Source organism: uncultured Brachybacterium sp. (assembly GCF_947500705.1).
In the GTDB taxonomy this organism is placed as follows: domain Bacteria; phylum Actinomycetota; class Actinomycetes; order Actinomycetales; family Dermabacteraceae; genus Brachybacterium.
The window spans coordinates 57672-115342 of record NZ_CANMSY010000002.1; the positions used below are offsets into that span (position 1 = coordinate 57672).

A 57671-nucleotide genomic window follows, 5' to 3' on the forward strand; every position below is an offset into this window, starting at 1 on the left:
CGCAGGAAGTTCTCGATCAGGGAGAGCCGGTTGTCGGGATAGAGCAGCGCGTGGCCCTGGGCGATGCGGTGCGCGTAGGCAGCCATCGTGGGCATCTTCGCGAGCAGCCGCACGGCGGAGATCCGCACCTGCTCCTCATCGAAGGGGTCCAGGGTGTCCTGGTAGAAGGTCGACAGCGCCGAGGTGCCGGCCTGGAGCACGGCCATCGGGTGGGCGTCGCGCGGGAAGTTGTCGAACATCCGCTTGAAGCGTTCGTCGAGCAGGGTGCGGTGCTCGACCTGCGCCTCGAAGTTGTCGAGCTGGCCCTTGGTGGGCAGCTCGCCGTTGATCAGCAGGTAGGAGACCTCGAGGTAGCTGGACTTCTCCGCGAGCTGCTCGATCGGGTAGCCGCGGTAGCGCAGGATGCCCTCGTCGCCGTCGATGTAGGTGATCGAGGACTTGGCGTTGGCGGTGTTCATGAAGCCGGGGTCGTAGGTGACCTCGCCGGTCTCCTTGCGCAGGGGGCCGATCGCGATGCCGGAGTTCCCCTCCACTGCGGGGATGATCGGGAGGTCGAGGGTCTTCTCCCCCAGGCTGAGCTGAGCGGACGTCGTCGTGTGATCCATGGGCTCTCCGTTGTGCGTGGTCGGATCGGTACGGCGCGCGAGGGCGCCGGAGGTGTCAGAGGCGCTCGAGGCGCCGGGCGGCGGCAGCGATCCGCTCGTCGGTCGCGGTGAGGGCGACCCGGACGAAAGTCCCGCCAGCAACACCATAGAACATCCCGGGGGCCACCAGGACACCGCTGTCCGCGAGGCGCTCGACACTGCTCATCGAGTCGGCGCCGAAGGTGGTCCAGAGGTACAGGCCTGCCTGGGAACCGTGGATCGTGCCACCTGCGGCCACCAGCGCGGGCTCGAGCATCGCGCGTCGAGCGCGATAGATCTCACGCTGCACCGCCGGTGCCTCATCGTCTCCGAGGGCCGTGGTCATCGCGGCCTGGAGCGGCCCGGGAAGCATCATCCCGGCCTGTTTGCGCACCGCCACCAGCTCACCCACCAGGCCTGCGTCGCCCGCCACGAAGGCTGCCCGGTAGCCGGCGAGGTTGGACTGCTTGGACAGGGAGTACACGCACAGCAGCCCGTCCAGCGAGCCGCCGTTCACGCGCGGGTCCAGCACCGAGGGCACCTCCTCCACGGTCCAGGGCAGCAGCGCGTAGCACTCATCGGAGGCGACCACGATCCCTCGCTCCCGGGCCCAGGTCACGATCGCTGCCAGCTGGGAGACGTCCAGCACCTCACCGGTGGGGTTCGAGGGCGAGTTCAGCCACAGCAGGCGGATCCGTGAGGAGGCATCCGGCTCCGGCAGCGCGGCATCACCGTGGGCCGCGAGGGCGGCCAGGTCCAACGGCATCGACTCTGCACCGACGAACCGTGCTCCCATGTCATAGGTGGGATAGGCGATGTGCGGGAACGCCACCGCCTCCCCCGGCCCGATGCCGAGCTGGAAGGGCAGATGCGCCACGAGCTCCTTGGAGCCGACGGTGGGCAGCACCCCTTCGACCCCGAGCGAGGAGGGAGCACCGCGGTGACGGCGCACGAAGCCCACGATCGCCTCCCGCAGGGCGGGGGTGCCGATCGTGGTCGGATAGCCGGGGCTGTTCGTGGCGGCGGCGAGAGCCTGCTGCACCGAGGCGGGCGTCGGATCGACGGGGGTGCCGACGGAGAGGTCGACGATGCCCTCCGGATGGGAGGCGGCGCGCTGCTTCGCCGGGACGAGAGCATCCCACGGGAACTCGGGCAGATGTGCGGCGAGACCGCGACGTGCGGTCGGAGTCGACGGGACCGCAGAAGAAGCGGGGGGCGAGGCGGCCACGGCTCAGGCCAGCGGGTTCGGCTGCAGCGGCAGGGCGTCGATGATCGGATGGTCCTTGTCGATCACGCCCATCTTCGCCGCACCGCCCGGAGCACCGAGATCGTCGAAGAACTCGACGTTGGCCTTGTAGTACTCGGCCCACTGATCCGGGGTGTCGTCCTCGTAGTAGATCGCTTCGACGGGGCAGACGGGCTCGCACGCTCCGCAGTCCACGCACTCATCGGGCTGGATGTAGAGCATCCGGTTGCCCTCGTAGATGCAGTCCACGGGGCACTCATCGACGCAGGCACGGTCCTTGACGTCGACACAGGGCAGAGCGATGACGTACGTCATGAGCGGCTTCCTTCCGTCGGAGACGCTCCCATTCTGTCATCCCGACCCCGCTGCAGGCCCTGCCCGGAGGTGCCGGGCCGCGGAGGTGACGGGATGCACATCCGGCGCCGGCGCCCGCCCAGCTCCCAGAGGTGGGAGCGGATAGCCTCGAGCGATGACTGAGCACGACGACGACCGGGTCCGCGCCGGATGGGCGCCCTTCCTCCAGGACGGGCGCAGGGTGGTGCTCCGCTATGCGATCGACCGGGAAGCGTCCCCGCATGGAGAGTCGATGAGCGATGCGCTGGGGACGATCCTCTCCACCGATGAGCAGTCGGTGCAGGTGATGACCAAGCGGGGTGTGATGACGGTGCCCCGGGCGCTGATCATCGCGGCGAAGGAGGTTCCGCCGCCTCCGGTGCGACGGCGGGGGCCCGCCGCGCCCTGAGGATGTAGTCGACGCCGGAGACCGTATGCAGCGCGACCCCGATCCAGAACAGCACCTGCGCGGCAGGCACCAGCGAGGGCGCCCAGGCGGCTGCCGCGACCAGCAGGAACACCGAGCCCATCAGCGCGAAGGTGCGGACCTTGCCGAGCCAGGAGACGGAGATCCTGCCGCCCAGTGCCGCCCGGGTGGCGAGCACGACCATCGCCACGTCGACGACCAGGATGATGGCCAGCGCCGCCCAGGGCAGCAGATCGGCGACCGCGAGGCTGAGCACGATCCCCGCCAGCCCCAGCCTGTCGGCGATCGGGTCGATGATCGCGCCGGTGCGGCTGGTCTGGTCCAGTGCACGGGCCAGCAGTCCATCGATCCAGTCGGTCGAGGCCCATACCAGCAGCAGCACCACCGCGAGGGTGTCGGGACCGTCCACCAGCAGCATGCACACCGGAGCCAGCAGCACGAAGCGCACCAGCGTGACGAGATTGGGGATCGTCGCCCAGTCAGGGCGAGGACGCGTCGGAGCGGTCATCTGCTCACCCTGCCCGAGAACGGGACCTGCGCACCAGCGTGATCAGGCCCGCGATCAGGAACGGGATCACGAGGCCGAGGCCCTGGACGACCCAGCCGGAGTACTGGGGCTCGGTGCCCAGCATCGCGGGCATCATGACGCCGCCGCCCATGCCCTCGCCCAGGAACGGCATCGCCAGCACGCCCCACAGGCTGCCGAGCACCAGCAGCGGGAGCCGGGACCCGGTCGCCGCCCACAGGAACACGCTGGCGACCACTTGGAACAGCGCACCGAACAGCAGGCCGGCGGGCAGGTGGAGACCAGCCGCCGGGAGCTCCACCCGGTGGGTCGAGATCATCAGCAGGACCGAGACGATCGCGAGCACCACGGCCATCGCGGCCTGGGTGAGCCGGGCGGCGAGCGAGGTGGTGTCCACCCGCCGCACCGGCTGCTGCTCGATCGTCACCAGGTCACTTTCCCGACTTGGCCTTCGAGGTCGCACGACGACGCTCGTTCGGATCGAGGATGACCTTGCGGATGCGGACGACCTCGGGGGTGACTTCGACGCACTCGTCATCCGCGGAGAACTCGAGGGACTCCTCGAGGGTGAGGCGACGCGGCGGGACCAGGTTCTCGAAGGAGTCCGAGGAGGCTGCGCGCATGTTCGTCAGCTTCTTCTCCTTCGTGATGTTCACGTCCATGTCCTCGTTGCGAGAGTTCTCGCCGACGATCTGGCCGGTGTACACCTCGGAGGTGGGCTCGACGAAGAACGAGCCGCGCTCCTGGAGGTTGATCATCGCGAACGGCGTGACCGAGCCCGGACGATCAGCGACCAGGGAGCCGGTGGAGCGGAACTCGATGTTCCCCATCCACGGCTCGTAGCCGTCGTTGTAGGAAGCGGCGATGCCGTTGCCGCGGGTCTCGGTCATGAACCGGGTGCGGAAGCCGATGAGTCCGCGCGAGGGCACCACGAACTCCATGCGCACCCAGCCGGAGCCGTGGTTGCTCATGGTCTCCATGCGACCCTTGCGGGACGCCATCAGCTGGGTGACGGTGCCGAGGTACTCGTCGGGCACGTCGATGGTCATCCGCTCGACCGGCTCGTGGACCTTGCCGTCGATCTCACGGGTGAGCACCTTCGGCTTGCCGACGGTCAGCTCGAAGCCCTCGCGGCGCATCTGCTCGACCAGGATCGACAGCGCGAGCTCTCCGCGGCCCTGCACCTCCCAGGCGTCGGGGCGCTCGGTGGGCAGCACCTTCAAGGACACGTTGCCGACCAGCTCGGCGTCCAGACGGTCCTTGACCTGGCGGGCGGTGAGCTTGTGGCCCTTGCCGTTCTTGCCGGCCAGCGGGGAGGTGTTGATGCCGATGGTCATCGAGATCGCCGGGTCATCGATGGTGATCAGCGGCAGCGGGCGCGGATCGTTCAGATCGGCGAGGGTCTCACCGATCATGATCTCGGGGATGCCGGCGACGGCGACGATGTCACCGGGGCGGGCGGTGCGGGTCATCGGCACCCGGGTGAGGCCCTTGGTCTCCAGCAGCTCGGTGATCTTGACCTGCTTGGTGGTGCCGTTCTGGACGCACCAGGTGACCTGCTGGCCCTTGGCGAGCTCGCCGTTCTTGATGCGCAGCAGCGCGAGACGGCCCAGGAACGGGGAGGCGTCGAGGTTGGTGACGTGCGCCTGCAGCGGCACCTCGTCGTCGAAGGCCGGTGCCGGGATCTGCTCGAGGATGGTCTTGAACAGCGCCTCGACGTCCTCCTCCTCGGGGAGGGTGCCGTCGGCGGGCTTGGTGAGCGAGGCGCGGCCTGCCTTGCCGGAGGCGTAGACGACGGGCACGTCGAGGACGGCATCGAGATCGATGTCGTCCATCTCCTCGGAGAGGTCCGAGGCGAGGCCCAGCAGCAGGTCGGTGGCTTCGCCGACGACCTCGTCGATGCGGGCGTCGGGGCGGTCCACCTTGTTGACCACGAGGATCACGGGGAGCTTCGCGGCGAGAGCCTTGCGCAGCACGAAGCGGGTCTGCGGGAGGGGGCCCTCGGAGGAGTCCACCAGGAGCACGACGCCGTCGACCATGGACAGGCCGCGCTCGACCTCGCCGCCGAAGTCGGCGTGGCCGGGGGTGTCGATGACGTTGATGGTGATGCCATCATGCTCGCCGATCTCCGCGGCGGACGGTCCGGTGTACCGGATCGCCGTGTTCTTGGCGAGGATGGTGATGCCCTTCTCGCGCTCGAGCTCGCCCGAGTCCATCGCCCGTTCGCCGTGCTTGTCGTGGTCGCTGAACGCGCCGCCCTGGGTGAGCATGGCGTCGACCAGGGTGGTCTTGCCGTGGTCGACGTGGGCGACGATGGCGACGTTTCGCAGGTCGGTACGGTGCTGGAGAGTCATACGCGGAAGCTCGTTTCGGGTTGCGCGGTGGGTCGAAGACCGAGCAGCGCCCGGCCGCACCCCAGGTGCGACCCGCTCCAGGGCCCAGGCGAGTCTATCCGCCAGCGGGCCGCCCGCCAGGGGCTGGGAATGAGACCTTCGACGCCCTCGCACCGAGCGCCAGGGCCAGCAGTACGGTCAGCACCATTGTCGGCACCACTGCGAGCACCACTGCGAGCACCAGCGACCCGACCATGGGCCGGAGGAAACCGACGGAGGAGTCTCGCCCGCCACAGACGATCTGACCGCGATCCCCGGGTCGTCGAGGAACTGCCCGGTGAGATGGCGACAACGCGGCCAGGACTGTGCTCCGACGGCTCCGCTCAGACGTGTCCGGCGCTCGCGAAGGGATCGATCGGGCCGTCGTCGATCTGGGGGCCGTCGGCCTGCTCGTCGTCGGCCACGACCTCGGGGGCCTGCACGTCGATCGTTTCCGAGCCCGCGAGCGGGATGGAGCCGCCGGGGATCGCAGCGAGCAGGCGCTTGGTGTAGTCCTGCTGCGGGGAGTGGAACACCTCGTCGGTGGTCCCCTGCTCGACGACCTTTCCCTTCTCCATCACCAGCGTGCTGTCCGCGATCTGCCGCACCACGGCGAGGTCGTGGGTGATGAACAGGTAGGTGAGACCCAGCTCGGCCTGCAGGTCGTTGAGCAGCTCGAGGACCTGCGCCTGGACCAGCACATCGAGCGCGGAGACCGCCTCGTCGCAGATCACGACTTCCGGATCCAGCGCCAGGGCACGCGCGATCGCGATGCGCTGGCGCTGGCCGCCGGAGAGCTCGTTGGGGTAGCGGCGCATCATCGCCGACGGCAGCGCGACCTTGTCCAGCAGGTCCCGGACCTTCGCCTCCCGGCTGCGCGCATCGCCGATGCCGTGGATCCGCATCGGCTCCTCGATCGTGCGGAAGATCGAGTACATCGGATCCAGGGTCCCGTAGGGGTTCTGGAAGATCGGCTGCACCCTGCGGCGCAGCTGCGTCAGCTCCCGTCCGCGGAAGGTGGTGACGTCCCTGCCCTCGAAGAGGACCCGGCCCGAGGTGGGTTCGAGGAGCTTGAGGACCATCTGGGCGACGGTGGACTTGCCGGAGCCCGACTCCCCCACGATCGCCGTGGTGGTCCCCCGTTCGATCTCGAAGGAGACCTTGTCCACCGCGGTGAAGGGCGTGGACTTCCACGGCACGCTGCCACGGATCGGGAACTCCTTGGTGAGCTCCTGCACCTGGATCACCGCCCGGGGGTTCACCGCCCCCGAGTTGTCGCTCGAGGTGTCGACGTCGGCGCTGAGGGGCGCGGCGTGTCCCTGCGCCTGCTCACGCACCTCGGCGCGGTCCCTTGCGGAGACCAGCCGACGCGAGGCCAGGGACGGGGCGGCACCGATCAGCCGCTCGGTGTACGGGTGCTGAGGGTTCTGCAGCAGCTCGAGCGCGGGGCCCGACTCCACCACACGGCCCTTGTACATGACCACCAGATGCTGGGCTCGCTCGGCGGCGAGGCCCAGGTCGTGGGTGATCAGCAGCACCGCGACGCCCAGCTCTGCGGTGAGGGTGTCGAGGTGGTCGAGGATCTGCTGCTGGACGGTGACGTCCAGCGCGCTGGTGGGCTCGTCGGCCACCAGCAGCTTCGGCCGCGCCGCAAGACCCATCGCGATCAGCGCGCGCTGCTTCATGCCGCCGGAGAACTCGTGCGGGTACTGCCCGGCACGCCGGGCGGCATCGGCGAGGCCCGCCTCCTCGAGCAGCTCGACCGTGCGGGCCTTCGCCGCGGCGCCCGAGGCCACCCCGTTCGCGGCGAGGGTCTCGCGGATCTGCGAGCCCACCTTCCACATGGGGTTGAGGTTGCTCATCGGGTCCTGGGGGACCAGGCCGATCTGGTCTCCGCGCAGCACCCGGATCTCCTTCTCGGAGACCTGGGTGATGTCGCGACCCTCGAAGAGGATGCTGCCGCCGGTGATGGAGCCGTTCTCGGCCAGCAGGTGGGCGATCGCCATCGCGGTCGTGGACTTGCCGGAGCCGGACTCCCCGACGATCGCGACCGTCTCCCCCGGGTACACCTCGAGGTTCGCGCTGCGCACGCCCTTGACCGGTCCGCTCGAGGTGGTGAAGGTGATCTCGAGATCGCGGATCTCGAGGAGCGGCTGGGCGCCGCCTGCGGGGCCGGCAGCCGGGGTGGGGGTCACAGAGGTCGTGGTCATCGCTTCCTCGCCTTCGGGTCCAGGGCATCGCGCACCGCATCGCCGAGCATGATGAAGCTCAGCACGGTGACCGCGAGGGCCAGGGAGGGGTAGAACAGCATGGAGGGCTGCGTCCGCAGCGCGTCACGGGCAGCGGAGATGTCGCCGCCCCAGGACACGGAACTCGTCGGCAGGCCCACGCCGAGGAACGACAGCGTCGCCTCGGCGACGATGAAGACGCCGAGGTTCACCGTGGCCGTGACGATCACGGGGGCGATCGCGTTGGGGACGACGTGCTTGAGGAGCACGGAGATCCGGGAGGCGCCCAGCGCGGTCGAGGAGACGACGAAGTCCTGGCTCTTGGTCGAGATGACCGAGCCGCGCATGATGCGTGCGACGTTCGTCCAGCCGAAGACGCTCAGCACGGCGATCACGGTCCACAGGTTCATCTCCCCCAGTCGGGTCGACACGACGATCGCGCCCAGGATCAGCGGGACCGCGAAGAAGATGTCGGTGACGCGGGAGATGACCTCGTCGAACCAGCCCCCGATGTACCCGGCCAGCGCACCCATCACGCCACCGATGAGCGTGGAGCCGAGCATCGCGAAGAAGCCGATGACCACCGAGGTGCGGGCACCCCAGAACGTGCGGGCCATGATGTCGTAGCCCTGGCGCGAGGTGCCGAAGGGGTGATCCGGGCCGGGAGGCTGGTTCGCGATCGACAGGTCGCCGTAACGGGGGTCCTGCGAGGTGAAGACCGAGGGGAAGGCCGCGACGAAGAGCACGAACAGGATCAGCAGCGCCGAGATCAGGAACACCGGATTGCGCACCAGGTTGTGCAGCGCGTCGCCCCAGAGCGAGCGCGGCGTGGAGGTGGTGTCCGCCGCGTCAACCGCCTGCAGCGGCGTCTCCTCCAGCGGTGCGACCCAGTGCTCCGACCGGGGGCGGCGGGTGGCGGGGGCATCACTTGGCATAGCGGATCCTCGGGTCGAGCAGGCCGTAGAGCAGGTCCACGACGAGGTTGGACAGCAGGAAGATGATCACCAGCAGGGTCACCAGCGACACGATCATCGGGGCCTCGCCAGCGGTGATCGAGCTGAACAGCAGGGTGCCGATGCCAGGGATGTTGAACACCCGCTCGGTGACGATCGCGCCGCCCATCAGGGCACCGAGATCCGCCCCGATGAAGGTGACCACAGGGATCAGGGAGTTGCGCAGGATGTGCTTGCCGACCACTCCGCCGCGCGAGAGGCCCTTGGCGGTCGCGGTGCGCACGTGATCGGCGCTCGCGGTCTCGGCGATAGACGTACGGGTCAGGCGCAGCACATAGGCGAATGAGACCCCGCCCAGCACGAAGCCGGGCAGCATCAGGTTCACCCAGGAGGGATCGCGGCCCACGTTGATGGGGGAGATCCCGAGCTGCAGCCCGAAGACGAACTGGGCGAGGAAGCCCAGCACGAAGGTCGGGGTGGCGATCAGCAGCAGGGAGAGCATCAGCAGCGTGGTGTCGATCAGCTTGCCCTTGCGCAGTCCCGAGATGACGCCGGCGACGACGCCGAAGATGGTCTCGACCACGACGGCGATGATCGCGAGCCTCATGGTGGTGGGGAACGCCGCCGCGATCTGGTCCCAGATCGGCCGTCCATTGAAGCCGACGCCGAGATCGAAGGTGAGCACGCTCCGGAGGTAGAGCAGCCACTGCACCAGCACGGGCTGGTCGAGGTTGTACTGCTCGCGCAGCTGCTGCTCGACGGCCGGGGAGATCGGCTTGTCGCCGGCCAGGGCGAGGATCGGATCACCCGAGGTGTAGAACGCCATCAGGTAGACGATCAGGGTGGCGCCGAGGAAGACGGGGATCATCTGCAGCAGTCGCCGCCCGATGTACCAGATCACGTCGATCCCTTTCGCTGTGGGGGTGGGGCCCGGCGGCCCCTGGGACGGCCCGGCGGAGCCGGGCGTGCGACAGCGGGAACCGGATCGAACCGGTTCCCGCTGTCGCAGGGTGGATCAGCAGATCACTTGGTGATCTCGTGGTAAAGCGGCACGGTGTCCCAGCCGTACTCCACGTTCGAGACCAGGGTGGAGAAGCCACCGATGGTGTTCTGGTACCAGAGGGGAAGAACGGGCAGGTCACGGATCAGCAGCGCCTCCGCCTCCTTCCACAGGGCGATCGCCTCGTCCTCGCTCGCGGCGGCGAGCCCGTCGGCGAGCAGCTGGTCGAACTCGGGGTTCTTGTAGTCGCCGTCGTTGCTGCCCTTGCCGTCGGCCGCAGCGGAACCGTAGAGCGGGCCCAGGAAGTTGTAGGCCGAGGGATAGTCGGCCTGCCAGCCCGAGCGCCAGGTGCCCAGGAGATCGCGATTGCGGATCTGCTCGCGCATCTCGCCGAAGGCGGGGAACGGGGTGGGCTTCGCCTCGATGCCCAGCACGTTCGCCAGCGAGTTGCAGACCGCCTCGACCCAGTCGGCGTGCGGACCGTCCGCGTTGTAGGCGAGGGTCAGCGGGCCTGCGAAGGGCGTGATCGCCTCGGCCTCGGCCCAGAGGCGCTTCGCTTCGGCCTCGTCGAACTGGAGGACCTCCGCACCGGGGAGATCGGTCGCGCCGCCGCCGGGGATCACCGGGGAGACGAAGTCGGTGGCGGGGGTGCGGGTGCCGAAGAACAGGTTGTCGCAGATCGACTGGCGGTCGATCGCCCGCGAGAGTGCCTGACGGCGGAGCGAGCCGGCCTCGCCCTCGAAGTTCGGGTCGTAGCCGGGCAGGGTGATCGACTGGAAGACAGCGCCGGGGGCGTTGACGGCCCGGTCCCCGAGGTCCGACTCGAAGGTGGCCAGCGCCGAGCCCGGCAGCTGGTCGACCACGTCGACGTTGTCCGACTGCAGGTCGAGGTACATCGTCTCGGGATCCTGGTAGACGGTGAAGTTGATCCCGGAGTTCTTCGCGGCGCGGGGGCCGTCGTAGGACTCGTTGGGCACCAGCACCAGCTCCTGATCGTGGGTCCAGGTCTCGAGCTTGTACGGGCCGTTGGCCAGGGGTGCCTCGCCGTAAGCGGCGATATCGTCGAAGGCCGTGGGGGGCAGCGGCATGTAGGCGGAGTAGCCGAGGCGGGTCGGGAAGTCGGACTGCGCCGAGACCAGTCGGGCGGTGAAGGTCGTCTCGTCCACGACCTCGAGGCCGGAGAGAGTGGCATCAGCGGCGACGCCCTCCGCGGAGAGCTCCGCGTAGCCCTCGAAGGGCTCGAAGAAGTACTGGCCGAGCTGCGCGTTGGCGGCGTTCGCGCCGAAGTTCCAGGCGTTGACGAAGTCCTGCGCGGTGATCGGGGTGGAGCCGTCGGAGTACGTCAGTCCCTCACGGATCTTGATCGTCCAGTTCTGGTTGTCCTCGGACTCGATGGACTCCGCGATGTCGTTCTCCGCGGTGCCGTCGGCCGTGTAGTACACGAGGCCCGCGAAGATCATCGTGATGATTCGACCGCCGCCGACCTCGCCGGTGTTGGTCGGGATCAGCGGGTTCTCGGGCTCAGTGGTGTTGGCGTAGATCGGCTCGCCGGTGCCACCGGCGTCACCGCCTCCCCCATCGCTTCCGCCGCTGCCACCTTCGTCGCCCCCGCAGGCGGCGAGGGTCAGGGCGGCGGCACCACTGGCAGCGGTGCCCAGCATCATTGATCGGCGCGAGATGGCCATGAGAACTCCTGTGAAGGCTCGAGAGCGTGACCCGCACATCCGTGTGCGGACCGATCCAGTCTGCACCAACGGATGTCAACAGCATTCCATCTGCTGGTAACACTTCGGTCTCGGACCTCTTTCAACCATCTGCCCGGCGCGGAGGGAACACCCGGCAGGACCTCCACACGAACTGCGTTCGCAGTGTTCAATGGCCCCATGACTGCTCCTACCTCGCCCGCCGCTCCCATCGATCCCACCTCCACCGACGCCTGGGCCGAGCTCGAGGCGCACAACCTCGAGCTCGAGGGCTCGCTGCGCGAGTGGTTCGAGACCGACCGCCAGCGCGCCGAGCGCTTCACGCACGACGCGGCCGAGCTCCACGTCGACCTCTCCAAGAACCTCCTCACCCCCACGACCATGGAGCTGCTGCTGCAGCTCGCCCGCGAGGTCGGCGTTGAGGAGCACCGCGATGCGATGTTCGCCGGCGCCCACATCAACACCACCGAGGACCGCGCCGTGCTGCACGCCGCACTGCGTCGCCCCGCGGGCTCCTCCCCGTCCCTCGAGGTGGATGGACAGAACATCGACGAGGACGTGCGCGGCACCCTGCACCGGGTCTACGACTTCGCGGACAGGGTCCGCTCCGGGGAATGGACCGGCGTGACCGGCAAGCGCATCGAGACCGTCGTCAACATCGGGATCGGCGGCAGCGACCTCGGCCCGGTGATGGTCTACGAGGCGCTCAAGCCGCTCGCCCAGGACGGGCTCGAGGCGCGGTTCATCTCGAACATCGACCCCACCGATGCCTACGCCAGCACCCAGGACCTCGATCCGGAGACCACCCTGGTCATCGTCGCCTCGAAGACCTTCACCACGCAGGAGACGCTCACCAACGCACGCCTGGTGCGCCAGTGGCTGCTCAGCGGCCTGCGGGAGAGTGCAGGGCTCACCGCCGAGCAGGAGCAGGAAGCCGTCGCCAAGCACTTCGTCGCGGTCTCCACGGCGCTGGACAAGGTCGAGGCCTTCGGCATCGATCCCGAGAACGCCTTCGGGTTCTGGGACTGGGTGGGCGGGCGCTACTCGGTGGACTCGGCGATCGGCACCGTGCTCGCGACGGTGCTGGGCCCGGATGCCTTCGAAGAGCTGCTGGCCGGCTTCCACGCGATGGACGAGCACTTCGCCACCGCGCCGGCGGAGCAGAACGTGCCGCTGCTGATGGGCCTGGTGAACGTGTGGAATGTGAACTTCCTGGAGGCGGAGACCCATGCGGTGCTCCCCTATTCCCAGTACCTGCACCGCTTCCCTGCCTATCTCCAGCAGCTGACCATGGAGTCCAACGGCAAGTCCGTGCGCTGGGACGGTTCGCTCGCCACGACCGAGACAGGTGAAGTCTTCTGGGGCGAGCCCGGCACCAACGGTCAGCACGCCTTCTACCAGCTGATCCATCAGGGCACGCGGCTGATCCCGGCGGACTTCATCGCCTTCGCGACCCCGAACCACGCTCTGGTCGATGGTGAGCAGGACGTGCACGAGCTGTTCCTGGCGAACTTCTTCGCACAGACCAAGGCGCTGGCCTTCGGCAAGACTGCCGAGGAGGTGCGCGCCGAAGGCACCGAGGGCGTGCTGGTCGCGGCCCGCGAGTTCTCCGGTGACCGCCCGACCACCTCGATCATGGCCCCGAAGCTGACGCCGTCGGTGCTGGGCCAGCTGATCGCACTCTACGAGCACATCACCTTCGTGCAGGGCGTGGTCTGGGGCATCAACTCCTTCGACCAGTGGGGCGTGGAGCTGGGCAAGCAGCTCGCCAAGGGCCTCGCCCCGGCGGTCGCCGGGGATGAGCAGGCGATCTCCGCCGAGGACGCCTCGACCGCCGGGCTGATCCGCTACTACCGCGAGCAGCGCCAGCAGGGCTGACCCGCAGGCCGCACGCGCGGCGGTCCCCACGACGAGGAGGGCGCCCCCGGAGAATTCCGCGGGCGCCCTCCGTCGCAGCACGTCGATCGGGCCAGAGCCCCATCGCCTGATCTCCTACCGCTCCTCCGTCGCAGCACGTCGATCGGGCCAGGTAGTCGATCAGGCCAGGTAATCGACCTCGCGGGTCTCCTTGCCGATCAGCAGCGCGATGGCCGTGATGATCGCGGCGAGGGTCAGGTAGCCGCCCACCAGCCACAGCGGCCCGTCCAGCAGCTGCCACAGCGCGATCATCGCGTAGGGCGCGGGGGCCGCTCCGATGACCGAGGCCATGTTGTAGCTGACTGCGCTGCCGGTGTAGCGAACGTCCGCTGCGAACATCTCCGGCAGGAACGCCGCCATCGGACCGAAGGTCAGACCCATCAGGGTGAAGCCGAGGATCAGCGTCGCCATCACCCCGGCGGTCCCGGCCTGCACCAGCGGCTCGATCAGGAACCCGAAGATGCCGATCCCCGCGGTGACGGCCAGCAGCAGCTTCCGCCGGCCGAGGCGGTCCGCGAGCGGGCCGGAGACGAGGGTGAAGATGCCGAAGAAGACGACCCCGATGATCAGCATGGTGAGGAACTGCGGCCGCTCGTATCCCAGGCCGGGTGCGAAGCCCGCCGCGTCGAAGGACTTGCCGGCGGCCTCCGCGGCGGCGCGGGCGGTCACCTCGTCGGCGGCGGTGGTGCCGACGACCATGAGGAACGCGGTCATCAGGTAGAAGAGCACGTAGGTGGCGACCATGGCGATGGTGGCGAGGACCAGTGGCTTCCAGGCGGTGCGGAACACCCGGGCGATCGGCACGGCGGCGACCCGCTGCTCGTCGATCACCTTCTGGAAGGCCGGGCTCTCCATGAGCTTCAGCCGCACCCAGAGGCCCACGATGACCAGCGCGGCGGAGAGCAGGAACGGCAGGCGCCAGCCCCAGCTCATGAACTGGGCGTCGGTCAGCTGCAGGCTGAGGACCACGAACAGCAGGTTCGAGAGGATGAATCCGATCGGGGCGCCGAGCTGCGGGAAGGTGCCGTAGAGGGCGCGCTTGCCGGGCGGGGCGTTCTCCGTCGCGAGCAGCGCCGCCCCGGACCATTCTCCGCCCAGTCCGATGCCCTGGCAGAAGCGCAGCAGCACCAGGAGCGCGGGGGCGAGCACGGTGAAGCCCGGAGTCGAGGCGGTGGGCAGGATCCCGATGAGGAAGGTCGCGATGCCCATCACCAGCAGGCTGGCCACGAGGGTGGTCTTCCGGCCGACACGATCGCCGAAGTGACCGAAGATCAGGGAACCCAGCGGGCGGGCCACGAAGGCGACGCCGAAGACCGCGAAGGAGCTCAGCAGCTGGTTCGCGGGGCTCTGCGTGGGGAAGAACAGCGCCGGGAACACCAGGGACGCCGCCGTCGCATAGGCGTAGAAGTCGAAGAACTCGATCGTCGTGCCGACCATGGAGGCTGTGATGACGCGCCCGCGGGTGTTCGCCGGAGCGCCGGCGGGTGCCGAGGTGGGTGCCGGCGCGGCGGGAGGAGACGAGGGCTGAGCGGTATTCACGACGAGCGACCCTAGACCCGGCGTCCCGGCATTCGGACGTTGCAGTCATATCTTGAGACAGGCGGCACGAGACGGCGCGCGCCGCGAAGCGGTGTGATCCGATCATGACGACGACCTCTGCCAAGTCCACCACCTGGACCTCGACCTCCCGCACCCGGGTGCGTCCCCGGGACGTGGTGCGCACCGTCAACCTCACCGCGCTCGCGCTGCTGGTGCTGATCCCGCTGCTGTGGACCGTGCTCGGCTCCTTCAAGAGCCCCTCCGAGCTGGCCCAGCGCCCGCCCACGCTGCTGCCCCAGCAGTGGCATCCGGAGAACTACGTCGAAGCGCTCACCGGGTTCGACATGCTGCGCTATCTCACCAACAGCGTGATCGTGGTGGTGGTCGCGACAGTCCTGACGCTCGCGGTCAACTCGATGGCCGCCTATGCGCTCTCGCGCTACAACTTCCGGGGCCGGGACCTGCTGTTCCTGGTGACGCTCGCGACGATCATGGTGCCGCTGCAGGTCATCCTCATCCCCGTCTACCAGGTGACCGCGTCGCTGGGGCTGACCAACTCACTGTGGGGCGTGATCCTGCCGGCCATCGCCACCCCCACCGGGGTGTTCCTGCTGCGCCAGTACATGCTCACGATCCCCGACGAGCTCATCGACTCCGCCCGGGTCGACGGAGCGCGCGAGTTCGGGATCTTCTGGCGCGTGGTGCTGCCGCTGTGCAAACCGGCTTTGGCCGTGCTGGCGATCTTCTCGGTGCTGTGGCGGTGGAACGACTTCCTCTGGCCGCTGGTGGTGACCAATGAGTCCACCCGGACGCTGCCGGTGGCGCTGCAGCGTTTCGCGAGCCAGGAGGTGGTGCCCTTCAACCTGGTCCTCGCGATCTCGGTCGTCTCGATGATCCCGGTGCTGATCTGCTTCCTGGTGTTCCAGAAGCAGATCGTCCAGGGCATCGCCACCTCCGGCATGAAGTGACCTCTCGGCAGCGGAGATCACGAGAGCATCTCCGCTCTCGGGACGTGCCTGCGGGAACACGGTTTCAATGGGACAATGCCCTAGGCAAGCCTGTACTTACCTGAGGGGGACTCATGGAATTGTTCGTACCCGTCGTCGGCGTCATCGTCGTCGTGGCGGTCGTTCTGCTGATCGCGCTGATCGTCCTGATCCGGAGCTACCGGATCGCGGCGCCGAACGAAGCGCTGATCATCACCGGCCGCAACGCGAAGACCAGCCCGACCGGCGACATCGATCTCGAATCCGGCAGCGCCCGGGTCATCATCGGTGGCCGCGCGATCGTGCGCCCCATCTTCGACCGCGCCTTCGTGCTGAGCCTGAGCTCGCGCCAGATCCCGGTCGAGGTCGATGGTTACTCGATGAACGGCATCTTCCTGCGCCTGCGCGGGGTGGCGCAGGTCAAGGTCGGGGGCAATATCGACGACGTGCGCAAGGCCTCGCAGCGCTTCCTCGACCAGCAGCAGCAGATCGATCACTACACCCAGGAGATCCTCTCCGGCACCCTGCGCGCCGTGGTCGGCACCCTGAGCGTCGAGCAGATCATCCGCGACCGCGCGTCCTTCGCCTCCCAGGTGCAGGCCGAGTCCGAGCACTCGATGAACAACCAGGGCCTGGTCATCGACACCTTCCAGATCTCCGCCATCGAGGATGACGGCTCCTACCTGCGGGACTGGGGCCGCCCCGAGGCGGCACTGGTCGCCAAGCGCGCGGCGATCGCCGAGTCGGACGCGAACCGTGAGTCGACCCAGGCCAGCAACCTCAACCTCCAGCAGGAGGCCGAGTCGAAGCAGGCCTTCGACCTCCGCAACGCGGAGATCAAGGAGGAGACCGACGCTCGGCAGGCTGTCGCCGATGCGTCCGGTCCTCTCGCGCGTGCCGCTCAGCAGCAGCGGATCATCGAGCAGGAAGAGATGATCGCGGTCCGCAACAATGATCTGCGCGAGAAGCAGCTGATCGCCGAGGTCCACAAGCCCGCCGAGGCCAAGCGCTACGCCGAGCAGCAGGATGCGGACTCCAAGAAGTACACGCGCATCGCCGAATCCGAGGCCCAGCTGCAGGACGAGCGCAACCGCGCCGAGTCCCGCAAGGTCACCTCGGACGCCGAGGCCCACGCCATCGAGGCCCGTGGCCGCGCCGAGGCCGAGGTCGAGCTGCAGCGTCGTTCCAAGGACGCCGAGGCCGTTCGGCTCGAGGGTCAGGCCGAGGCCGACGCCCTGCGTGCCAAGGGTGAGGCCGAGGGTGCGGCGATCCGTGCCAAGGGCGACGCCGAGGCGGAGACCACTCGTGCTCGTGCCGAGGCCTACAAGCAGTTCAACGACGCCGCCGTGCTCAACCAGGTGCTCGAGGTGCTGCCGGCCGTCGCGAACGAGCTGGCCGCGCCGTACTCGAACATCTCCAACCTGTCGGTGTTCTCCACCGATGGCGAGGCGAAGATCGGGCAGAACATCTCGGTGGGACTCGCCCAGGTGCTGGACATGGTCAAGTCCACCACCGGGGTCGACTTCCAGGACACCCTCAAGCGCGCCGCCGATGGCGGCCGCGTGGTGCGTGAGCAGGCCGAGCACACGGAGGGCGCGTCGTCCACCGTCCCGTCTGCGACTTCTGACACCGAGGCCGACGAGGCCTGACCGATCAGAGCCTGATCGGGCACGCCCGATCCGTCGGAGCAGTTGTTCCTCAGCGCCCCGGTCCCTCCTCATGGAGGGGCCGGGGCGCTCTGCTGTCCGGGCAGTTCCCGGTCTCGCAACCTGCCGTTCACCAGCAGGTGCTCCCGGGTCTCACCAGGCCGGTGGTCCTTCCTCCGCCGCATCGAAGGGCTCTAGGCTGAAGACGGCGAGCGGGCGATCCACTCGCTGTCCTCCCAGGCCGAGTCGAGAAGAGGCACTACCCCGTGAAGATCGGAATCCTGACCTCCGGTGGCGACTGCCCCGGCCTGAACGCCGTGATCCGCGGCGCGGTGATCAAGGGCGACAAGCTCTTCGAGGACGAGTTCATCGGGTTCAAGGACGGCTGGCGGGGAGTGATCGAGAACGACTGGATCACTCTGCCACGACGACGGGTGCGAGGCATCGGCCGCATCGGCGGCACCATCCTGGGCACCTCCCGCTCCAACCCCTTCGCCGACGGCGAGGACGGCGCGGAGATCGTGCGCCGCCACCTGGACGAGAACGACATGGACGCGATCATCGCGATCGGCGGCGACGGCACCCTGTTCACCGCGAACCGGCTCTACGAAGCGGGCATCCCGGTGATCGGAGTGCCCAAGACCGTCGACAACGACCTCGACGCCACCGACTACACCTTCGGCTTCAACACCGCGGTGGAGATCGCCACCGAGTCCCTGGACCGACTGCGGATCACCGGAGACTCCCACCACCGCTGCATGGTGGCGGAGGTGATGGGGCGCAGCGTCGGCTGGATCGCGCTGCACTCGGGGATGGCCGCGGGAGCGCACGTGATCTGCCTGCCGGAGTTCCCGCTGTCGCTCGAGGAGATCTGTGAGCACGTGAAGTCCGCCTTCGACCGCGGCCGGGCCCCGCTGGTGGTGGTCGCCGAGGGCTTCGTCCCCCGGGACGCCCCGGAGGGCTTCATGAAGTACGACCTCGACGAGTTCGGACGCCCGCGCTTCGGCGGGGTGGCAGAGGTGCTGGCCCCGCTGATCGAGGAGCGACTGGGCATCGAGTCCCGGGCCACGGTGCTGGGCCACATCCAGCGCGGCGGCGAGCCGACCGGCTATGACCGGGTGCTCGCCACGAGGCTCGGCACCGCCGCCGTGGACCTCGTCCACGAGGGCCGCTTCGGCCGGATGGTCGCGCTGCGCGGCACCGACATCGTGGATGTGCCGCTCACCGAGGCGATCGACAGCATCAAGCGCGTGCCCGAGTCCCGCTGGCGCGAAGCCGAGGTGCTCTTCGGCTGAGGGGCTCTCCAAAGGAGGAGCACGGCTAGAGCAGTTCTGCCACCGCATCCTCGAGGCGGGGATACCGGAAATGGAAGTCTGCCTCGTCCAGCACGCGAGAGGTCGCGTGGCGCCCGGTGAGCCCCAGTGCCGGGTCAGTGCGCAGCAGCGCCGCACCCAGCCGCAGCAGCGGTGCCGGGGTGGGGACGCCGAACGGCCGACCGACGACCCGGCGCAGGATCCGCATCAGCTCGGCGTTCCGCACCGGATGTGGAGCGGCGGCGACGACGATCCCCGAGGGCAGCGCCGGCGGCTCGAGCCCGAGCGCCGCGAGCACGATCCGCACCCAGTCCTCGACGTGGATCCAGCTCACCCATTGCTGACCGGTCCCCACCGGCCCGCCGAGACCCCAGCGGGCCAGCAGCAGCAGCCGCTCGAGCGCCGGCGTCCCCGCCTCCAGCACGATGCCGGTGCGCAGCACTGCTTGATGGTCGGTTCGTGCTGGCTCGGCAGCACGCTCCCAGGGCTCGGCGACCCCTGTCATCTGTGGCAGCCCTACGGGCAGGGGGCTCGTCTCGTCCAGCAGCTGCTCTCCGGCGTCGGACCAGATCGCGCTGGTGGAGGCCTGGACCCACCGCGCCAGAGGCTGCTCGAGGCGCCGGGACGCTTCGGCGAGCGCTGAGGTCGCCTCGACCCGGGAGCGGGTGAGGTCGGCGATGTTCTCTGGCGTCGGCCGGGCGTCGACGAGCCGCCCCGCCAGGTTGACCACGGCGGTTCCCCGCGGTTCGAGCTCCTGCGCCCAGGGGCCGAGGGTGCGGCCGTCCCAGTGCTCATCGCGCACGCCGTGGCGCTGGGCGGCAGGGCGCGGCGTCCGGGTCAGGACCACGACGTCGTGCCCGCGCTGGACCAGGACGGCGCTCAGGGCACGGCCCAGGCTGCCGGAGCCACCGGCGATGACGATGCGCATCGTGTCGCTCACCGGGGCAGTGCCGTGCGGGGTGCTCCGATGTCGCCGAGCAGGGCCTTGGCGTAGGAGGCATGCACGGATTCCTCGTCGGAGGGGTGGTACATGCCGGCGCGCACGTCTCGGGAGAGGCGTTCCAGCTCGCTGCGGCGGAAGTACTGGGCGCCTCCGCTGGCACGCAGCACCTGGTCCACGGCGGCGATCGCCGTCTCGGTGGCGCGGGACTTGACCCCGGAGAAGTGCAGGAACCAGCGCGGCCCGTGGTCGGTCAGGCCCGTGCCCTGCTCCCCCGTCCCCAGGGCGTCGAGATCGGCCATCACCTTCTCGATCTGCAGGATGACGCCGTCCACTGCGATCGCTGCGTCCGCCAGGCGCCAGCGGATGTCCGGATCGTCGGCGTGGACGATCCCCTTGGTGGCGTTACGCCGGGTGGTGGCGATCCGGGTGCCGACGGCGATCGCGCGTTCGGCGATGCCGGTGTACACAGAGGCGATCAGCAGCTCGAAGGCACCGAAGATGCCCATCACGAAGGGGTCCTGGTTGGGGCCGACGGGAGTGCTGGTCAGCACACGGTCCGCAGCGACCGGCGCCGAGCGCAGCCTGGTGGTGCGGGACTGGGAGGGGCGCATGCCATGGGTGTCCCAGTCGTCGAGCACCTCGATGGATGCGGTGCGCTCGAGCACGCCGAACAGCAGCTTCGGATCCGCTTCGCTCGCCTCGGCGACACGGCCGTGCACCACCAATCGGTCCCAGACCGGCGCGAGGGAGGTGAAGATCTTGGTGCCGGTGAGCTGGAATCCACCGCCCGGCTGCTCGTCGGCGCGCGTCGAGGAGTCGAAGAGCATCGCGTCGTTGCCGGCCTCGGAGATGCCGAAGGCGAACAGCTGATCTGCAGCCGCATCCTCGAGGACGGTACGCACACTGTCCACGCCGAGACGATGGGTGTGCAGTGCCGCACCGGTGACCACCAGGTGCATGTTCATCGACAGCGCCGTGGCCGGTGCGGCCTGGGCGAGTCGACGCTGGATCCGCGTCGCCTCCAGCAGCGAGGCTCCCAGGCCGCCGAGCTCGGTGGGGACCAGCAGCCGCAGATAGCCGCGCTCGCGCAGGTCAGCGAGATCGTCGTCGGGGAAGGTGTTCTCCCGGTCATGGACCACCGCGCGTTCGCGGAAGGAGTCCAGCAGCGCGTCCGGCAGGAAGGCGTCAGGAGTGAGGGCGGGGTCTGCGGCGTCGGAGGCGTTCATGGCTCCACGCTAGAGCACCTGTGCTGAGAGCGGCGGCCCTCTCGGCCGGAGAGGTCGAGGAGCACGCTGCACCGACCGTTCGCCTCGACTTCTCAGCACCTCCTCAGCACTGCGGGCTGTGCACCGTCGCCACCACGGGGCGATGGTCCGAGGAGCGCCGGGCTCCCACCTCGACTCGGCAGACTTCGATCTCGCCGCGCACCCAGAGCGAGTCGATGCGCCGCACGGGGAGGCGGGCCGGATGGGTCGCGAGCCTCAGGCTGCGCAGCGTCGTCACGACGGCGCCGAACTGCTCGCGAACCGGCGAGCGCCAGCTCCTCTTCTGGACGGCCACGTCTCTCCATCCGGTGGCGGCGAGCGCCGCCAGCTCCGGTGAGGAGGGATCGGCATTCATGTCCCCCATCAGCACCGCCGGCCCCTCGAGGCCCCGGGCGAGGCGGACGATGCCCTGCACCTGGGCGGTGCGATGCGCGCGGCTGGCGTTGTCGAGGTGGGTCACCAGCACCTCGAGCTCCTGCTCCCCCGGCCCGCGGACCTTCGCCTGGAGCACGCCGCGGGTCTCCGCCGGCCGCTCATGGCCCGGGTGAGCGGGCAGCAGGTGCACGGCGTGGGAGAGGATCTCGCGCCGGGTCAGCAGCGCGAGCCCGTAGCGACGGCTCGACTCGCCCTCACCGACGGGCGGAAGTTCGAGGGCGGCGCCGAAGCAGACCTGCATCCCCAGCAGCTCGCCGAGGCGCGCGGCCTGGTCCTCATATCCGGAGCGGGGACCGAATCCCTGGTCCACCTCCTGCAGACCGATCACGTCGGCGTCGAGCGCCGCGATCTCCCGGGCGGTGCGCACGAGATCCACCCGGCCGTCGTCGCCGAGCCCGTGGCGGATGTTGAAGGTCGCCACCCGCCACGTGCTCATCGCTTCACCTGCCCATCGCCTCACCTGCTCGTCACTTCACCTGCTCATCGCCTCACTGCAGGCAGCTGGGGCCCAGCAGCGTCTTCAGCGAGGCGTACAGCGCGGCCGAGGGGTTCACCGAGAGCCGCTTGTCCAGCTGCATCAGGGTGGTCCGGCCCGGCTCCTGCAGGCGCAGCCGCACCTCGCTGGCGCCGGGATTGTCCTCCAGCACCCCCCGCAGCTCGCTGACCACACGCTCCGTGGCGCGAGTGGCCGGCAGGGCGATGACCACGGGCCCGTCGGCCCCTCCCCCGGTCTCAGGGATGGTCATCTCCATCACCCGCAGCTCGGGCATGCCTTTGGAGGTGTCCACCCGCCCCTTCATCGAGACGATGAGGTCCTCGGCGAGCTCCCCCGCGACGGTCATGTAGGTGGAGGGGAACATCAGGCAGTCGATCGAGCCCTCGAGGTCCTCGACCGTGGCGATCGCCCACATGTCGCCCTTCTTGGTGGTCTTGCGCTGAAGGGTCGTGATCAGACCGGCGATGGTCACCATGGCGCCGTCCTCGACGGCTCCGTCATCGGCCAGGGCGCTGATCGACGTCGAGGAGTTCTGGGCGATGACGTGCTCGAGCCCGTACAGCGGGTGATCGGAGACGTACAGGCCCAGCATGTTCCGCTCGAAGGCGAGCTTCTCCTTGCGGTCCCACTCGGGCAGATCCGGGATCGTGATGGTCGCGGCGGAGCCGGTGGCCATGTCGCCGTCGTCTCCTCCGCCGCCGAAGACATCGGCGAAGAGGTCGTACTGGCCCTGGGCCTCCTTGCGCTTCACGTCGACCACGGAGTCCACCGCGTCCTCGTGGATCAGCACCAGCGAGCGGCGGTTCGCGCCGAGCTCGTCGAAGGCACCACCCTTGATCAGCGACTCGATGGTGCGCTTGTTGCACACCGACAGCGGCACCTTGTCCAGGAAGTCGGTGAAGGAGGTGAAGGCACCCTTCTCCTGGCGGGTCCGGATGATCTCCTCGACCACATGCGCGCCGACGTTGCGGATCGCCGAGAGCCCGAAACGGATGTCCTCACCGACGGCGGAGAAGTACAGATCGGATTCGTTCACATCCGGCGGCAGCACGGTGATGCCGCGGTGGCGGCAGTCGCCGAGGTACAGGCCCAGCCGGTCGCGGTTCTCCTGGGTGGAGGTCAGCAGCGCCGCCATGTACTCGGTGGGGTGGTTCGCCTTGAGGTAGCCGGTCCAGTAGGAGATCACCCCGTAGGCGGCGGAGTGCGACTTGTTGAAGGCGTAGTCGGCGAACGGCATGAGCGTCTCCCACAGCGCCGTCACCGCCTCCTTCGAGTACCCGTTCTCCTGCATGCCGGCCTCGAAGGAGGCGAACTGCTTGTCCAGCTCCGACTTCTTCTTCTTGCCCATGGCGCGGCGCAGGATGTCGGCCTGACCGAGCGAGTAGCCGGCGACCTTCTGCGCCGTCTGCATGACCTGCTCCTGGTAGACCAGCACGCCGTAGGTCTCCCCGAGGATCTCCGCGAGCGGCTCCTCGAGCTCCGGATGGATCGGGGTGATCGGCTGCAGTCCGTTCTTGCGCAGCGCGTAGTTGGTGTGGGAGTTCATGCCCATCGGGCCCGGTCGATACAGCGCCGAGACGGCGGTGATGTCACCGAACTGGTCGGGCTTCATCTGCCGCAGCAGGGTGCGCATGCCGGAGCCGTCCAGCTGGAACACGCCGAGCGTGTCCCCCTTCTGCAGCAGCTCATAGGTCTTCTGATCGTCGAACGGAAGCGTCTCCAGGTCCGGCGGGACCTTCCCGTTGCGCTCCATGTTCGCGACCGCGTCGGAGAGCACGGTGAGGTTCCGCAGCCCCAGGAAGTCCATCTTCAGCAGACCGAGGGTCTCGAGCGTGGGGTACTCGAACTGGGTGATGATCTGGCCGTCCGAGGGGCGACGCATCATCGGGACGATGTCCTTCAGCGGGTGGCTGGACATGATCACGGCGCAGGCATGCACGCCCCAGCCGCGGGTCAGTCCCTCGACGCCTCGGGCGATCTCGACCACCTTCTGGACGTCGGGGTCCTCGTCGTGCATCCGACGGAACTCCCCGGCCTCGGCGTAGCGCTTGTCCTCGGGGTCGAAGATCCCGTTGACCGAGATGTCCTTGCCCATCACCGTGGGCGGGAGGGTCTTGGTGAGCTTGTCGCCCATCGCGAAGGGGTAGTCGAGCACGCGGGCGGCGTCCTTGAGCGAGTTCTTCGTCTTCATCACGCCATAGGTGATGACCTGGGCGATGCGGTCGTCGCCGTACTTGCGCTCGACGTACTCGATGACTTCGCCGCGGCGGCGATCATCGAAGTCGACGTCGAAGTCGGGCATGGACACGCGGTCGGGGTTCAGGAACCGCTCGAAGAGCAGACCGTGCTCGAGCGGGTCGAGGTCGGTGATGCGCATCGCGTAGGCGACCATCGAGCCGGCGCCGGAGCCACGGCCCGGGCCCACCCGGATGCCCTGCTCCTTGGCCCACTTGATGTAGTCGGAGACCACCAGGAAGTAGCCGGGGAAGCCCATCTGCAGGATGACCGAGACCTCGTAGTCGGCACGCTGCTGGACCTCGTCTGGGATGCCGGAGGGGTAGCGGTACTCCAGGCCCCGCTGGATCTCCTTGACGAACCAGGACTCCTCGTCCTCCCCGGGAGGGGTGGGGAAGTTCGGCATGTAGTTCGCGCCCTCGTCGGTGGTGCGGAACTCGACCTCGCACATCTCGGCGATGGTCAGGGTGTTGTCGCACGCCTCGGGGAACTCACGGAACAGCTCGCGCATCTGCCGCGCCGATTTCAGGAAGTAGCCGGAGCCGCCGAACTTGAAACGGTTGGGGTCGTTCAGCCGTGACCCGGAGTTGATGCACAGGAGCACGTCCTGGATCTGCGCATCGTCCTCGGTGACGTAGTGCAGGTCGTTGGTGGCCACCAGCGGGGCACCGATCGCCCTGCCCACCTCCAGCAGGTCCTTGGTGACCCGCTTCTCGATGTCCAGGCCGTGGTCCATCAGCTCGATGAAGTAGCTGTCCTTGCCGAACATGTCCTGGAACTCGCCGGCGGCCCTGACCGCCTCGTCGAACTGTCCCAGGCGCAGGCGGGTCTGGACCTCGCCGGAGGGGCAGCCGGTGGTCGCGATCAGGCCCTCGGAGTACTTCGAGAGGATCTCGCGGTCCATGCGCGGCCACTTGCCCATCTGGCCGTCGAGCGACGCCTCCGAGGCGAGCCGGAAGAGGTTGTGCATGCCCGGGGTCGACTTCGACAGCAGGGTCATGTGGGTGTAGGCGCCGCGGGCCGAGACATCGTCGCCGGCGGCCTGCTGCTCCTTGGTGCCCCACTGCTGGCGGGTGCGGTCGTGGCGGCTGGTCCCCGGGGTCACATACGCCTCGACCCCGATGATCGGCTTCACGCCCGCATCGGTCGCCGCCTTGTAGAACTCGTAGGCGCCGAAGAGGTAGCCGTGGTCGGTGATCGCCACCGCGCTCTGCCCCTGACGCTTCGTCTCGGCGACGAGCTTGTCGATCTTCGCAGCACCGTCCAGCAGGGAATAATCGGTGTGCACATGCAGATGCACGAAGTCATCGGAGTCCGCGGAAGCCATGCCCTCCAGAGTAGCCGCGGCGGCGCCCGCCGCGGGGGTCCGGGAGGGGTCGGAGAGGTCACCCAGGCCCTCCGGCGTGTCGCCCGGTCGGCGCCGGGCGTGCCGGGCGCATGCCAGGTCTCACCGTGGCGCGGCGACCTCCGCGTGGGTGCGCAGGATCCCCTCGGTGGTGCCCTCCGGGGCCCGGCCGATCCCGCACTCGGTGGCCACCCCGAAGGGCTGATTCACCGCCGTCGACGCCGCGGCGATGCGCCGCCGCGCCCCCTCGGCGCCGTCCTCGCGGTGCACCAGCCCGAGGTACAGCTCATCCAGCCGTGGCAGCTGTGCGAGCGGGGCGAAATATGCTTCGTCGTCGCGGTCGATGGGGACCGGCAGATGCAGCCAGGTCAGCTGCCGGGCGGCGCTGTCCACCAGGGCGTCCGCGAGCTGGACCAGGGTCGCGGCATCGCGCGGTTCGACGAAGTGCCGCTCCCCCGCGTCGCCGTAGCAGAGGTGCACACCGACCTCGACGTCCAGCGGCACTGCGTCCACCAGCGCCTCGAGTCGGGTCACGATGCCGGCCAGCAGGTCACCGCTCCACCAGCCCTCCATGGGGCTGCCGTAGCCGGAGGCTCCCTCGAGGATGCCCAGCTCGCTGGCCACGTCCCACTGGATCGCGAGGTCCTCGTGCGGGATCGCCTCGAGGATCTCCTCGAGCTCGTGCAGCAGCGCATCGGCATAGACCGGCTCGATGGCGGCCCGGTCCGCTCCGGTGAAGAAGGAGGAGATCACGGCGACGGGGGTCGGCAGGGAGACCTGGAAGCGGATCCCCTGCCCGATCACTCCCTGCTCGCGCAGCCGGGCGAAGATCGGATAGGAGTCCTTCGCCGCGGCGGCGTAGCCGAGCGGCGGCAGCGTGATCCCGGCGGGGTCGACGCCGTCGGCCAGGCGCAGCGGCCGCGCATCGAGGCCGGCGCCGAAGGGGATCGGCTGCTCACCGACGCGCTCGACACCATCGGCCTCGCCGAGGACGTCCGGCTGGAACATGATCCAGTGGAATCTCTTCCCGACCTCGCCATCGGGGATGCGCCGGACGTGGCGGCCGAGGATCTCGGCCACCGTGCGCATCGTCTTCTCGGCATCATCGAAGTTCACGCTGCCCGTGAGGAGGGCGCCCTGGGGTTCGGTCATGAGGACAGCCTACGGAGGTGGACGCTTCTGCGGCGCATGCTCCCGCGTCTCGCGCTCAAATCCCCGCGCCGTCCCCCTCCGCCTGCTGCTCCCGGCGGGTCTCCTGGAGCAGGGAGTCCAGATAGTCGTGGACGTCCTCGAAGCTCAGCGAGCGTTCATCGCGGCGCGGTGGGATGCCGCCGACGAAGGCACCGCCGTGCCAGGCCATCGAATCATCCGGCAGCGTGGGGTCGTCATCGCGCCACAGCTCGATCGGGATCGCATGGGCGGCGAGGTCGCGGGCGACCTCCTCGGCCTGGGCCGGGCTGCCCGAGCGCTGCAGCACCGAGACCAGCAGCGACTGGGCCGCCCAGGCCGCGGCGTCGTCGCGGGAGTCCTTCCCCGGGTCCACCGATTCCTGCACCAGGGCGATGTAGCTCGCGGCAAGCTCGTCGGCCCCGTCCTCGAAGTGGTCCTTGGCCACCCGGAGGGCGACCTGTGGGACCAGGTCACGGGCTTCCCAGAGGACCGCCGCACCGACCAGCGCCATCCCCACCCCGGTCGGGAAGTCCGGGTCCAGCGCCATCGGCGTGGACGGTGCCTTGCCGGCGCGGCGGTCGTCATCGGCGGCAAGGAAGGTGCGCACCGCCTCGGAGACGGCCGCTCGGGCCTGCTCACCGTCTCGCAGGGTGACCTCGGCGCGGGCAGGATCGATGCCCAGGCGGCGGGCGACCCGGAGGAACGGGAAATCGGCGCGGTCCAACGCCGCGTCTCGGGAGGGCGTCAGCGCACGGGAGGTCTGCTCATCGTTCATCCTTCGACGCTACCGCCTGCCAGACTGTGCGCGTGCCCACCGCCGCTGTCATCCGTCTGGAGGTGATCCATCTGGGGCGCTGCGGGTCAGGTGCATGCCCTGCTCAGTGACCGCGCAGGGCTTCCAGCGCCGACTGCAGATCTGCCGGGTACTGCGAGACGAACCTGACCTCCTCGCCGGTGGCGGGGTGGACGAAGCTCAGCTCCATCGCGTGCAGCCACTGGCGGATCAGGCCCACCTGCTCGGCGAGACGAGGATCCGCGCCGTACAGCGGGTCGCCCACCAGCGGGTGATGCAGCGCGGCCATATGGACCCGGATCTGATGGGTGCGCCCGGTCTCGAGGCCCACCTTCAGCAGGGTCGCGCCCTGCAGCGCCTCGAGGGTCTCGTAGTGGGTCACCGAGTGCTTGCCGTCGCTGCGCACCGCGAACTTAAAGTCGTGCTGCGGGGAGCGCCCGATGGCGGCCTCGATGGTGCCCGCCGGTTGCTCCGGCGTGCCCTGGCAGACCGCGTGATAGACCTTCCCGACCTCACGGGCACGGAAGGCATCCTTGAGGGTGGTGTAGGCACGCTCGGTGCGGGCGACCACCATCAGTCCACTGGTGCCCACGTCCAGGCGACTGACGATGCCCTGTCGCTCCGCGTCGCCGGTGGTGCGGATGCTCACGCCCGCAGCGGCCAGATGGCCCAGCACGGTGGGGCCGGACCAGCCGGCGCTCGGGTGCGCCGCCACGCCCACGGGCTTGTCGATCACCACGATGTCGTCATCCTGGTGGATCAGGCTCATGCCCTCGGCGATCTGCGGCCGGACCTCGACCGCGGGCTTCTCGTCCGGCAGCTCGACGTACACCATCGCACCGGGCTCGAGCCGGGTGGAGCGGGCCGGAACCTGCCCGTCCACCAGGACGCCGCCATTGCTCACCAGCTCTGCGGCGCGCGTGCGCGAGAGACCGAGCATCCGGGAGATGCCCACGTCGATGCGTTCTCCGGCGAGCCCTTCGGGCACCATCAGCGTGCGGGAGGAGCTCACTGCTTCTCCTTGGCTGCGGGGTCGGCGGCCTCCGCGTGGGCCGGATCCGAGTCGACCCCGAAGAGGCCCAGGGCGACGATCAGGATCGCGCCGCCCACCACGGCCATGTCAGCCACGTTGAAGACCGGCCAGTTGGGCAGTTCGAGGAAGTCGACGACGGCGCCGCGGAACGGGCCCGGTTCGCGAAGCAGGCGGTCGTGGATGTTACCCAGCGCCCCGCCCATGATGAGGCCGAGGGCGATGGTATACCAGGGCGAACGGACCGCCTTGACGGCGAACACGATCACGCCGATCACGATCGCGATCTGCAGGCAGGTGACCACCGGGGTGATCTCCGAGCCCATCCCCCAGGCCGCCCCGGTGTTGTACAGCAGGGTCAGCTGGAGGATCTCACCGAGGAAGGGCTGAGGATCCAGCAGCGGCAGAGTCTCCACTGCCCAGTTCTTCGTGATCTGGTCGATCACGGCCAGGACCGCACCGAGCACGGCGACGGTGCCGAGGACCGTTCCGCGGCTGAGACGGCGGCGAGCGCCGGACCTCGTGGGCCCGGCGCTCGTCGGCGTGGAAGCAGGGGCGTTCACAGACCGAAGTTCGCCTGCTTGTCCTGCGTCTCGCTGCTGTCGAGATCGCTGAGCTGGTTCTCGAGGTAGTTGCGCAGACGGTTGCGGTAGTCGCGCTCGAAGTTGCGCAGGCCCTCGATCGTCTTGTCGAGCTCGGCCTTCTTGGTCTCGAGCTCGGCGAGCGTGGTGCGGGACTTCTCCTCGGCGTCACCGACGATGCGTGCATGCTCGTCGTTGGCCTCGGCGATCAGACGATCGCGCTCTTCCTCGCCGTTCTTCACGTACTCGTCGTGCAGCCGGTTCGCCAGGGCGATGATGCCGGCGGCGGACTGATCGGGGGTCTCCGAGGCAGGCGCTGCCACCGGGGCAGGCTGCTCGACGATGACCTCGTCCTCGACGACGGACTGCGGCGCGGTGGCGTCGACCTCATCGTCAGCACCGATGGGCGTGGTGTCGATGATCGCGTCCGTCTCGCCCGTCGCGGAGACATCGGCGGCGGGTGCCGCGGCACCGGCGCCGGACTCGAGCTCGGCGATGCGATTGTGCGCCTCTTCGAGTTCCTTCTTCAGGCGCTCGTTCTCGGAGAGGAGCTCCTTCAGACGGGGTTCCACGTCGTTGTCGAGGAAGTTGTCGACCTCGTCCATGTCGTAGCCCTCCGAGAACCGGACCGGCGTGAACCGCTGATTCTGCAGGTCTTCGGGCATCAGAGCCATGGGTCACCTTTTCTTAGTGCGGGAGTTCAGATGCGCGGTGGGCGCGGCGCGCTCAAGCCTAACGGATGCCGCGGAGGTTCCTGGACCGGAGCCTCCTCACATCGCCAATCCGCCGAGCACCCGCAGCAGTATCCATCCGAGGACCAGCAAGATCATCAGGCTGAGATCGAGCGACACCGCACCGATCCGCAGGGGCGGGATCAGGCGACGCAGTGCCAGCACCGGAGGATCGGTCAGCGTGTACACGAGCTCGAACAGGACCAGCACCAGTCCTGAAGGCCGGTATTCCCTCGCGTAGGACTGGATCCACTCGAGCACCAGACGGGTGATCAGCAGGAGCAGGTACACCAGCACCGCGAGGTACAGCACTCCTGCGATGATCTGCATGGGAACGCTCAGCTCTGGTTGTAGAAGCTGCCCTCGTCGGCCGAGGTATCCCCGTCGACCTGGACGAACTCCGGGGAGAGCAGGAACACCTTGGAGGTGACGCGTTCGATGGTGCCGCGCAGGCCGAAGACCAGACCGGCCGAGAAGTCGACCATGCGCTTGGCGTCACCGTCGGGCATGTCGGAGAGGTTCATGATGACGGGGACACCGTCACGGAACGACTCGCCGATCGCCTTGGCGTCGTTGTAGGACCGCGGATGGATCGTGGTGATGCGGTGCATCGACTCCTCCACTGCCGGGGCCATGGCCACCACGTTCGAATGCTGACGGATCGGGGTCACCTGGGCCTCCCGTTCTGGTGCGGCCTCGGGGCCACGCTCGGTGCGGCGGGACGGTGCGGCGACCTCGTCATGGCGGAGCCGTTCGTCCTCGTAGTACTCGTCATCGACCTCGTTGGCAAGGCCGAGTGCGACCATGGCGTTGCGCCAGGTTCCCATCGCAGATCTCCCAGTCTGTTGTTCACGCTGACCTGGGCTCCAGGGAAGCACGGGGAGTGCGCGGGAGCCCTTACCCGTTGAAACTACCGCAGGGATTTCCTCGACCCCGGGAGGCGCCCGGCGTGTCGTGGGCGTGTCTGGGCTGGCCGAGGCGTCGCTCACTCGCGGCGCAGGACACCTGCGAAGCGTCCGGTGTGAGCCTGGCGACGATAGGAGTAGAAGCGATCGTCCTCGAGGGTGCAGGGGTGGTCCGCCTCGATCGCGGAGAGCGGGATGCCCGCCGCGGAGAGGACCTCGATCGCGCCGGCCCGCAGATCGATCGACGGTGTGCCCCAGGAGGTGGCTGCCCAGGTGGCAGGCAGCTGCCGAGCGGCGTCCTCCCGCATCGCCGCGGGCACCTCGTAGCAGTCTCCGCAGATCGCGGGCCCGATGCTCGCCGTGAGATCCACGGGCCGAGTCCCGAACTCCGCCATCACCTCGAGGGTGCGCTCCAGCACCCCGCCCAGCAGGCCGGCGCGCCCGGCATGGGCGGCGGCGATCGTGCCGGAGACGGGATCGCTCAACAGCACCGGCAGGCAGTCCGCGACCATGATCGCGAGCCCCACGTCCCGGCGATCGGTGACCATCGCGTCGGCGGTGACCACCGGAGCCACCCCCGTCGGGGGCAGCGCATGGACGTCTGCGGAGTGGACCTGGTCCACGAAGACCAGCGGCACCCCGAGCTCGGCCTCGAGCAGCTCCCGGTTGCGGGTGACGGAGTGCTCCTCGTCGCCGACGTGGCGGGCGAGGTTCAACCCGGCGTGCTCACCCGTGCTGACCCCTCCTTCCCGTCCCGTGAACAGGGCACGGGCCCCGCGAAGTCGCGAGGCCCGTGCAGGAAGTGCTGAGGTCACTTGAGGAAGGACGGCAGATCGAGGTCGTCGTCGTCCGACGGCGGCTCCTCGATGTGCGGGGGGCGTGCCGGCTCAGGGGCGCGAGGAGCCGGCTGCGGGGCGTTCCGCGCCTGCTGTGCGTACTGACCGTCCTCGGTGTCGGCGGCGTCGAGCACCTCGGTCTCGGGCTCGGTCGCGCTCTGCCGCGACGGGGAGAAGGCCTGCTGCGGCAGACCCCAGGCGCCGGGAGCACCGGAACCGGCTGCTCCGGCACCGGCCCCCTGGCCGGCGCGGTGCTCCTGGACAGGAGGACGCGGCGCTGCCGCGCGGGGCTGCTCAGCGCGGGGGGCGGGACGATGCTGCGGGGTGACGTCCTGGCGCTGTGCCGGACCGCCGCCCTCGAAGCCGGCCGCGATCACGGTCACGCGGACCTCGTCGCCCAGCGCGTCGTCGATGACGGAGCCGAAGATGATGTTGGCATCGGGGTGGGCGGCCTCCTGGACCAGTCGGGCCGCTTCCGAGACCTCGTACAGGCCGAGGTCGCTGCCGCCCTGGATGGAGAGCAGCACGCCGTAGGCGCCGTCGATCGAGGCCTCGAGCAGCGGGCTGGAGACTGCGAGCTCGGCGGCCTGCAGGGCACGGTCCTCGCCGCGCGCCGAGCCGATGCCCATCAGGGCGCTGCCGGCGCCCTGCATGACGGACTTGACGTCCGCGAAGTCCAGGTTGATCAGACCCGGGGTGGTGATCAGGTCGGTGATGCCCTGGACACCGGAGAGGAGGACCTGGTCCGCGCTCTTGAAGGCGTCGAGCATGGAGACCTGCTTGTCCGCGATCGAGAGCAGGCGGTCGTTCGGGATCACGATGAGAGTGTCGACCTCGGCCTGCAGGGCGGCGATGCCGGACTCGGCCTGGGTCGAGCGGCGACGGCCCTCGAAGGTGAACGGGCGGGTGACCACGCCGATGGTGAGGGCGCCGAGGCTGCGGGCGATCTTGGCCACGACGGGTGCGCCGCCGGTGCCGGTGCCGCCGCCCTCGCCGGCGGTCACGAAGACCATGTCCGCCCCGCGGATGACCTCTTCGATCTCCTCCGCGTGGTCCTCGGCGGCGCGCTTGCCGACTTCGGGGTCGGCGCCGGCGCCGAGTCCGCGGGTGATCTCCTTGCCGACGTCGAGCTTGACGTCCGCATCGGACATCAGCAGCGCCTGGGCGTCGGTGTTGATCGCGATGAATTCGACGCCCTTGAGACCGGACTCGATCATGCGGTTGACGGCGTTGACACCTCCGCCGCCGACGCCGACGACCTTGATGACTGCGAGTGAGATCTGGGTTCCGGCCACGTTTGGTCCTTGCTCTTGTCGTTCATCCGAGGAGGGGGCCTGCGTCGCACCTGGTCGTGGACTTCCGAAACCCTAGACCTCGAGTTGAGGTTAGGACTTCGGGGCACTTCTCCTTTCCCTTGACGCTAGGGACGCAATCACCTGCGCGCAAACACCACGTGCGCGTGTCGGCCGCGAGGGCGGGCGAGATCACCGCCACGACCTCGATTTCCGTCAACGGGTGACCGGAGCCACCGGGGAGGAGACGTCGATGATGGTGCCCGGTTGACCGAGCAGCGCCTGGACCACCTCGGCCTTGAGCTCCGCGTCGCGGGCATCTCCCCAGACGACCGTCTTGGAGCCGCCGTCCTCGAGGGCGAGCGCCACCATCACGTCGCTCCGGCTGGAGGCGGTGACCTTCTGCACCGCTCCGCGCAGCGGCTCGGGCATCCCGGCCATGACATCGGTCATCGCCGCTGCCGCACCCTCGGGATCCGCAGAGCCTCCGGCGACGAGGAGCGGGACCAGCGAGGCCCCTTCACCCGCGGCGGGCGGCAGCTCCTGCCCTCCGGCATCGACCACGGCCGTGGTGCCGTCGGCCTTCGTGAGCAGTCCTACCGGGGCGGCCTCGGTGATGCTGACCCGCACACCGTCAGGCCAGATCCTCTCGGCCTCGACCGACTCGACACCCGGTATCGCGGCGACGTCCTCGGCGATCGCCCCGGTGGCCAGCAGCAGCACGCTGCCCTCGGCGCGTGCAGAGGCCGCGGCTCGGATGTCCTGCTCCTGCACGTACCCGGCGCCCTCGACCGTGATGCTCTGCACCTGCAGCGCCGGCAGGAAGATCGCGGTGACTCCGGCGGCGACCAGCACCAGCACGGTGATCAGCACACCGGCGATGATCGCGCGACGGCGCCGTCTCCAGGGCCTGCCCGCCACCAGCTCACGGAAGCGCTCGGAGGCCTGGACCACCCGGCCGCCGCCCTCCGGCCCTGCTGCCGGTGCGGCGGGCTCCGAAGAGCGCAGCGCAGAGGGATCGGGGCGGCCGACGGTGCGGCCGCGGGGAGCCTGCGTCGGTGAGGGAGCGGAGTGCGCCTGGGGAGCGGGCGGTGCCGACCGCGCGGGCGGCGCAGGGGCGGACGTGCCGAGCGGGGGAACGGACCTGCTCTGTCGCGGTGTCGGTGCGGGAGCGGGGCGCCGGGCGCCCTGCCGCGGCGTGGGGGCGTGAGGGCGGCGAGCCATCAGCTGCCGACCTCGAGCTCGCGCAGTGCGGTCATCAGCGTGGGCGTGAGCTCCACGATGTCACCGGCGCCGAGCATCAGCAGCAGGTCGCCGGCCTGCGCCTCGCCGACCACCTGGTCGGTGAGCTCCGCCCCTGCCGAGGTCGGCATCACCGCTGCGGCGGCGAGGTCGGTGATGGTCCGCGCGTCGATCGTGGGGTCCGGGTCCTCGCGGGCCGCGTAGACCGGCAGCACCCAGGCGTGATCGGCGGCCGACAGCGCGGCGGCGAAGTCGACCGCGAAGTCGCGGGTGCGGGAGAACAGGTGGGGCTGGAACACGACGAGCACCCTGCCCGGCCCTGTCTGCGAGGCGACGATGCCGCGGGCGGCGGCGATGGTCGCGGCGACCTCTCGGGGATGGTGGGCGTAGTCGTCCACGACGATCACTCCCCCTGCGGTCCCGGCCACGTCGAAGCGGCGTGAGGCACCGGTGAAGGTCGCCAGTCCCGCGGCGAGGGCGTCCACGGCGGCGTCGGGCGCGGCCGCCGCGGAGGCGGCGAGGGCGCCCAGGGCATTGAGGACGTTGTGGTGCCCGGTCACCGCCAGCTGGACGGTGAGCGGGCCGTGGGGAGTGTCGATCTCGATCTCGGCCCCGCGGGGACCGCTGCGCTCCTCCCGCAGCGACCACTGGGCGTCCGCAGCGGTGCCGTAGTGCACGACCACGGTGCCACGAGCCTGGGCGCGCTCCCCGAGCGCGCGGGCGCCCGGGTCGTCGGCGCACACCACGAGGGTGCCGCCGGGGGCGAGCTGCCCGGTGAGGGTGTCGAAGGCCGCGGTGAGGGTGGCGGAGTCGCCGTGGAAGTCGAGATGGTCGGGCTCGAGGTTGGTGACCACGAGGGAGCGCGGGGCGAAGGCGAGGAAGGAGCCGTCGGACTCGTCCGCCTCGACGACCGCGAGGCCGGTGGGCGACGAGGGCGTCGACGGCGACGCGCCGAGGCCTGCATTGCGCCCGAGGTCCGGGACCGCCGCTCCGAGCGCCCACGCCGGGTCGACTCCCGCCCCCCGCAGCGCGGACACCGCCATCCCGGTGGTGGTCGTCTTGCCATGGGTGCCGGCGACGGCGACCAGGTCACGGTCCCGGAGCAGTCCGGCCAGGGCGGCGGCGCGATGGATCACGGGGATTCCGCGATCGCGGGCGGCGATCACCTCGGGGTTGTCGGCCCGCACGGCGGTGGAGACGATCACCAGGTCGAGATCCGCCGCGAGCAGGGAGGCGTCGAAGCCGATGCCGATGCGGGCACCGGCCTCCCGCAGCGGCGCGATGAACTGGCCGTCCTGGGAGTCGGAGCCGCTGACGTCGAGCCCGGACTCGAGCGCGAGGCGGGCGACGGCGCTCATGCCTGCCCCGCCGATGCGCACCACATGCACCGAGCGCACCTCCAGATCGGTGGGCCATCCCGGCTGAGTGATGACCTCCCCGGCACGCAGGATCGTGCGGGGCGTCGCCTGCGGGGAGGAAGCGTTCTCGAGGCCTGAAGTCATGAGGTCACCGTAATCCGCTCGCCGGGCAGCCTGGGTCAGGCTCGGCGTGCGACCCCGGTCACCACGTCGGCCATCACCTCGGCGGCGTCGGTGATGCCGAAGGCGCGGGAGGCCTCCGCCATCGTCGCCAACCGGTCCTGGTCACGCAGCAGCGGCAGCACCTGGTGGCGGAGGTGGGCCGCATCGAGCTCCCCGTCGGGGACCATCAGGGCGCCGCCCGCGGCGACCACCTGCTCGCCGTTGAGCGCCTGCTCGCCGTTGCCGATGGGCAGCGGCACCAGCACGGCGGGCAGGCCGACGGCGGTGAGCTCGCAGACCGTCCCGGCCCCGGAGCGGGTCAGGGCGAGATCCGCGGCGGCGTAGGCATCCTCCATCGCACCGACGTACTCGACCACCTGGTAGCCCTCCAGCTCGGGCAGGCCCTCGGCCTTGCCGCGACCGGTGACATGGAGGATCTGCGCACCCTCCTCCACGAAGGCGGCGGCGGCCTCCGCGACCGCTGTGTTCAGGCGCAGGGCCCCGAGAGAGCCCCCCGTGGCCAGCAGCACGGGACAGGCGGGGTCGAGGCCGAATCCGCGCACGGCCTGTTCGCGGTGCGCCGCACGGTCGAGATGCGCGATGCCCTCCCGCATCGGCATCCCGATGCGGCGGGCGCCCGGCAGGCTCGAGCCCTCGAAGGCGGTGAGCACGGCGGCGGCGCGGCGGGCACCGAGCCGATTGGCCAGGCCCGGTCGACGGTTCGCCTCATGGACCACCAGCGGGCGACGCAGCGAGGCGGAGGCGAGGTAGGCGGGCGGGCAGACGTAGCCGCCGAACCCCGCCACCACGTCGATCTCCCGGTCCCGCAGCAGGGTGCGGACACTGCGCAGGGTCGCGCCGAAACGGCCCGGGAAGCGCAGCGCGTCCCCGTTCGGACGGCGCGGGAAGGGCACCTTGTCGATGGTGACCAGCTCGTAGCCGGCCGCGGGCACCAGATCGGCCTCGAGCCCCTCCTGGGTGCCGAGCACGATCACCTCGGCCTCAGGGCAGCGGCGGGTGATCTGGGCGGCGGTGGCCAGCAGCGGGGACACGTGCCCGGCGCTGCCGCCCCCGGCCAGCAGGATGCGGGGCGTGGTGGTGGGCATCAGGACTTCCGGGAGGACGGGGCGGAGCCGCGGCCCGAGCGCCGCGAGCGGGGGGTGGTCGAGCGCTTCGTCGAGGACGAGCGCGTCGTGGGGGTCGAGCGCATCGTGGGGGTCGAGCGCTTCGTCGTGGGGGCCTCGCGCGGCGGGGTGCTCGAGCGCGGGGCGGGCTTCGCAGCCGTCGCGCCCTTCGCCTGCGCGGCGCGCTTGGCCGCCTTCCTCGCCCCCCGAGCGGTGCTCCGGGCCGAGGCGGGAGCGCCTGCCGCGGCGCCCTCACGCGGCGCGGGCAGCACGCTGATCGAACGGCGCACCGAGCTGAGTCGGGCCCCGATCGCCTCTGCGGCGCCGGGCTCTCGCCGGGCGAAGGAGAGCAGCACGCCCAGTGCGGTCATGGAGGCGAGCAGCGCGGAGCCGCCCGAGGAGATGAACGGCAGCGGGACGCCGATCACGGGCAGCAGCCCGGTGACGACCATCATGTTCACGAACGCCTGGCCGAGCAGCCAGGCGCTGATGCCGGCCACGGTGATCTGCATGAAGTGGTCATCCAGGCGGGTGATCATGCGGAACATCAGCAGGGCGAGGACGGTGAACAGCAGCAGCACGCCGAGCGTGCCGATCAGCCCGAGCTCCTCGCCGATGATCGCGAAGATGTAGTCGTCCTCGGCGGCCGGGAGCCGTCCCCACTTCTGGCGCGACTGCCCGAGGCCCACGCCCCACCATCCGCCCTCGGCAAGTCCCATCAGGCCCTGCTCCGACTGGAGGCAGGAGTCCCCCGGGCAGGTGCCGTGGAGCCAGTTGTTGATGCGTGCCATGCGGTTTCCGCTGGTGATGGTGAGCGCGACGACTCCGATCACTCCCACCACGCCGGCGGCCATGAACCAGCGGCGCGGCACCCCGGCGACCCAGACGGCGCCGGCGACCAGCATCGCCATCACCAGCGTGGTGCCGAGGTCGTGTCCGAGCACGACGAGCCCGAGCGCTGCGGCGGCTCCAGGGACGAGCGGGATCGCGAGGTGTAAGGGTTTGTGCAGGAGAGGCCGCTTCATCGCCAGGACGGCACCGAGCCAGACGGCGAGGGCGAGCTTGAGGAACTCCGAGGGCTGGAGGCGCTGGGAGCCGATCTGGATCCAGTTGCGGTTGCCGTACACCTCGACGCCGAGGCCGGGGACGTGCACCAGGCACTGCAGCAGGAGGCCGATCCCGAACAGGATCCAGGCAGCCTTCCGGTAGAAGCCCGGTGGCATCAGCGCCGCGATGACCAGCGCCACCAGGCCCATCCCGGCGAAGGTGCCCTGACGCAGCAGCCCGGCGAAGCCGGAGTCGCCGCGGGAGATGTTCCCGACCGAGCTGGAGGACAGCACCATCACCAGGCCCACGCTGATCAGCAGCGCGCCGACCACGATGAGTCCGTAGAAGTCCAAGGCCGGTGACTTCAGCCAGGTGCCGACCCCGTCGCGGACGCGGCCGCTGATGTTCCCCAGCGGATGCTCCTCGTCGGGCCGCACCACACCGGCGGAGCGGCGGGCGTCCCCGCGGGGTTCCCGTCGAGTCTCCTCCATGGTCATGCGCGCTCTCCTGGCAGTCGGGTCACAGCCGCCGCGAACAGATCCCCCCGCTCCGCGTAGTCACGGAACTGATCAATGGAGGCGGCGGCAGGGGCCAGCAGCACCACATCCCCCGCCGAGGCGAGGGCGCGGGCGGCCTGCACCGCGTCGTCCATCATCCGGGTGCGCCCGGCGACATCGTCAGTGTCGCCCGGATCGATGCGTCGGACGGGGACCTCGGGTGCGTGTCGCGACAGGGCCGCGGTGAAGGGGGCGTCGTCGACGCCCAGCAGCACCACGCCGACCAGGCGGTCGTGCGCGCCCGCGATGAGCGCGTCGAGATCGGCGCCCTTGGTGTCGCCGCCGGCGAGCCAGACCACGCGCTCGGCGGAGCGCAGCGAGGCGGCGGCCGCGGCAGGGTTGGTCGCCTTGGTGTCGTCGACGAAGCTGATGCCGTCGATGGTGGCGAGGTGCTGAGCGCGGTGGCTGCCCATGCGATAGGCGCGCAGACCGTCCCGCACCGCGTGGGGATCGACCCCGTGGGCGCGGGCGAGTGCCGCGGCGGCGAGGGCGTCGAGCACGAGATGGGGTCCAGCGCCCTGCGGGCCCAGGTGCGCGAGATCGGCGAGAGTGGCGAGCTCGGCGGCGGCGTGGCGCCGCTCGGCGAGGAAGGCCCGGTCCACGAGCACACCGTCGATCACGCCCAGCTCGGAGATCCCGGGGGGCCCGAGCGTGAGGCCGACGGCACGCGCCCCGTCGACCACGTCCGCCTCCTCGACCAGGTGGAGGGTGGTCGGATCGGCGACGTTGTACACGCACGCGGCGCGCACGCCCTCGAAGATCCGTCCCTTGGCCGCGGCATAGGAGTCGGCGCCGCCGTGCCAGTCGAGGTGATCGGCGCTGATGTTCAGCACCACCGCGGCCTCGCAGTCCAGATGCTCGGTCCAGTGCAGCTGGAAGCTGGAGAGCTCGAGGGCGAGAACGTCGAACCCCTCGGGGTCCAGAGCGGCCTCGATCACCGGCAGTCCCACGTTGCCGCAGGCGACGGCGCGCAGCCCGGCATGCTGGAGGATCGATTCGAGCATGGTGACGGTGGTGGTCTTGCCGTTGGTGCCGGTGATGCCGAGCCAGGCGGGGCCGTCCGCGGCCTGCATGCGGCGGGCCAGCTCGATCTCGCTCCACACCGGGATCCCGGCGGCCTGCGCCGCGGCCAGCAGCGGCTGATCCGGGCGCCAGCCCGGGGAGGTGACGACCAGGTCGATCTCGGTGTCCTGGGGCAGCTCGAGCGTGTGCTCCCGGCCCAGGCGGAACTGGACCCCGAGCACCTCGAGGATCTGCGCCCGCTCGCGCAGCTGCGGGGAGTCGGTGCCATCGACCACGAGCACGTGGGCACCGCGCTGCATGGTCTGGTCCGCGATCGCGTAGCCGGAGACTCCGAAGCCGGTCACCAGGATCCGCAGTCCGCTGACGTCCAGGCCCGGCCAGGAGCGCTCCAGCACGGGGATGCCGCTGGTGGTACCGCTCGTGCCGGTGGTCATGAGGTGAGCCTGGGCAGGGCGTCGAGATAGAAGATGCCCAGCCCGATGCCGGCGAGGATCCCGGCCACGATCCAGAAGCGCACCACGATGGTGACCTCGTTCCAGCCCTTGAGCTCGAAGTGATGCTGCAGCGGCGCCATCCGGAACACCCGTTTGCCGGTGAGCTTGAAGCTGGTGACCTGGATGATGACCGACAGCGAGATGATCACGAACAGGCCGCCGATGATCGCGCCGAGGATCTCGGTGCGGGAGACGATCGTCAGACCGGCGATCGCGCCGCCGAGGGCGAGGGAGCCGGTGTCGCCCATGAAGATCTTGGCGGGCGAGGTGTTCCACCACAGGAAGCCGACGCAGGCACCGATGATCGCCGCGCACAGCACCGCGGTGTCCAGCGGGTCGCGGGCCTCGTAGCAGTGGACCACTCCCCCGGCGTCGAGGTCGATGTTGCACACCTGTCGCCACTGCCAGAAGCTGATGATCAGGTAGGCACCGGTGAAGATGATCGTGGCGCCGCTGGCCAGGCCGTCGAGCCCGTCGGTGAGATTCACGCCGTTGGACCACGCGGCGACCAGGAAGTTCGCCCAGATCGCGAAGAGCAGGAAGCCGACCACGCTGCCCATGAACGCGAGGTCCAGCCAGGGGATGTCGCGCACGAAGGAGATATGGGACGAGGCCGGGGTGGCTCCGTTCTCGTCCGGGAACAGCAGCGCCAGCACGGCGAAGGCGGTCGCGACCACGAACTGCCCGAGGAGCTTGTAGCGCGGCCGCAGGCCGGTGCTGTCCTGCTGGGAGATCTTCAGGTAGTCGTCGAGGAAGCCGACCACCCCGAGGCCCACGGCGAGGAAGAGCACCAGCAGCACCGAGACGCTGGGGGCGGTCCAGAGCACCAGATGGGTGAGGAAGTAGGCGACCAGCACCGCCAGGATGATCGCGACGCCGCCCATGGTGGGGGTGCCGCGCTTGGTGGCATGCGAGGTGGGGCCGTCATCGCGGATGAACTGGCCGTAGCCGCGCCGCTCGAGCACCTTGATGAACAGCGGAGTGCCGAAGATCGAGAGGGCCCCGGCCAGTGCGCCGGAGATGATGATCGCGATCACTGGTCGTCTCCGTTCTTCGTCTGGTCGACCTCGATCTGGTCGCCGCGCCGGGAGAGGCGCTCGACGAGGGGGGCGGCGATCTGCCGCAGTCCCGCATCTCGCGAGGACTTCAGCAGCACGGCGTCGCCCGGCTGCACCGTACGTTCTAGCACAGCGACCGCCTCGTCGACGGTGTCGAGGAACTCGGACTCCCCGCCGAAGCTGCCCTCGAGGCTGGCTCCGTGATGGATCGGTGCCGCACCGGCGCCGATCGAGTACAGCTGCCCGATGTTCAGGCGCACGGCGAGCCGGCCGATCTCGTCGTGCAGCCGCACGCTGTCCGCACCCAGCTCGAGCATCTCGCCGAGCACGGCGATGGTGCGGTGGCTGCGGCCGAGATGGGCGAGGGTCTTCAGCGCCTGCCGCATGGAGTCGGGATTGGCGTTGTAGGCGTCGTCGATGATCAGGACGCCGCCCGCCTCGAGCACCTGCATCCGCTGGCCGGTGGCGAGGGTGGCGCCCTCGAGCGACTCGGCGGCCGCAGCAGGGGCGACCCCGGCGGCCAGTGCGGCGGTGAGCGCAGCGAGGACGTTCGCGCCCTGGTGCTCGCCGATCAGATCCGGGTGCACGGCGTAACGGCCCGCGGCGATGGGCTCCTCGCGCAGCGTCGTCATCCCCTCGGGGACCACCAGGTCGAAGCGCACCCGAGCTCGCTCATCCAGGGTGAGATCTGCACCGCGGACGTCGCCGGTGGTGAACCCCCAGCTGACCACGGGTGCGGCAGAACGCTCGGCCATCGCGGCGACCAGTCGGTCCTCGGCGTTGAGGATCGCGCGGCCGCTCGGGGCGAGTGCCTCGATCAGCTCGCCCTTGGCCTGGGCGATCGCGTCGACGCTGCCGAACTCGCCGATGTGGGCGGAGCCGACGTTGAGGACCAGTGCGATGTCGGGGCGGGCGATCGCGGTGAGCTCGGAGATGTGGCCGATCCCGCGGGCACCCATCTCGAGCACCAGGTAGCGGGTCTCGGAGGTCAGACGGAGCACGGTCAGCGGCAGACCGAGCTCGTTGTTGAAGCTGCCGGCGGGTGCCACGGTGGGCCCGTGCGTGGAGAGGATCGTGCCCAGCAGGTCCTTGGTCCCGGTCTTGCCAGCGCTGCCGGTGACCGCGAGGACCACCAGCTCCGGGTTCTCCTCACGGGCTCGCTCGAGCTGAGCGTGGGCGAGGGCGGTGAGCGCGGACTGCACATCCTGGACCTGCACTGCGGGCAGGCCGCGGTCCTCCGTGACGAGCGCGAGCGCAGCGCCGGCAGCTCGGGCGGTCTCGAGATAGTCGTGGCCGTCCACGTGCTCGCCGCGGAAGGCGGCGAAGAGATCGCCGGGCGTGACGTCCCGGGAGTCGATCTGTGCGGTGCCGGTGACCAGCTCCTCACCCGTGGCTCCTCCCACGAGGGTGCCGTCTGTCAGTGCGGCGAGTTCCCGTGCCGTGATCTGGAGCATGTTCAGCGTCCTTCATCCATGTGGTCGGCGTCGGCGCCTCCGCGCGTCGTCGGTGCACCTCGCAGTGCATCCCGCAGTCGGAGGCGATCATCGAACGGCTGGACGATACCGCCGATCTGCTGCCCGGTCTCGGCTCCCTTGCCCGCGACGAGGATGGTGTCGGACACGTCGGCCAGCGACGCCGCCAGGGCGATCGCCTCTCCTCGTCCGTCCACCTCGTGGACCTGCGCGTTCGTACCGTCAGGGATGCCCTGGAGCACCTCGCTGCGGATCGCTGCCGGGTCCTCGGTGCGGGGGTTGTCATCCGTGACGATCACCACGTCCGCGAGGCGCGCGGCGATCTCGCCCATCTGCGGGCGCTTGGTCCGATCTCGGTCGCCGCCGGCCCCCATCACGACCAGCAGCCGCCTGGTGCCCGGAACCGCGCGCAGCGTCTCGAGCGCCTGCTGCAGGGCATCAGGGGTGTGAGAGTAGTCCACGACTCCGCGGACGGGACCCTCGCCGCTCACGGACTCCATGCGGCCGGGAACCGTCCCGGCCTCACCGAGTGCCTGCGCGACATCGGGACCGGTGTGCCCCAGCGCCGCCAGCAGCAGCTCGGCCGCGAGGGTGTTGGCGACGTAATGGCGCCCCGGCAGCGCGGCATGCAGCTCCCGGGCGCCCTCGGGCCCGTCGACGACGAACGTGGAGCCGTAGCCGTCGGCGCGGATGTCCCGCGCGCGGTGGTCCGCGTCGGTGTCCGGCCGGGTCGAATAGGTGATCACCGGGATCTCGGACTCGCGGGCGAGGCGCTGACCCCAGGCATCGTCGACGCAGATGATCCCGCGGCGTGCATGGGCCGGGGTGAACAGGATGCGCTTGGCCTCGTAGTAGCGCTCCATGGTGCCGTGGAAGTCGAGATGGTCCTGCGTGAGATTCGTGAAGCAGGCGACGTCGTAGACCACCTCGTCGGCGCGGTGCAGCACCAGGGCGTGGCTGGAGACCTCCATCGAGACCACCGCGACCTCGTCCTCGACCATTCGGGCCAGCAGCCCGTGCAGCTCCGGCGACTCGGGGGTGGTGCGCTCGGTCGCGATCTCATGATCCGTGCGGTGCGCATCGCGATAGCTGGTGCCGCTGGTGCCGATCGCACCGGCGGGCACCTCGAGCGCGTGCAGGGTACGAGTGATCGCCGTGGTGATCGAGGTCTTCCCGTTGGTCCCGGTCACGCCCACGGTCGCGAGCTTCGACGCGGGCCGGCCATGGACCAGGGCGGCAGCGGTGGCAGTGGCCGCGCGGGGATCCTCGACCACCAGGGCAGGCAGCCCTGCGGCCTCGCAGCGGTCCTGCCCGGCAGTGTCGGTGAGCGCCATCGCAGCACCCTGTCGCGCGGCCTGGGCGGCGAACTCGGCGCCGTGGGCGTTGGCACCGGGCAGCGCGCACCAGAGGTCCCCGGCCTCCACCGCGCGCGAGTCGAGCGTGACCCCGCGCAGGATCTGATCATGGTCGGGCGCCGGGGCGTGGAGGGCACGGGCCAGCTCCGACGCGCTCGCGCCCTGGGAGTGGCGCGGACGGGCGGGTTCGGGGACGGGCTCTGCCGGGGGGATCACTGCTCTCCCCACTCGTTCTCGAGCTCCCGGCCGGCGACGCCGGTCGGGGCGATGCCCTGGTTCTGCAGGGTGAAGGTGGTCAGCTCCGAGAAGGCGGGAGCTGCGGCCCGGTTGCCAGAGATGAAGGTGTCCAGGCCGAAGATGAACACGCCGATCACGATCTCCGGGTCATCTGCGGGCGCGAAGCCGATGAAGGAGGCGGTGTAGGTGCCGTCGCCGACCTGGGCGGTGCCGGTCTTGCCCGCGACGGCGTAGCCGGGCACTGCGGCGCTCGAGGTCTCGTCGTCGACCGAGTTGTCCATCAGCTGCTGCATGGTGTCGGCGGTCTCGCTGGAGACCACCCGGGTGCTCTCCGGCTCACCGAGCGGGCGCACGGAGCCGTCGGCCTGCTTGGTCCCGGCGATCAGCGAGGGCTGGACGCGCACCCCGTCGTTGGCGAAGGTGCCCACCGCGGACACCATCTGCAGGGCATTGACGCTGTACCCCTGGCCGAAGGCGGTGGTGTAGCGGGTGCGGCCGGTCCATTCCGACGCCGGGTGGACGAGGCCGGCGGACTCGCCGGGCAGCTCCACCCCGGTCCGCTCCCCCAGCCCGAAGGCCCGGAGGTAGTCATGACGGGCCTCGGGGGTGAGGGTCTCGGAGATCTGCACGGTGCCGACGTTGGAGCTGTTCTTCAGCACACCGGCGAGGGTCAGCTGCTGATCCGGGTGGTGATGGGAATCCTTGACCCGGTGACCGTCGAACCACTGCTCGTAGGGGATCTCGTACTGCGTCTCGGGAGTGACGGTCCCCTCTTCGATGGCGGCAGCGAGCGTGAACAGCTTGCCGGTCGAGCCCGGTTCGAAGACGTTGGAGATGGAGCGATTGCCGAGGAAGTCGCTCTCACGCGGCGAGTTCGGGTCATAGCTGGGATATTCGGCCAGCGAGAGCACCTCACCGGTCTTCGCGTTGTAGACCACGGCGCTGCCGCCGGTCGCGCCGAACTGCTCGACGGCTCCTGCCACGATCTGCTGCGCCTTCCACTGCAGGTCCCGGTCGATCGTGAGCACCACGTCGCTGCCGTCGACAGCAGGAGTGGTCTCCTGCTTCCCGGTGGGGATGATCTGTCCCTGGGCGCCCCGTTCGTAGGTGGTCTTGCCGTCGGTGCCGCGCAGCTCCTCATCGAAGGAGAGCTCGGTGCCGCCCAGAGCGGCGCCGTCCGCGCCGACCCAGCCCAGGACGTTGCCGCCGACGGAGCCGGCCGGGTAGATCCGATCGGCCACCGGGTCGGAGCCGATTCCGGGGATGCGCAGGGACATGGCCGCATCCCGCACCTCGGGCTCGACGTTCTTCTGCAGGTAGGAGAAGCCGGCGTCGCCCGTGAGCGCCTCCTCGGTGTCCGAGACGGTCCAGCCGAGCACCGGGGCGAGCGCGGCGGCTGCGGCGTCGACTCCGGTCACCTCGGCGGTCTTCGACGTGGCGAGGTACTCGTCGACCTGCATCTGGTTGACCCACAGGTCGTAGCGCTGGACCGAGCTGGCCAGGACGGTCCCGTTGCGATCGGTGATCTCACCGCGCATCGCCGGGATGGTCCGGGTGACGGTGCGCTGGGCGACCGCCTTCTCGGCGCGGGCGCTCGCATCGAGGCCCTGCACCCACACCAGTCGTCCGGACAGCGCGAGCACCGCGACCATGATCAGGCACACCAGCAGGCGATGCCGGGTGGAGGGCTCCCCCAGCCGGGCCTGCGGGAGCCGAGCCCGCACGGTGCCACCGGATCGGGGACGACGGGACTCCGCCGCGGGGCGGGGAGCGCTCTTCCGGCCGTTCCTGCGCGGTGACGTCATCCTCAGGCCCCTTCGTTGCCCATGCCGTGATAGGCGGCGGGCTGGTCGTAGATCTGAGCCGGCGGCACGGCGGCCTTGGCAGGCACCACCGCGAGCTCAGGGTTGGCCTCAGTCTGCGCTGTCGGAGACGTCTCGCCGATGATCTGGCCCGTGTCGAGGTCGATATATGCCGGATCCGACACCGGGACCATGCCGATCTCGCGCGCCTGACGCTCGAGCTCCTGGGGCGTGCCCAGGCGCTCATTGGTCTCGGCGAGCGCCTGGCTCTCCTCGCTCAGCCGCTGGGACTGGCCCTGCAGGCGGTTGATCTCGTAGCTCGCGTCCGACATCTGGATGTTGAGGTAGAGCAGCGCTGCGAGGGTCGCAGCGACGATGAGCGTGCACAGCATCGTGAACGGCATCGAGCTGCCCGCGGCCTTCGGTGCCGCGACGACCGTGAGACGGGGTCGCGGGGCGGAGGTCTGCTTCGCTCCGCGGACCGGACGGATCGCGGGCGCATGAACGGCCGTGGTGCTTGCCATCTCAGTGTGCTCTCTCAGCGGGTCGGGTACGGGTCAGGGCGCGGAGTCGGACGGAGGCGGCCCGGGAGTTGCCGCCCCTCTCTGTGTCGTCAGCCTGGAGCGCACCGCGCACGAGCGGGGTGAACGATGGCTTGTGCTGCTCGAGCTCCACGGGCAGCCCGGGAGGGGCCGAGGATCGGGTGCGGCGCGCGAAGGCTGTCTTGACCAGACGGTCCTCGCCGGAGTGGTAGGACTCCACGACGATGCGACCGCCCACGTGGAGGCAGTCCAGCGCCGACTCGATCGCGGAGGCGAGGATCTCGAGCTCCTCGTTCACTGCGATGCGCAGCGCCTGGAAGGTGCGCTTGGCGGGATGGCCGCCGCTGGCCTTCGAAGAACCGGGGATCGCACGGTCCAGCAGCTCGACGAGCTCACCGCTGCGGGTCAGCGGAGCGATCTGGCGCTCCTCGACGATGCGACGGGCGATCCGCTTGGCGAAGCGCTCGTCACCGAGGTCGTGGAGGATGCGGGCGATCTCCGCCTCGGGCAGGTCGCGCAGCAGGTCTGCGGCCGTCGGTCCCTCTGACGCCGAGTCCATCCGCATGTCCAGCGGGGCATCGACCGAGTACGAGAAGCCGCGGTCGGTGGTGTCGATCTGGAAGCTCGACAAGCCCAGATCCATCATCACGCCATGCGCTCCGGGGAGGCCCAGATCCTCGAGCACCTCGGGGATCTCGTCATAGGTCGCGTGGACCAGTGTGGCCCGGTCCCCGAGCCCCTCGCGGTCCAGCCGGCGTCGTGCGAGCTCGAGCGCCTCGGGATCACGATCGATGCCGACGAGTCGTGCGTGGGGAGCGGCGTGGAGCACGGCGGTGGCGTGGCCTGCCATGCCGAGCGTGGCGTCGACGTAGACCGAGCCGGGCTCCTGGAGGGCGGGGGTGAGGAGGTCGACCGAGGTGGCCAGCAGGACGGGGACGTGCCGCTCTTCTGCCGGCAGGTCGTGCTGCGTCTCGTCCATGTCACCTCTCCCCTGGGTCGTGTCCGTGCTGTTCGTACTGTTCGTGCTGGTCGGATCCCCGCGGATCCTCCCAGTCCTTCGGTCCGGTCGACCCCGCGTCCTGTTCGCGGTGCCGTCCTGCCAGATTCCTCGTCGTTCCCGACCCGCCACCGGGGAAGTTGCGTCGGGGCGGGAACGACGAGAGGTCTCACAGGACGGAGATCTTTCGGGTCGAGCTCAGAACAGGCCGGGGATCACCTCTTCGGAGGTCTCCGCGAAGCCCTGCTCCTTCTGTTCGAGATAGGCGTCCCAGGCCGGGAGCGACCAGATCTCGAGTCGGTCGAGTGCGCCGATGACGGCGCATTCCCGGTCCAGATCCGCATAGGTGCGGAGGTGGCCCGGAATGGTGATGCGGCCCTGCTTGTCCGGGATGACGTCCTCCGCACCGGACAGCAGCACGCGCAGGTAATCGCGGGTGCGCTGGTCGGTGGTGGGGACCCGACGGGCCTCCTCGAGCTTCTGGCGGAACTCCATGAGCGGGTACACGGCGATGCAGTGCTCCTGTCCACGAGTCATGACCAGCCCCGATGCGAGCTCGTCCCGGAACTTCGCCGGAAAGATCAGGCGTCCTTTCTCGTCCAGCTTGGGCGTGAAGGTGCCGAGGAACATCAGCGCCCTCCTTCACTCACCGAGCCTCACGATCCGGAACCCCTCTCCTTCCAACACGCTCCACTTTACCCCACTACCCCCCACCAGATGCCACACATGCAGGAGATCTCCCCCCTTGAGCCACAAAGACCACAGGTCACAAGCGTGGAGCGTGGTGGGGGGAATTTCCCGTCCGGCGCGTCCCACGACGGTCCTGCGCCGGGTGTCCGCCTGGGCTACGAGCACGCAGAACAGTGAACGAGCAGGTCAGAGAAGCCCGACCGACCGCAGAGCACAGTCGTGGGCGCCTGTGGAGGAGAAGGGAGGGTCGCGGTGGAGCGATGTGGGGAATGGAGCGGAGATCACCGTCCGGCGCAGCCCGGCCGACAGGTTCGAGGACTCCTCAGCCCTGTCGAAGCAGGGCCGCCCGCGGCGATGCCGGGACCATGCCCGCGGCGTCGGCTCGCCGGCGACCAGCTCCGAGGACGACAATGTCCTGGCTCCGGACATGACGATGCCCCGGCTCCTGAGAGCCGGGGCATCGGATGCTGTGGGCACGGCGGAGCCGTGCGACGGTGCGGTGGTGCGGAGAGGTCAGAGGCGGGGGTCGTCCCCCGCACGCTTCTCCCAGCGCTCCTCCATCTTGCGCATGAAGGTGCCATCACCGCCGGAGGTGGTCGGGCCGGTGCCCCCGCCTCCGTCACGCGGCGAGCCATCTCCCTCGGAAGGGCCGCCGGGAGCAGTGACCGCGTAGACCGCGCCGGTCAGCATGCCGATGAAGGCGATCACACCCAACCAGACGGCCGGCAGGCTGACGGCGAGCACCAGCACTCCTAGGCCGACGACGACAGCTCCCAGGCCGATGAGAATCCGACGCCCGCTGCGGCGCGGCGTCGGCTTCGGCGCGAAAGCTCGCGCGAGACGCGGATCGTCAGCGAAAAGCTGACGCTCCATCTCGTCGAGCATCTTCTGCTCGTGTTCAGACAGCGGCATGATCCCGCTCCTTGTCCCGTCCTCTCGCGCCGGTCGGCGCACCGTTCACCGTGTGAGAGGGCATTGCCCTCGTCGGCGGTCACCCCAGTTTAGAGCGTGTTCCTGGGTTATGGGAACTTTCCCTGCCGTAGGTCTCAGAACAGTCCTCCGCCCGGCTCTTCCGGGCCGCGCGGGGCACCCGTCTCCCGCGTTCCGCCCTCGACTCCTGGCGCGGTGCGCTGCGACCCATCCTCCGCGGCGCCGAGGGTCGAGCCGCGGCTGAGGCTGCGGGCGCCGAAGCGCTCCATCGCCTGGTCCATCGCGGCCTCGAGGTCGTGCCATCCCGAAGTCCGCGCTGACAGCTCCGCCTGCATCGGGACCCCGGCAGCCGGCTCGAGATGGGTGGCCCGCACCCCCGCCAGGCGGACCCGCGGCAGGGCGTCGCGTTCACGCTCCCACAGGGAGACCACCTGTTCCCGCAACCGTTCCCCGCTGGCCGTGGGCAGATCGAAGGTCGAGGAGCGCGTGATGGTGGTGCCATCGGGGGCGCGGAGCTTCAGCACCACCGTGCGGGCGACGAATCCTCCGCGTCGCAGTTGCCGAGCGACGTCGTCCGCCATCTGGGTGATGCGCCGGCGCACCTCCCGGACATCGGTGAGGTCCGCGTCCCAGGTGCGCTCCGTGCCCAGCGAGCGGTCCCGCGTGCGATGGCCGAGTCCCGTACGGTCGCTGCCATCGGCCAGAGCAGCCACCTCCCGCGCCCGTGGCCCGAGCGCCCGGGTGAGCGTGGTGGACGGGACATCTCTGAGCTGACCCACCGTGCGCACGCCGATGCGCTCGAGCGTGGCCTGCGCCTTGGGCCCGATCCCCGAGATCACCGACACCGGCAGCGGGGCGAGGAAGGCTGCGGTGCGGTCCGCCGGGACGATGAGCATGCCGTCGGGCTTCGCCCGGGCCGAGGCGATCTTCGCGACCGCGCGGGACACGGAGCCGCCCACCGAGCTGGGCAGTCCGAGCTCGTCCCGGATCTTTCCTCGCAGCAGCTCCGCGATCTGTTCCGGCTCGCCGAAGAGGCGACGCGCTCCGCGCACATCGAGGAACGCCTCGTCGACGCTGATCTGCTCGACATCCGCGACGACGGTGCCGAGCAGCGCCATCACCTGAGCGGAGATCTCGCGGTAGACATCGATCCGGGGAGGGACGATGACGAGGTCCGGAGCAAGGCGCCGCGCGGAAGCCATCGGCATCGCCGAGCGGATTCCACGGGTCCGTGCGGGATAGCTGGCGGCGGCCACCACGCCTCGGGCACCGGCCCCTCCGACCACGACGGGCAGGCCCCTCAGGCTCGGGTCGTCCCGCACCTCGACAGACGCGAAGAAGGCATCCATGTCCAGGTGCAGGATCCCCGGGATCTCCCGACCGGCATTCTCCTCCGTGCGCAGGTTCATCAGCACCTCCCTCGAGCTCGCACTGTACCGGGGGCAGAAGGCCCCGATCGGCCCTCAGCCCGCAGCCGTGAGATCGGTGATGTGCGCAGGGAAGTCCTCGAGCAGCCGCCCGGAGATCTGCGCCAGGTGGGTGGCGGTCTCCTCGAGGTGGCGTTCCAGAAGGTCCGGTGCCGGCTGAGCGGAGGGATCCCGGTCCAGCCGCATCCGCTCCGACACCAGCGGAGCCAGGCTCTCCGCTCGCTCGACCTCCTCCCCACCGAGCCGTGCGAGCGCGGTCCACACATTCAGCGGCAGCGGGCGACGCCGTTCCCGGTTGGCCCGCGCCACCAGCACCCCCGCGCCGCGCAGGGCGGCACGATGGACGAGCTCGAAGGCTTCTCGCGGATCACCCTGCACCGCCGCGCGGGCCTGCTCCAGCAGATCCCGCGCACGTTCGAGATCCGCCTGGTCCTGGTCGAGCCGGGCCAGGCGCAGTCGTAGCGAGGGAGCACTGGCGGCGAGGACTGCGGCTCCTCGGCGGCGGGATCTCGTCGGTGTCATCGGGCTCCTCCTCCTGGTGCACGGCGGACGGTTCCTGCGCCGTCCTGGTACCGAGAACGCTAGAGGTGGGGTGTGACGCATGACGCCGCACCGGTCCCGCTGTGGACCACAGACCCCTGGGGAGGAGCGATCGAGGATCTCTTAGAGTGGGGTGATGTCCCGACGTGACCGCGCACGCCGCGCCGCCTTCGAGCAGCTCGGACCGCTCGATGCCCTGATCCCCATCTCGACCGGGACCGCCCGGCTGACCCTCGAGAACGACGGGTCGGTGCTGCTGGACGTCAACGGGGTCCCCTCCTCCCATCTCCACCCGGACCCGGAGCACCTGGTCTTCGAGTACATGCGGTGGATGTTGCTGGTGATCGACCGTCATCTCGAGGGCCCCGGGAGCGGAGGGCCCGGCCCGGCCGGTGACGGGCCGGCGACCCAGCTCGCGCATCTCGGCGGCGGCGGCTGCTCGCTCCCGCGGGCGATCGCCTCGCGCCATCCGCGCACGCGCCAGATCGTGGTGGAGATCGATGAGCTGCTCGCGCAGCAGGTGCGGATCTGGTTCGACCTCCCCCGCTCCCCGCAGCTGCGGGTGCGCACCGAGGATGCCCTCAGCGCCCTGAGCTCCTGGCGCGAGGATCGTTTCGACGTGCTGGTGCGAGATGTGTTCGCCGGTTCGCTCACGCCGCCGGAGCTCATCACCGTGCAGGCCGCGGAGCACGCGGACCGGGTGCTGCGCGATGGCGGCCTCTATCTGGCCAACTGCGCCGCCCCGCCCGGAACGGGGCTGATGGCGGATGAGGTCGCCACCCTGTCCGCCGTCTTCCCGCATGTCGGCGTCATCGCCGAGCCGGCGCACCTTTCGGGCAAGCGGCGTGGGAACTGTGTGCTGCTCGCGTCCCGGCGACCGCTGCCCGAGGCCATCGACCGGGATCTGCGCTCCGATGCGGTGTCGGTGCGGCTGGCCCGCACGGCGCAGGTCGACGCCCTCGCGCGGGCCGGCCGGGTGCTCGGGGCCGACTGACGGGACCGCGGGCTGACGGGACCACGGGCGGGCCACTGCTCCACCTACGACAGCGGACCGGGCAGGAGCATGAAGCTCCTGCCCGGTCCGTGAGAGTTAGCGGGGACGCCGTCGGTCAGACCGGGCGGACCTGCTCGGCCTGCGGGCCCTTATCTCCCTGAGTGACCTCGAACTCCACACGCTGACCTTCGTCGAGCGCGCGGTAGCCATCCATGTCGATCTTGCTGTGATGAACGAAGACGTCTGCGCCGCCTCCGTCGATCTCGATGAATCCGAAGCCCTTTTCGGCGTTGAACCACTTGACCGAGCCCTGTGCCATACCTGTCACCTTCTGTGTCGTCCTCCACCGATCGCACGACGCGATCGCGGTGCCGCGTGACGCCGTCCCCCGCCGAGGCGGGTGGCGCATTGGTGCATGCCGTACTGCTGTGCCGAAGCACCGTCGTCGGACTGTCCTGCTGGACCTGCATCACTGCAACGCCGCCATTCTGCCACGACCGTGGCCCGGTTCACACGGACTGAGGCAAGACGTGATCACGAAGCCGTAACGAACTCAGCCTGGGGCGGGGGCCCATCGCATGCAGAACCTCGCGCTCAGCTGGAGAAGGGCTCGTCCGGCGAGTTCCCGTCGTGGTCGGCGAGGAAGCGCTCGAAGTGCTCACCGATCTCCTCTGCGGTCGGGAGATCCATCGTGGTCGCGAGCGGCGACTGGTCACTCTCGCTCATCGCGTCGTACTGCTCCTCGAGGGCCCCGACGATCTGACGCACCTCCGCGTTCTGGGCGAGGCTCCCCTGCAGCGCGACGGTGGCTGCGTCGGTGAGGTCGCCGAGATGCACCAGCGGCAGATCGAGCTCCGCCGCCTCGCTGACCCGGCGCAGCAGTGCCAGCGCACCGGCCGGGAAGTCGGTGCGTGTGAGGTAGTGCGGCACCTGTGCCGCATAGCCCATCGCAGGGTGACCCGCCCGTCCCAGCCTGTGCTCCAGCAGAGCGCTGAAGGCGGCCGGGAGGATCAGCTCCCCGGGATCCTCGTCCCCGCTCTCGGGAGCGGTGCCGGGCGCAGGGGTGGGACGCGTGTTCGGCCTGCCCAGCAGCGCGGGGTCGTTCGCATGGGCGAAGAGCCCGATGGGTCGGGTGTGCGGCACCGCCATTGGCACCGCCTGCATGCCCACCACCCGCTCCACCTCGAAGAACTCGACGAGGTCGATCAGCGCCTCGGACAGTCGGCGCCACTGCAGATCCGGCTCCGGGCCGTCGAGGAAGAGGAACGGCCGATCGCGCTCGTCATACATCAGCGACAGCGTCAGCTCAGGGAGCTCGACATCCACATAGGAGGTGCCGTCGAAGGTCGCCCGAGGACGAGCACCTCGGTAGTCCAGCAGCTCGTCGGTATCGAAGGACACCAGGCGCAGGTGGCGCAGCTCATCACGCAGATAGGTCGCCGCGATGCGGCAGGCATTGCCCGCATCCACCATCCCCGGCAGGGCATGGACCAGGGTGAGGCCAGTTCGCGGGACGGCCTCCAGCACTTCGGTGGCTTCGAAGCGGTAGAGATCACGGGGGTCGCGCATCGCGGACTCCTCCCTCGCGGCCGTCTGGATGTCGGTGACCTGATGGCACGCGCACCCAGGCCCGTCCACCATAATGGACCACCGTGCTTCGCCGACCCGGGGTCCGCCCGGTGAGTGCGCGGCATGAGGACGCAAAGGCGGAAAGGCAGAGCTGTGGACGACGCTGAGGGACAGATCGCCCGGGAGATCGCGCGCGAGCAGGCGTACGCCGACCGGCTCTACACCCGACTCGACGAGCTGATGGTCCAGGTCGAGCGGAACCTGGATCAGATCCAGGGATCGCAGAACGCCTCGACCCACCAGAACCGTTCCGAGAGGGACTCGTTCATGGCGCTGTACGAGGACCGCCTCGCGCTGCTGCGCTCGGTCGCCCGCAGCGTCGTCTTCGGACGGCTGGACATGGACGACGCCGCCCGCCACTACATCGGCCGCATCGGACTGTTCACGGCGGAGCGCGAGCAGCTGCTTGTGGACTGGCGCGCCCCGGCCGCGGCTGCCTTCTACCGTGCCACCAGCAATGAGCGGCTCGAGGTGCGGCTGCGTCGTCATCTGATCAACCGCGGTCGCACCGTGATCGGCCTCGAGGACGACGTCCTGGACCAGACCGTCCTCGATGACCCCGATCACGATGTGGTGCTCCAGGGCGAGGGCGCCCTGCTGGCCGCGGTCTCCGGCAAGCGCACCGGACGCATGGGCGACATCGTCGCCACCATCCAGGGCGAGCAGGATCGGATCATCCGCTCCGAGAACCGTGGGGTGATGGTGGTCCAGGGCGGTCCCGGCACCGGCAAGACCGCCGTCGCCCTGCACCGCGCCGCCTATCTGCTGTACACCCACCGTCGACGCCTTGAGCACACCGGCGTGCTGATCATGGCGCCGACGCCCGGGTTCCTGCGCTACATCGAGCGTGTGCTGCCGAGCCTCGGCGAGTCCGGGGTGGTGATGCTCACCCCCGGCGAGCTGTTCCCCGGAGTAGAGACCTTCCTGCATGACACCGACGAGGTCGCGCGCCTCAAGGGCGACATCGCGATGGCCGAGCTGCTCTCCCGTGCGGTCAAGCAGCGACAGGTGGTCCCGCAGGCGGACATCCGGCTGCGGATCGACGGCACCCCCATCACCCTGACCCGGGAGGCGGTCCGCGCTGCCCGCCGCGAGGCGCGAGCCACCCACAAACCGCACAACTCCGCGCGCGCCGTCTTCGTACGCGCGGCGATGGACCGGCTCGTGGACAAGTACGAGAAGTCGTTGCGCAGCCAGGGCCACACGGTGGTCCCCGAGGATCGTGCGGACCTGCTCGCGGATCTCCGCAGCGACCCCGAGATCAAGCGCCAGCTGAACCTGGCCTGGCTGCCCTACTCTCCGCAGGGTTTCCTCCGGATCCTGTTCTCCCGCCCGGAACGCCTGCGGGAGGTCGCCCCCCGCAGCCTCGCAGACCGGGTGGAGCTCCTGGTGCGATCCAAGGATGCGCCCTGGACCGTGGAGGACGTCCCGCTGCTCGACGAGGTCGCGGAGCTCCTCGGAGAGGACTCCGCCCCGGCCGAGGCGCGGGCCCGGGACGATGCCGAGCGTCGCAAGGCCGATGTCGACTACGCCCGCAAGGTCATCGAGAACGTCGACACCTCCGGGATGATCCGGGCCGAGGACCTCGCGGACCAGGTCAGTCAGGCGAGGGACGGGAGGACCCTCGCCGAGCGGGCCTCCTCGGAGCGCAGCTGGACCTACGGCCATGTCGTGGTCGACGAAGCTCAGGAGCACTCTCCCATGAGCTGGCGTGCGCTCATGAGGCGTGCACCCACGAAGTCGTTCACGGTGGTCGGGGACGTCGCGCAGACCTCCTCCGCCGGTGGCACCGACTCCTGGTCGGCCGCACTCTCCCCCTATATCCAGGACCGTCTGCAGATCGAGCACCTCACGGTCAACTACCGCACCCCGAGCCGGATCATGGATCGAGCCGTGGCGATGGCCCGCGCGCACAACCTCCCGGTGACCGAGGTGAGCTCGGTGCGCGAAGGCGATCGTGATCCTCGCATCGAGCGCACCGAGAGCTCTGCGCTGACCGCTTCGACCGCCGATGCGGTCGTCACCGTGCACGCGGAGCGGCTGGGCCGTCTCGCCGTGATCGTCGCCGACGAGCGCATCAGCGCGATCGCCGCCGAGCTGCGCTCCCGCAGCGGGCTGCCGAAGGTGGGCGTGGGATCCGCTGGCGTGGATGACGAGATCGCGGTGATGACCGCGCAGGATGCCAAGGGCCTCGAATTCGACGCTGTCGTGCTGGTGGAGCCTGCCGAGCTGATCGATGCCCACGGGGCCGGGGATCTCTACGTGGCGATGAGCCGATCCACCCAGCATCTCGGCGTGGTCCATGCGCGCGAGCTCCCTGCCGGCATGGCTGGCTGAGAACCCTCGCCCGCCCCCCCGACGACCCTTCGGAGACAGGGATCGGCGGCCGTGGCTTCCCCTCCACGACCGCCGATCAGGTGTGCGCTGCGTGAGCGCACGAGGCATATCTTAAGCGCAGGATCCGGTGCTCAGGCGCCAGGTCCACAAAATCCACCCATCCCGCACGATCTGGCGGCGGAGGCACCCCTGTGGGCCCGCCCCGCTCAGCTCAGACGGAGGCACCCTCGATGCCCGCGCCGTGCAGGCCTTCGGCACGCAGACGTGCAATCGCGGCCTCGAAGTCCTCGAGCGAGTCGAACGCCTGGTACACGCTGGCGAAGCGCAGATAGGCGACGACATCAAGCTCCTGGAGCGGCTGCAGGATCGACAGGCCCACCTGATGCGCATCGATCTCTGCGAGCCCGCTCGAACGGATGCTCTCCTCGACGCGCTGAGCGAGCATGGCCAGCTGATCATCGCTGACCGGACGTCCCTGACAGGCCTTGCGCACCCCGGAGATCACCTTCGCCCGACTGAACGGCTCGCTGACCCCGGAGCGCTTGAGCACCGACAGCGACGCAGTCTCCGAGGTGGAGAAGCGCCGGGAGCAGTTGGGGCACTGACGACGGCGACGGATCGTCGCACCGTCATCAGACGTGCGCGAGTCCACGACGCGCGAATCGGAGTGGCGACAGAACGGACAGTGCATCCGCCCAGGGTACCGGCATCGGATCCGCTCAGCGGCTCGCATCTCCTGGAACGGGCAGCTCGATCTGCTGGCCCGCGGTCACCCGGCCGGTGGGCAGGTGGTTGAGGGTGCGCACCTCTGCGACGAACTCCTGCTCGCTCATGGCCTCCGGAGCGAACTCCTCCGCGTAGCCCCAGAGGGTGTCCCCCGCCTCGACCGTGATCGTGACGGGCTGCTCGGACTCGGTCCCGGCCAGCGCCGCGGGAAGATCCACCGTGAGCAGCACGGCGGCTGCCACGAGCAGTCCCAGCAGGAACGCGAGGCCGGTGAGGAGCAGTCGTCCCCGCCGGGTGGGCACGAGTCGAACGCGTGCTCGAGCTGCATCCTCGGCGCGCTGCTCGTGCTGCGGCGGAAGAGGGAGGACCATGACGGTACCGGTATGCATATCCGAACTCCTGTTCGATCGAATGTATGTGCGACTCTAACCCGACCGTCCAGCGACACGCAAGAGAAACATCGAACACCTGTTTGGCTTCTGCCTCGTGCCGCCCTACGCTGGGTCACACCACATACGGAACCGCGAGGGTCCGACAGACGACGCCAGGAGGCCTCACGATGACGCCGAGCACCCCCAAGCCGATCCGGTCCCGGGGCGAGGCCCCCGCCGACGAGCGCACCGAGGGGCTGACCCGGCGGCAGCGGCTGATCCTGGAGACGATCAACGCGGCGGTCGCTTCTCACGGCTACCCGCCCACCATGCGCGAGATCGGTGATGCCGTGGGGCTGACCTCCTCCTCGTCAGTGGCCCATCAGCTGCAGTCCCTCGAGCGCAAGGGCTTCCTGCGCCGCGACCCCAAGCGACCCCGTGCGATGGAGGTCGTGATGCCGGAGGCCGACGACACCCCCGCGCCCCTGCCGGCACCGGCGCCCGAGCTCAGCCCGAACTCGGTGACGGTGCCGCTGGTGGGGCGGATCGCCGCCGGCGTGCCGATCACCGCCGAGGAGCAGATCGAGGACGTCTTCACCCTGCCCCAGCGTCTGGTGGGCGACGGCGACCTCTTCCTGCTCCAGGTGGTCGGGGATTCGATGATCGATGCCGCCATCTGTGATGGTGA

At 69.7% G+C, this 57671-nt stretch carries 51 protein-coding genes (2 of these 51 cut by a window edge); 8 read left to right on the forward strand and 43 right to left on the reverse strand.

All coding sequences use genetic code 11. From position 1 onward, the window contains the following. The 3 genes in view from Q0937_RS03380 to fdxA are tightly spaced (at most 55 nt apart) and all read right to left on the reverse strand, a layout consistent with a single transcriptional unit that may run on beyond the window. A protein-coding gene (locus Q0937_RS03380; protein WP_299299766.1) for a citrate synthase crosses the window boundary here: on the reverse strand, positions 1-605 show its 5' end (the start). Its footprint begins 748 nt before the window's first position; 605 of the gene's 1353 nt are visible here — the first part of the coding sequence; it begins with the start codon at positions 603-605; the stop codon falls past the left edge of the window. A gap of 55 nt (positions 606-660) precedes the next feature. Beyond that, on the reverse strand, positions 661-1851 hold the full coding sequence (gene dapC, locus Q0937_RS03385; protein WP_299299768.1) for a succinyldiaminopimelate transaminase: 1191 nt from the start codon (positions 1849-1851) through the stop codon (positions 661-663). A gap of 3 nt (positions 1852-1854) precedes the next feature. After that, positions 1855-2184: a ferredoxin gene (gene fdxA, locus Q0937_RS03390; protein WP_299299770.1), complete on the reverse strand. Its 330-nt coding sequence runs from the start codon at positions 2182-2184 to the stop codon at positions 1855-1857. Positions 2185-2338: 154 nt separating this feature from the next. On the opposite strand from fdxA, the gene Q0937_RS03395 reads away from it, so the two are divergent. Continuing rightward, complete coding sequence (locus Q0937_RS03395) at positions 2339-2611, forward strand: acetyltransferase (protein ID WP_299299772.1); 273 nt, start codon at positions 2339-2341, stop codon at positions 2609-2611. On the opposite strand, the gene Q0937_RS03400 is transcribed toward Q0937_RS03395, so the two are convergent. From Q0937_RS03400 to Q0937_RS03430, 7 genes are all read right to left on the reverse strand, one after another. Further along, entirely contained in the window at positions 2550-3137 is a 588-nt protein-coding gene (locus tag Q0937_RS03400; protein ID WP_299299774.1) for a CDP-alcohol phosphatidyltransferase family protein, read from the reverse strand. The genes Q0937_RS03395 and Q0937_RS03400 overlap by 62 nt on opposite strands. 4 nt (positions 3138-3141) lie before the next feature. Next, entirely contained in the window at positions 3142-3582 is a 441-nt protein-coding gene (locus Q0937_RS03405) for a hypothetical protein (protein ID WP_299299776.1), read from the reverse strand. Positions 3583-3586: 4 nt separating this feature from the next. Beyond that, positions 3587-5509 carry a translational GTPase TypA gene (gene typA / locus Q0937_RS03410; protein ID WP_299299778.1) on the reverse strand — a complete coding sequence of 641 codons (1923 nt, stop codon included), beginning with the start codon at positions 5507-5509 and terminating at the stop codon, positions 3587-3589. Between the two features lie 362 nt (positions 5510-5871). Further along, positions 5872-7737: an ABC transporter ATP-binding protein gene (locus Q0937_RS03415; protein WP_299299780.1), complete on the reverse strand. Its 1866-nt coding sequence runs from the start codon at positions 7735-7737 to the stop codon at positions 5872-5874. Next, a complete protein-coding gene (locus Q0937_RS03420; protein WP_299299782.1) occupies positions 7734-8690 on the reverse strand; it encodes an ABC transporter permease in 957 nt (318 codons plus the stop codon). Before Q0937_RS03420 ends, Q0937_RS03415 begins: the two co-directional genes overlap by 4 nt. Next, entirely contained in the window at positions 8680-9609 is a 930-nt protein-coding gene (locus Q0937_RS03425; RefSeq protein ID WP_299299784.1) for an ABC transporter permease, read from the reverse strand. Before Q0937_RS03425 ends, Q0937_RS03420 begins: the two co-directional genes overlap by 11 nt. Before the next feature lie 122 nt (positions 9610-9731). After that, positions 9732-11393, reverse strand: coding sequence for an ABC transporter substrate-binding protein (locus tag Q0937_RS03430; RefSeq protein WP_299299786.1), 1662 nt, complete (start codon positions 11391-11393; stop codon positions 9732-9734). Between the two features lie 198 nt (positions 11394-11591). On the opposite strand from Q0937_RS03430, the gene pgi reads away from it, so the two are divergent. Further along, entirely contained in the window at positions 11592-13289 is a 1698-nt protein-coding gene (pgi, locus tag Q0937_RS03435; RefSeq protein ID WP_299299788.1) for a glucose-6-phosphate isomerase, read from the forward strand. A 159-nt stretch (positions 13290-13448) separates the two neighbouring features. Here the strand turns inward: pgi and Q0937_RS03440 are convergent, their stop codons facing one another. Beyond that, positions 13449-14867 carry an MFS transporter gene (locus tag Q0937_RS03440; protein WP_299299790.1) on the reverse strand — a complete coding sequence of 473 codons (1419 nt, stop codon included), beginning with the start codon at positions 14865-14867 and terminating at the stop codon, positions 13449-13451. Positions 14868-14971: 104 nt separating this feature from the next. Between Q0937_RS03440 and Q0937_RS03445 the strand changes: the two genes are divergently transcribed. The 3 genes from Q0937_RS03445 (at position 14972) to Q0937_RS03455 (ending at position 18794) form a co-directional block, all read left to right on the forward strand. Beyond that, positions 14972-15835 (forward strand): carbohydrate ABC transporter permease, encoded by an 864-nt coding sequence (locus Q0937_RS03445; protein ID WP_299299792.1) that lies wholly within the window; start codon positions 14972-14974, stop codon positions 15833-15835. Positions 15836-15948: 113 nt separating this feature from the next. Then, positions 15949-17502 (forward strand): flotillin family protein, encoded by a 1554-nt coding sequence (locus Q0937_RS03450; protein WP_299299794.1) that lies wholly within the window; start codon positions 15949-15951, stop codon positions 17500-17502. A 263-nt stretch (positions 17503-17765) separates the two neighbouring features. Continuing rightward, positions 17766-18794, forward strand: a complete 1029-nt coding sequence (locus Q0937_RS03455) for an ATP-dependent 6-phosphofructokinase (protein ID WP_299299796.1) — start codon at positions 17766-17768, stop codon at positions 18792-18794. A 25-nt stretch (positions 18795-18819) separates the two neighbouring features. On the opposite strand, the gene Q0937_RS03460 is transcribed toward Q0937_RS03455, so the two are convergent. The 28 genes from Q0937_RS03460 to Q0937_RS03595 all read right to left on the reverse strand — a co-directional run bounded on the left by Q0937_RS03460 (position 18820) and on the right by Q0937_RS03595 (position 50908). Continuing rightward, entirely contained in the window at positions 18820-19752 is a 933-nt protein-coding gene (locus Q0937_RS03460; protein ID WP_299299798.1) for an epimerase, read from the reverse strand. Next, a complete protein-coding gene (locus tag Q0937_RS03465) occupies positions 19749-20981 on the reverse strand; it encodes an acyl-CoA dehydrogenase family protein (RefSeq protein ID WP_299299800.1) in 1233 nt (410 codons plus the stop codon). Before Q0937_RS03465 ends, Q0937_RS03460 begins: the two co-directional genes overlap by 4 nt. Before the next feature lie 103 nt (positions 20982-21084). Further along, positions 21085-21891, reverse strand: coding sequence for an endonuclease/exonuclease/phosphatase family protein (locus Q0937_RS03470; RefSeq protein WP_299299802.1), 807 nt, complete (start codon positions 21889-21891; stop codon positions 21085-21087). Positions 21892-21943: 52 nt separating this feature from the next. Further along, positions 21944-25513: a DNA polymerase III subunit alpha gene (gene dnaE / locus Q0937_RS03475; protein ID WP_299299804.1), complete on the reverse strand. Its 3570-nt coding sequence runs from the start codon at positions 25511-25513 to the stop codon at positions 21944-21946. Positions 25514-25633: 120 nt separating this feature from the next. Then, on the reverse strand, positions 25634-26683 hold the full coding sequence (locus Q0937_RS03480; RefSeq protein ID WP_299299806.1) for a hypothetical protein: 1050 nt from the start codon (positions 26681-26683) through the stop codon (positions 25634-25636). Between the two features lie 55 nt (positions 26684-26738). Further along, positions 26739-27476 carry a hypothetical protein gene (locus Q0937_RS03485; protein WP_299299807.1) on the reverse strand — a complete coding sequence of 246 codons (738 nt, stop codon included), beginning with the start codon at positions 27474-27476 and terminating at the stop codon, positions 26739-26741. A 103-nt stretch (positions 27477-27579) separates the two neighbouring features. Beyond that, positions 27580-28506 carry an RluA family pseudouridine synthase gene (locus Q0937_RS03490; protein WP_299299809.1) on the reverse strand — a complete coding sequence of 309 codons (927 nt, stop codon included), beginning with the start codon at positions 28504-28506 and terminating at the stop codon, positions 27580-27582. Further along, the gene (gene lspA, locus Q0937_RS03495; RefSeq protein ID WP_299299811.1) at positions 28503-29087 is read right to left on the reverse strand and encodes a signal peptidase II; all 585 of its coding nucleotides are present in this window, start codon (positions 29085-29087) and stop codon (positions 28503-28505) included. Before lspA ends, Q0937_RS03490 begins: the two co-directional genes overlap by 4 nt. Next, a complete protein-coding gene (locus Q0937_RS03500; protein WP_299299813.1) occupies positions 29084-29779 on the reverse strand; it encodes a DivIVA domain-containing protein in 696 nt (231 codons plus the stop codon). Before Q0937_RS03500 ends, lspA begins: the two co-directional genes overlap by 4 nt. A 96-nt stretch (positions 29780-29875) precedes the next feature. Further along, positions 29876-30166, reverse strand: coding sequence for a YggT family protein (locus tag Q0937_RS03505; RefSeq protein WP_299299815.1), 291 nt, complete (start codon positions 30164-30166; stop codon positions 29876-29878). An 8-nt stretch (positions 30167-30174) separates the two neighbouring features. Beyond that, positions 30175-30663, reverse strand: coding sequence for a cell division protein SepF (gene sepF, locus Q0937_RS03510; RefSeq protein ID WP_299299817.1), 489 nt, complete (start codon positions 30661-30663; stop codon positions 30175-30177). A gap of 158 nt (positions 30664-30821) precedes the next feature. Beyond that, positions 30822-31556, reverse strand: a complete 735-nt coding sequence (pgeF, locus tag Q0937_RS03515; RefSeq protein ID WP_299299819.1) for a peptidoglycan editing factor PgeF — start codon at positions 31554-31556, stop codon at positions 30822-30824. Continuing rightward, entirely contained in the window at positions 31553-32872 is a 1320-nt protein-coding gene (ftsZ, locus tag Q0937_RS03520) for a cell division protein FtsZ (RefSeq protein ID WP_299299821.1), read from the reverse strand. Before ftsZ ends, pgeF begins: the two co-directional genes overlap by 4 nt. 213 nt (positions 32873-33085) lie before the next feature. Next, positions 33086-34093 (reverse strand): cell division protein FtsQ/DivIB, encoded by a 1008-nt coding sequence (locus Q0937_RS03525; protein WP_299299823.1) that lies wholly within the window; start codon positions 34091-34093, stop codon positions 33086-33088. After that, positions 34093-35613 carry a UDP-N-acetylmuramate--L-alanine ligase gene (gene murC / locus Q0937_RS03530; RefSeq protein WP_299299825.1) on the reverse strand — a complete coding sequence of 507 codons (1521 nt, stop codon included), beginning with the start codon at positions 35611-35613 and terminating at the stop codon, positions 34093-34095. The genes Q0937_RS03525 and murC overlap by 1 nt, the downstream gene beginning before the upstream one ends. Positions 35614-35648: 35 nt before the next feature. Beyond that, positions 35649-36737, reverse strand: a complete 1089-nt coding sequence (murG, locus tag Q0937_RS03535) for an undecaprenyldiphospho-muramoylpentapeptide beta-N-acetylglucosaminyltransferase (protein ID WP_299299827.1) — start codon at positions 36735-36737, stop codon at positions 35649-35651. Beyond that, positions 36737-38299, reverse strand: a complete 1563-nt coding sequence (gene ftsW, locus Q0937_RS03540) for a putative lipid II flippase FtsW (protein WP_299299829.1) — start codon at positions 38297-38299, stop codon at positions 36737-36739. The genes murG and ftsW overlap by 1 nt, the downstream gene beginning before the upstream one ends. Then, positions 38296-39816 carry a UDP-N-acetylmuramoyl-L-alanine--D-glutamate ligase gene (murD, locus tag Q0937_RS03545; RefSeq protein WP_299299831.1) on the reverse strand — a complete coding sequence of 507 codons (1521 nt, stop codon included), beginning with the start codon at positions 39814-39816 and terminating at the stop codon, positions 38296-38298. The genes ftsW and murD overlap by 4 nt, the downstream gene beginning before the upstream one ends. Then, the gene (gene mraY / locus Q0937_RS03550) at positions 39813-40913 is read right to left on the reverse strand and encodes a phospho-N-acetylmuramoyl-pentapeptide-transferase (protein WP_299299833.1); all 1101 of its coding nucleotides are present in this window, start codon (positions 40911-40913) and stop codon (positions 39813-39815) included. Before mraY ends, murD begins: the two co-directional genes overlap by 4 nt. Then, the gene (murF, locus tag Q0937_RS03555) at positions 40910-42388 is read right to left on the reverse strand and encodes a UDP-N-acetylmuramoyl-tripeptide--D-alanyl-D-alanine ligase (protein WP_299299835.1); all 1479 of its coding nucleotides are present in this window, start codon (positions 42386-42388) and stop codon (positions 40910-40912) included. Before murF ends, mraY begins: the two co-directional genes overlap by 4 nt. 2 nt (positions 42389-42390) lie before the next feature. Continuing rightward, the gene (locus Q0937_RS03560) at positions 42391-43977 is read right to left on the reverse strand and encodes a UDP-N-acetylmuramoyl-L-alanyl-D-glutamate--2,6-diaminopimelate ligase (RefSeq protein WP_299299837.1); all 1587 of its coding nucleotides are present in this window, start codon (positions 43975-43977) and stop codon (positions 42391-42393) included. Beyond that, positions 43974-45803, reverse strand: coding sequence for a penicillin-binding protein 2 (locus tag Q0937_RS03565; protein WP_299299839.1), 1830 nt, complete (start codon positions 45801-45803; stop codon positions 43974-43976). Before Q0937_RS03565 ends, Q0937_RS03560 begins: the two co-directional genes overlap by 4 nt. A gap of 2 nt (positions 45804-45805) precedes the next feature. Then, positions 45806-46324, reverse strand: a complete 519-nt coding sequence (locus tag Q0937_RS03570; protein ID WP_299299841.1) for a hypothetical protein — start codon at positions 46322-46324, stop codon at positions 45806-45808. Between the two features lies 1 nt (position 46325). Next, positions 46326-47321 carry a 16S rRNA (cytosine(1402)-N(4))-methyltransferase RsmH gene (gene rsmH, locus Q0937_RS03575; RefSeq protein ID WP_299299842.1) on the reverse strand — a complete coding sequence of 332 codons (996 nt, stop codon included), beginning with the start codon at positions 47319-47321 and terminating at the stop codon, positions 46326-46328. Between the two features lie 216 nt (positions 47322-47537). Continuing rightward, the gene (gene mraZ / locus Q0937_RS03580; protein WP_299299844.1) at positions 47538-47969 is read right to left on the reverse strand and encodes a division/cell wall cluster transcriptional repressor MraZ; all 432 of its coding nucleotides are present in this window, start codon (positions 47967-47969) and stop codon (positions 47538-47540) included. A gap of 573 nt (positions 47970-48542) precedes the next feature. Further along, a complete protein-coding gene (locus Q0937_RS03585; protein WP_299299846.1) occupies positions 48543-48941 on the reverse strand; it encodes a DUF3040 domain-containing protein in 399 nt (132 codons plus the stop codon). A gap of 134 nt (positions 48942-49075) precedes the next feature. After that, positions 49076-50368 (reverse strand): DNA polymerase IV, encoded by a 1293-nt coding sequence (gene dinB / locus Q0937_RS03590; protein ID WP_299299848.1) that lies wholly within the window; start codon positions 50366-50368, stop codon positions 49076-49078. A gap of 54 nt (positions 50369-50422) precedes the next feature. After that, positions 50423-50908 (reverse strand): SAV_6107 family HEPN domain-containing protein, encoded by a 486-nt coding sequence (locus tag Q0937_RS03595; protein WP_299299850.1) that lies wholly within the window; start codon positions 50906-50908, stop codon positions 50423-50425. A gap of 154 nt (positions 50909-51062) precedes the next feature. Here Q0937_RS03595 and Q0937_RS03600 point away from each other — a divergent pair, with 154 nt between their 5' ends. Then, on the forward strand, positions 51063-51920 hold the full coding sequence (locus tag Q0937_RS03600; RefSeq protein WP_299299851.1) for a spermidine synthase: 858 nt from the start codon (positions 51063-51065) through the stop codon (positions 51918-51920). A gap of 115 nt (positions 51921-52035) precedes the next feature. Here Q0937_RS03600 and Q0937_RS03605 read toward each other — a convergent pair whose 3' ends face one another. Continuing rightward, complete coding sequence (locus tag Q0937_RS03605) at positions 52036-52239, reverse strand: cold-shock protein (protein ID WP_193104230.1); 204 nt, start codon at positions 52237-52239, stop codon at positions 52036-52038. Between the two features lie 275 nt (positions 52240-52514). Further along, on the reverse strand, positions 52515-53489 hold the full coding sequence (locus tag Q0937_RS03610; RefSeq protein WP_299299856.1) for a proteasome assembly chaperone family protein: 975 nt from the start codon (positions 53487-53489) through the stop codon (positions 52515-52517). Between the two features lie 153 nt (positions 53490-53642). Here Q0937_RS03610 and Q0937_RS03615 point away from each other — a divergent pair, with 153 nt between their 5' ends. After that, complete coding sequence (locus Q0937_RS03615) at positions 53643-55886, forward strand: ATP-binding domain-containing protein (RefSeq protein WP_299299858.1); 2244 nt, start codon at positions 53643-53645, stop codon at positions 55884-55886. A 211-nt stretch (positions 55887-56097) separates the two neighbouring features. Here Q0937_RS03615 and nrdR read toward each other — a convergent pair whose 3' ends face one another. Then, the gene (gene nrdR, locus Q0937_RS03620; protein ID WP_299299860.1) at positions 56098-56577 is read right to left on the reverse strand and encodes a transcriptional regulator NrdR; all 480 of its coding nucleotides are present in this window, start codon (positions 56575-56577) and stop codon (positions 56098-56100) included. A 28-nt stretch (positions 56578-56605) separates the two neighbouring features. Continuing rightward, the gene (locus Q0937_RS03625) at positions 56606-57001 is read right to left on the reverse strand and encodes a peptidoglycan-binding protein LysM (protein ID WP_299299862.1); all 396 of its coding nucleotides are present in this window, start codon (positions 56999-57001) and stop codon (positions 56606-56608) included. A gap of 170 nt (positions 57002-57171) precedes the next feature. Here Q0937_RS03625 and lexA point away from each other — a divergent pair, with 170 nt between their 5' ends. Then, positions 57172-57671 carry the 5' portion of a transcriptional repressor LexA gene (lexA, locus tag Q0937_RS03630; RefSeq protein ID WP_299299863.1) on the forward strand. The gene runs 202 nt beyond the window's last position, so the window shows 500 of its 702 coding nt (coding positions 1-500); the start codon lies at positions 57172-57174; its stop codon lies beyond the right edge, outside the window.

What these genes read in the sequence shown, in the direction of transcription:
- Q0937_RS03400 (WP_299299774.1), bottom strand. Translation starts at nt 3,137, where the DNA reads ATGACCGCTCCGACGCGTCCTCGCCCTGACTGGGCGACGATCCCCAAT.
- rsmH (WP_299299842.1), bottom strand. Translation starts at nt 47,321, where the DNA reads ATGGACGAGACGCAGCACGACCTGCCGGCAGAAGAGCGGCACGTCCCC.
- murC (WP_299299825.1), bottom strand. Translation starts at nt 35,613, where the DNA reads ATGACTTCAGGCCTCGAGAACGCTTCCTCCCCGCAGGCGACGCCCCGC.
- Q0937_RS03585 (WP_299299846.1), bottom strand. Translation starts at nt 48,941, where the DNA reads ATGCCGCTGTCTGAACACGAGCAGAAGATGCTCGACGAGATGGAGCGT.
- Q0937_RS03565 (WP_299299839.1), bottom strand. Translation starts at nt 45,803, where the DNA reads ATGACGTCACCGCGCAGGAACGGCCGGAAGAGCGCTCCCCGCCCCGCG.
- murF (WP_299299835.1), bottom strand. Translation starts at nt 42,388, where the DNA reads ATGCTCCAGATCACGGCACGGGAACTCGCCGCACTGACAGACGGCACC.
- Q0937_RS03415 (WP_299299780.1), bottom strand. Translation starts at nt 7,737, where the DNA reads ATGACCACGACCTCTGTGACCCCCACCCCGGCTGCCGGCCCCGCAGGC.
- Q0937_RS03625 (WP_299299862.1), bottom strand. Translation starts at nt 57,001, where the DNA reads ATGCATACCGGTACCGTCATGGTCCTCCCTCTTCCGCCGCAGCACGAG.
- Q0937_RS03600 (WP_299299851.1), top strand. Translation starts at nt 51,063, where the DNA reads ATGTCCCGACGTGACCGCGCACGCCGCGCCGCCTTCGAGCAGCTCGGA.
- Q0937_RS03595 (WP_299299850.1), bottom strand. Translation starts at nt 50,908, where the DNA reads ATGACACCGACGAGATCCCGCCGCCGAGGAGCCGCAGTCCTCGCCGCC.
- murG (WP_299299827.1), bottom strand. Translation starts at nt 36,737, where the DNA reads ATGCCCACCACCACGCCCCGCATCCTGCTGGCCGGGGGCGGCAGCGCC.
- Q0937_RS03485 (WP_299299807.1), bottom strand. Translation starts at nt 27,476, where the DNA reads ATGAACGATGAGCAGACCTCCCGTGCGCTGACGCCCTCCCGAGACGCG.
- Q0937_RS03430 (WP_299299786.1), bottom strand. Translation starts at nt 11,393, where the DNA reads ATGGCCATCTCGCGCCGATCAATGATGCTGGGCACCGCTGCCAGTGGT.
- Q0937_RS03605 (WP_193104230.1), bottom strand. Translation starts at nt 52,239, where the DNA reads ATGGCACAGGGCTCGGTCAAGTGGTTCAACGCCGAAAAGGGCTTCGGA.
- Q0937_RS03500 (WP_299299813.1), bottom strand. Translation starts at nt 29,779, where the DNA reads ATGGCTCTGATGCCCGAAGACCTGCAGAATCAGCGGTTCACGCCGGTC.
- sepF (WP_299299817.1), bottom strand. Translation starts at nt 30,663, where the DNA reads ATGGGAACCTGGCGCAACGCCATGGTCGCACTCGGCCTTGCCAACGAG.
- Q0937_RS03450 (WP_299299794.1), top strand. Translation starts at nt 15,949, where the DNA reads ATGGAATTGTTCGTACCCGTCGTCGGCGTCATCGTCGTCGTGGCGGTC.
- Q0937_RS03395 (WP_299299772.1), top strand. Translation starts at nt 2,339, where the DNA reads ATGACTGAGCACGACGACGACCGGGTCCGCGCCGGATGGGCGCCCTTC.
- Q0937_RS03470 (WP_299299802.1), bottom strand. Translation starts at nt 21,891, where the DNA reads ATGAGCACGTGGCGGGTGGCGACCTTCAACATCCGCCACGGGCTCGGC.
- mraZ (WP_299299844.1), bottom strand. Translation starts at nt 47,969, where the DNA reads ATGTTCCTCGGCACCTTCACGCCCAAGCTGGACGAGAAAGGACGCCTG.
- Q0937_RS03480 (WP_299299806.1), bottom strand. Translation starts at nt 26,683, where the DNA reads ATGACCGAACCCCAGGGCGCCCTCCTCACGGGCAGCGTGAACTTCGAT.
- Q0937_RS03525 (WP_299299823.1), bottom strand. Translation starts at nt 34,093, where the DNA reads ATGGCTCGCCGCCCTCACGCCCCCACGCCGCGGCAGGGCGCCCGGCGC.
- pgi (WP_299299788.1), top strand. Translation starts at nt 11,592, where the DNA reads ATGACTGCTCCTACCTCGCCCGCCGCTCCCATCGATCCCACCTCCACC.
- ftsW (WP_299299829.1), bottom strand. Translation starts at nt 38,299, where the DNA reads ATGACCATGGAGGAGACTCGACGGGAACCCCGCGGGGACGCCCGCCGC.
- Q0937_RS03445 (WP_299299792.1), top strand. Translation starts at nt 14,972, where the DNA reads ATGACGACGACCTCTGCCAAGTCCACCACCTGGACCTCGACCTCCCGC.
- fdxA (WP_299299770.1), bottom strand. Translation starts at nt 2,184, where the DNA reads ATGACGTACGTCATCGCTCTGCCCTGTGTCGACGTCAAGGACCGTGCC.
- dinB (WP_299299848.1), bottom strand. Translation starts at nt 50,368, where the DNA reads ATGAACCTGCGCACGGAGGAGAATGCCGGTCGGGAGATCCCGGGGATC.
- Q0937_RS03610 (WP_299299856.1), bottom strand. Translation starts at nt 53,489, where the DNA reads ATGCGCGACCCCCGTGATCTCTACCGCTTCGAAGCCACCGAAGTGCTG.
- murD (WP_299299831.1), bottom strand. Translation starts at nt 39,816, where the DNA reads ATGACCACCGGCACGAGCGGTACCACCAGCGGCATCCCCGTGCTGGAG.
- Q0937_RS03505 (WP_299299815.1), bottom strand. Translation starts at nt 30,166, where the DNA reads ATGCAGATCATCGCAGGAGTGCTGTACCTCGCGGTGCTGGTGTACCTG.
- typA (WP_299299778.1), bottom strand. Translation starts at nt 5,509, where the DNA reads ATGACTCTCCAGCACCGTACCGACCTGCGAAACGTCGCCATCGTCGCC.
- Q0937_RS03570 (WP_299299841.1), bottom strand. Translation starts at nt 46,324, where the DNA reads ATGGCAAGCACCACGGCCGTTCATGCGCCCGCGATCCGTCCGGTCCGC.
- dnaE (WP_299299804.1), bottom strand. Translation starts at nt 25,513, where the DNA reads ATGGCTTCCGCGGACTCCGATGACTTCGTGCATCTGCATGTGCACACC.
- nrdR (WP_299299860.1), bottom strand. Translation starts at nt 56,577, where the DNA reads ATGCACTGTCCGTTCTGTCGCCACTCCGATTCGCGCGTCGTGGACTCG.
- Q0937_RS03465 (WP_299299800.1), bottom strand. Translation starts at nt 20,981, where the DNA reads ATGAACGCCTCCGACGCCGCAGACCCCGCCCTCACTCCTGACGCCTTC.
- Q0937_RS03420 (WP_299299782.1), bottom strand. Translation starts at nt 8,690, where the DNA reads ATGCCAAGTGATGCCCCCGCCACCCGCCGCCCCCGGTCGGAGCACTGG.